This is a genomic window from Pseudomonas sp. SWRI50 (assembly GCF_014269095.1).
Taxonomy (GTDB): Bacteria; Pseudomonadota; Gammaproteobacteria; order Pseudomonadales; family Pseudomonadaceae; genus Aquipseudomonas; species Aquipseudomonas kermanshahensis.
The window spans coordinates 1-56,240 of record NZ_JABWRW010000020.1; the positions used below are offsets into that span (position 1 = coordinate 1).

At 62.7% G+C, this 56,240-nt stretch carries 53 protein-coding genes (1 of these 53 running past the window's edge); 21 read left to right on the plus strand and 32 right to left on the minus strand.

The window, feature by feature from the left end:
• Positions 1-120: 120 nt before the first annotated feature.
• The 13 genes from astE to acs form a co-directional block, all read right to left on the minus strand.
• Complete coding sequence (gene astE, locus HU750_RS19600; RefSeq protein ID WP_186681973.1) at positions 121-1,128, minus strand: succinylglutamate desuccinylase; 1,008 nt, start codon at positions 1,126-1,128, stop codon at positions 121-123.
• A 10-nt stretch (positions 1,129-1,138) separates the two neighbouring features.
• The gene (locus tag HU750_RS19605) at positions 1,139-1,429 is read right to left on the minus strand and encodes a hypothetical protein (protein ID WP_027593079.1); all 291 of its coding nucleotides are present in this window, start codon (positions 1,427-1,429) and stop codon (positions 1,139-1,141) included.
• Positions 1,430-1,443: 14 nt separating this feature from the next.
• Positions 1,444-2,793, minus strand: coding sequence for an N-succinylarginine dihydrolase (astB, locus tag HU750_RS19610; protein ID WP_085272487.1), 1,350 nt, complete (start codon positions 2,791-2,793; stop codon positions 1,444-1,446).
• 23 nt (positions 2,794-2,816) lie between these two features.
• The gene (gene astD, locus HU750_RS19615; protein ID WP_186681895.1) at positions 2,817-4,280 is read right to left on the minus strand and encodes a succinylglutamate-semialdehyde dehydrogenase; all 1,464 of its coding nucleotides are present in this window, start codon (positions 4,278-4,280) and stop codon (positions 2,817-2,819) included.
• Positions 4,281-5,309 (minus strand): arginine N-succinyltransferase subunit beta, encoded by a 1,029-nt coding sequence (gene aruG, locus HU750_RS19620; RefSeq protein WP_027593082.1) that lies wholly within the window; start codon positions 5,307-5,309, stop codon positions 4,281-4,283. It abuts the gene before it with no gap.
• Positions 5,310-5,395: 86 nt separating this feature from the next.
• Complete coding sequence (gene aruF, locus HU750_RS19625; RefSeq protein ID WP_027593083.1) at positions 5,396-6,415, minus strand: arginine/ornithine succinyltransferase subunit alpha; 1,020 nt, start codon at positions 6,413-6,415, stop codon at positions 5,396-5,398.
• Between the two features lie 142 nt (positions 6,416-6,557).
• On the minus strand, positions 6,558-7,778 hold the full coding sequence (locus tag HU750_RS19630; RefSeq protein ID WP_085272485.1) for an aspartate aminotransferase family protein: 1,221 nt from the start codon (positions 7,776-7,778) through the stop codon (positions 6,558-6,560).
• A gap of 307 nt (positions 7,779-8,085) precedes the next feature.
• Positions 8,086-9,066 carry a transcriptional regulator ArgR gene (gene argR / locus HU750_RS19635; RefSeq protein ID WP_027593085.1) on the minus strand — a complete coding sequence of 327 codons (981 nt, stop codon included), beginning with the start codon at positions 9,064-9,066 and terminating at the stop codon, positions 8,086-8,088.
• Positions 9,067-9,170: 104 nt separating this feature from the next.
• Positions 9,171-9,935, minus strand: coding sequence for an arginine/ornithine transport ATP-binding protein AotP (aotP, locus tag HU750_RS19640; RefSeq protein ID WP_027593086.1), 765 nt, complete (start codon positions 9,933-9,935; stop codon positions 9,171-9,173).
• A gap of 22 nt (positions 9,936-9,957) precedes the next feature.
• Positions 9,958-10,656, minus strand: a complete 699-nt coding sequence (locus HU750_RS19645) for an ABC transporter permease (RefSeq protein WP_027593087.1) — start codon at positions 10,654-10,656, stop codon at positions 9,958-9,960.
• Complete coding sequence (locus tag HU750_RS19650; protein ID WP_027593088.1) at positions 10,653-11,342, minus strand: ABC transporter permease; 690 nt, start codon at positions 11,340-11,342, stop codon at positions 10,653-10,655. The genes HU750_RS19645 and HU750_RS19650 overlap by 4 nt, the downstream gene beginning before the upstream one ends.
• Before the next feature lie 88 nt (positions 11,343-11,430).
• Positions 11,431-12,216: an L-arginine-binding protein AotJ gene (aotJ, locus tag HU750_RS19655; protein ID WP_027593089.1), complete on the minus strand. Its 786-nt coding sequence runs from the start codon at positions 12,214-12,216 to the stop codon at positions 11,431-11,433.
• A gap of 624 nt (positions 12,217-12,840) precedes the next feature.
• The gene (gene acs / locus HU750_RS19660; RefSeq protein ID WP_027593090.1) at positions 12,841-14,802 is read right to left on the minus strand and encodes an acetate--CoA ligase; all 1,962 of its coding nucleotides are present in this window, start codon (positions 14,800-14,802) and stop codon (positions 12,841-12,843) included.
• A 409-nt stretch (positions 14,803-15,211) separates the two neighbouring features.
• Between acs and HU750_RS19665 the strand changes: the two genes are divergently transcribed.
• Positions 15,212-15,466, plus strand: a complete 255-nt coding sequence (locus HU750_RS19665) for a DUF2790 domain-containing protein (RefSeq protein WP_027593091.1) — start codon at positions 15,212-15,214, stop codon at positions 15,464-15,466.
• Between the two features lie 72 nt (positions 15,467-15,538).
• Here the strand turns inward: HU750_RS19665 and HU750_RS19670 are convergent, their stop codons facing one another.
• Complete coding sequence (locus tag HU750_RS19670; RefSeq protein WP_027593092.1) at positions 15,539-17,098, minus strand: sigma-54-dependent phenylalanine hydroxylase transcriptional regulator PhhR; 1,560 nt, start codon at positions 17,096-17,098, stop codon at positions 15,539-15,541.
• Positions 17,099-17,354: 256 nt separating this feature from the next.
• On the opposite strand from HU750_RS19670, the gene phhA reads away from it, so the two are divergent.
• The 4 genes from phhA (at position 17,355) to HU750_RS19685 (ending at position 20,150) form a co-directional block, all read left to right on the plus strand.
• Entirely contained in the window at positions 17,355-18,143 is a 789-nt protein-coding gene (gene phhA / locus HU750_RS19675; RefSeq protein ID WP_027593093.1) for a phenylalanine 4-monooxygenase, read from the plus strand.
• A 37-nt stretch (positions 18,144-18,180) separates the two neighbouring features.
• Positions 18,181-18,537: a 4a-hydroxytetrahydrobiopterin dehydratase gene (locus tag HU750_RS19680; protein ID WP_027593094.1), complete on the plus strand. Its 357-nt coding sequence runs from the start codon at positions 18,181-18,183 to the stop codon at positions 18,535-18,537.
• Between the two features lie 189 nt (positions 18,538-18,726).
• Positions 18,727-18,855, plus strand: coding sequence for a hypothetical protein (locus HU750_RS27335; protein WP_256214942.1), 129 nt, complete (start codon positions 18,727-18,729; stop codon positions 18,853-18,855).
• A 95-nt stretch (positions 18,856-18,950) separates the two neighbouring features.
• Complete coding sequence (locus HU750_RS19685; RefSeq protein WP_099430130.1) at positions 18,951-20,150, plus strand: MFS transporter; 1,200 nt, start codon at positions 18,951-18,953, stop codon at positions 20,148-20,150.
• 120 nt (positions 20,151-20,270) lie between these two features.
• On the opposite strand, the gene ydiJ is transcribed toward HU750_RS19685, so the two are convergent.
• On the minus strand, positions 20,271-23,291 hold the full coding sequence (ydiJ, locus tag HU750_RS19690) for a D-2-hydroxyglutarate dehydrogenase YdiJ (protein ID WP_186681897.1): 3,021 nt from the start codon (positions 23,289-23,291) through the stop codon (positions 20,271-20,273).
• Positions 23,292-23,442: 151 nt separating this feature from the next.
• Here ydiJ and HU750_RS19695 point away from each other — a divergent pair, with 151 nt between their 5' ends.
• Complete coding sequence (locus HU750_RS19695) at positions 23,443-24,327, plus strand: LysR substrate-binding domain-containing protein (protein WP_027593098.1); 885 nt, start codon at positions 23,443-23,445, stop codon at positions 24,325-24,327.
• Positions 24,328-24,446: 119 nt separating this feature from the next.
• Here HU750_RS19695 and HU750_RS19700 read toward each other — a convergent pair whose 3' ends face one another.
• From HU750_RS19700 to HU750_RS19725, 6 genes are all read right to left on the minus strand, one after another.
• Positions 24,447-25,865, minus strand: coding sequence for an amino acid permease (locus HU750_RS19700; RefSeq protein ID WP_186681899.1), 1,419 nt, complete (start codon positions 25,863-25,865; stop codon positions 24,447-24,449).
• A 658-nt stretch (positions 25,866-26,523) separates the two neighbouring features.
• Positions 26,524-27,624, minus strand: coding sequence for a 23S rRNA pseudouridine(2605) synthase RluB (gene rluB, locus HU750_RS19705; protein ID WP_186681901.1), 1,101 nt, complete (start codon positions 27,622-27,624; stop codon positions 26,524-26,526).
• A 269-nt stretch (positions 27,625-27,893) separates the two neighbouring features.
• Positions 27,894-28,673: an SMC-Scp complex subunit ScpB gene (scpB, locus tag HU750_RS19710; protein WP_186681903.1), complete on the minus strand. Its 780-nt coding sequence runs from the start codon at positions 28,671-28,673 to the stop codon at positions 27,894-27,896.
• Positions 28,660-29,514, minus strand: coding sequence for a segregation and condensation protein A (locus HU750_RS19715; protein ID WP_494277191.1), 855 nt, complete (start codon positions 29,512-29,514; stop codon positions 28,660-28,662). Before HU750_RS19715 ends, scpB begins: the two co-directional genes overlap by 14 nt.
• On the minus strand, positions 29,511-30,140 hold the full coding sequence (locus HU750_RS19720) for an L-threonylcarbamoyladenylate synthase (RefSeq protein ID WP_033694002.1): 630 nt from the start codon (positions 30,138-30,140) through the stop codon (positions 29,511-29,513). The genes HU750_RS19715 and HU750_RS19720 overlap by 4 nt, the downstream gene beginning before the upstream one ends.
• Positions 30,141-30,153: 13 nt before the next feature.
• Complete coding sequence (locus HU750_RS19725) at positions 30,154-31,014, minus strand: PHP domain-containing protein (protein WP_099430134.1); 861 nt, start codon at positions 31,012-31,014, stop codon at positions 30,154-30,156.
• Between the two features lie 67 nt (positions 31,015-31,081).
• Between HU750_RS19725 and HU750_RS19730 the strand changes: the two genes are divergently transcribed.
• The 5 genes from HU750_RS19730 (at position 31,082) to HU750_RS19750 (ending at position 34,914) form a co-directional block, all read left to right on the plus strand.
• Entirely contained in the window at positions 31,082-31,675 is a 594-nt protein-coding gene (locus tag HU750_RS19730) for a septation protein A (protein ID WP_027593105.1), read from the plus strand.
• A gap of 1 nt (position 31,676) precedes the next feature.
• The gene (locus tag HU750_RS19735) at positions 31,677-31,976 is read left to right on the plus strand and encodes a YciI family protein (protein WP_027593106.1); all 300 of its coding nucleotides are present in this window, start codon (positions 31,677-31,679) and stop codon (positions 31,974-31,976) included.
• 206 nt (positions 31,977-32,182) lie between these two features.
• Positions 32,183-32,860, plus strand: coding sequence for a response regulator transcription factor (locus HU750_RS19740; RefSeq protein ID WP_027593107.1), 678 nt, complete (start codon positions 32,183-32,185; stop codon positions 32,858-32,860).
• A gap of 239 nt (positions 32,861-33,099) precedes the next feature.
• Positions 33,100-33,516: a Spy/CpxP family protein refolding chaperone gene (locus HU750_RS19745; RefSeq protein ID WP_027593108.1), complete on the plus strand. Its 417-nt coding sequence runs from the start codon at positions 33,100-33,102 to the stop codon at positions 33,514-33,516.
• A 60-nt stretch (positions 33,517-33,576) separates the two neighbouring features.
• Entirely contained in the window at positions 33,577-34,914 is a 1,338-nt protein-coding gene (locus HU750_RS19750) for an ATP-binding protein (protein ID WP_186681905.1), read from the plus strand.
• 89 nt (positions 34,915-35,003) lie between these two features.
• On the opposite strand, the gene HU750_RS19755 is transcribed toward HU750_RS19750, so the two are convergent.
• Complete coding sequence (locus HU750_RS19755; RefSeq protein WP_027593110.1) at positions 35,004-35,561, minus strand: NAD(P)H nitroreductase; 558 nt, start codon at positions 35,559-35,561, stop codon at positions 35,004-35,006.
• 102 nt (positions 35,562-35,663) lie between these two features.
• On the opposite strand from HU750_RS19755, the gene HU750_RS19760 reads away from it, so the two are divergent.
• Positions 35,664-37,118, plus strand: coding sequence for a TrkH family potassium uptake protein (locus HU750_RS19760; protein ID WP_085272478.1), 1,455 nt, complete (start codon positions 35,664-35,666; stop codon positions 37,116-37,118).
• Here the strand turns inward: HU750_RS19760 and HU750_RS19765 are convergent.
• Positions 37,075-38,136 (minus strand): AraC family transcriptional regulator, encoded by a 1,062-nt coding sequence (locus HU750_RS19765; RefSeq protein ID WP_027593112.1) that lies wholly within the window; start codon positions 38,134-38,136, stop codon positions 37,075-37,077. The genes HU750_RS19760 and HU750_RS19765 overlap by 44 nt on opposite strands.
• 153 nt (positions 38,137-38,289) lie before the next feature.
• Here HU750_RS19765 and HU750_RS19770 point away from each other — a divergent pair, with 153 nt between their 5' ends.
• Entirely contained in the window at positions 38,290-38,601 is a 312-nt protein-coding gene (locus HU750_RS19770; protein WP_027593113.1) for an Mpo1-like protein, read from the plus strand.
• Here the strand turns inward: HU750_RS19770 and HU750_RS19775 are convergent.
• Entirely contained in the window at positions 38,598-39,407 is an 810-nt protein-coding gene (locus HU750_RS19775) for a UDP-2,3-diacylglucosamine diphosphatase (RefSeq protein WP_186681908.1), read from the minus strand. The two genes, HU750_RS19770 and HU750_RS19775, sit on opposite strands and share 4 nt — an antisense overlap.
• Before the next feature lie 126 nt (positions 39,408-39,533).
• Here HU750_RS19775 and HU750_RS19780 point away from each other — a divergent pair, with 126 nt between their 5' ends.
• Both HU750_RS19780 and HU750_RS19785 read left to right on the plus strand, forming a co-directional pair.
• Complete coding sequence (locus HU750_RS19780) at positions 39,534-40,307, plus strand: helix-turn-helix domain-containing protein (RefSeq protein WP_186681910.1); 774 nt, start codon at positions 39,534-39,536, stop codon at positions 40,305-40,307.
• A gap of 164 nt (positions 40,308-40,471) precedes the next feature.
• Complete coding sequence (locus HU750_RS19785) at positions 40,472-41,362, plus strand: DMT family transporter (RefSeq protein ID WP_186681912.1); 891 nt, start codon at positions 40,472-40,474, stop codon at positions 41,360-41,362.
• On the opposite strand, the gene HU750_RS19790 is transcribed toward HU750_RS19785, so the two are convergent.
• Positions 41,363-41,644: an Rdx family protein gene (locus HU750_RS19790; protein ID WP_027593117.1), complete on the minus strand. Its 282-nt coding sequence runs from the start codon at positions 41,642-41,644 to the stop codon at positions 41,363-41,365.
• A gap of 67 nt (positions 41,645-41,711) precedes the next feature.
• Between HU750_RS19790 and HU750_RS19795 the strand changes: the two genes are divergently transcribed.
• Complete coding sequence (locus HU750_RS19795) at positions 41,712-43,898, plus strand: patatin-like phospholipase family protein (RefSeq protein ID WP_186681914.1); 2,187 nt, start codon at positions 41,712-41,714, stop codon at positions 43,896-43,898.
• Between the two features lie 162 nt (positions 43,899-44,060).
• Here the strand turns inward: HU750_RS19795 and HU750_RS19800 are convergent, their stop codons facing one another.
• Together HU750_RS19800 and recQ are read right to left on the minus strand one after the other, a co-directional pair.
• Positions 44,061-44,498 carry a MarR family transcriptional regulator gene (locus HU750_RS19800; protein WP_027593119.1) on the minus strand — a complete coding sequence of 146 codons (438 nt, stop codon included), beginning with the start codon at positions 44,496-44,498 and terminating at the stop codon, positions 44,061-44,063.
• A gap of 150 nt (positions 44,499-44,648) precedes the next feature.
• Complete coding sequence (recQ, locus tag HU750_RS19805) at positions 44,649-46,793, minus strand: DNA helicase RecQ (protein WP_085272475.1); 2,145 nt, start codon at positions 46,791-46,793, stop codon at positions 44,649-44,651.
• 246 nt (positions 46,794-47,039) lie between these two features.
• Between recQ and HU750_RS19810 the strand changes: the two genes are divergently transcribed.
• The 3 genes from HU750_RS19810 (at position 47,040) to HU750_RS19820 (ending at position 49,751) form a co-directional block, all read left to right on the plus strand.
• On the plus strand, positions 47,040-47,627 hold the full coding sequence (locus HU750_RS19810; protein ID WP_010955200.1) for a YecA/YgfB family protein: 588 nt from the start codon (positions 47,040-47,042) through the stop codon (positions 47,625-47,627).
• Positions 47,628-47,634: 7 nt separating this feature from the next.
• Entirely contained in the window at positions 47,635-47,997 is a 363-nt protein-coding gene (locus HU750_RS19815) for a YbaN family protein (protein ID WP_027593122.1), read from the plus strand.
• 380 nt (positions 47,998-48,377) lie between these two features.
• Positions 48,378-49,751, plus strand: coding sequence for a TolC family outer membrane protein (locus HU750_RS19820; RefSeq protein WP_099454995.1), 1,374 nt, complete (start codon positions 48,378-48,380; stop codon positions 49,749-49,751).
• Between the two features lie 75 nt (positions 49,752-49,826).
• Here HU750_RS19820 and HU750_RS19825 read toward each other — a convergent pair whose 3' ends face one another.
• The 3 genes from HU750_RS19825 to HU750_RS19835 all read right to left on the minus strand — a co-directional run bounded on the left by HU750_RS19825 (position 49,827) and on the right by HU750_RS19835 (position 53,097).
• Positions 49,827-50,426 (minus strand): tRNA-uridine aminocarboxypropyltransferase, encoded by a 600-nt coding sequence (locus HU750_RS19825; RefSeq protein WP_186681916.1) that lies wholly within the window; start codon positions 50,424-50,426, stop codon positions 49,827-49,829.
• A 75-nt stretch (positions 50,427-50,501) separates the two neighbouring features.
• Positions 50,502-52,067 (minus strand): methyl-accepting chemotaxis protein, encoded by a 1,566-nt coding sequence (locus HU750_RS19830; protein ID WP_186681918.1) that lies wholly within the window; start codon positions 52,065-52,067, stop codon positions 50,502-50,504.
• 136 nt (positions 52,068-52,203) lie between these two features.
• The gene (locus HU750_RS19835) at positions 52,204-53,097 is read right to left on the minus strand and encodes a LysR family transcriptional regulator (RefSeq protein WP_027593126.1); all 894 of its coding nucleotides are present in this window, start codon (positions 53,095-53,097) and stop codon (positions 52,204-52,206) included.
• 224 nt (positions 53,098-53,321) lie between these two features.
• On the opposite strand from HU750_RS19835, the gene speB reads away from it, so the two are divergent.
• On the plus strand, positions 53,322-54,272 hold the full coding sequence (gene speB, locus HU750_RS19840) for an agmatinase (RefSeq protein ID WP_027593127.1): 951 nt from the start codon (positions 53,322-53,324) through the stop codon (positions 54,270-54,272).
• A gap of 154 nt (positions 54,273-54,426) precedes the next feature.
• Complete coding sequence (locus tag HU750_RS19845) at positions 54,427-55,806, plus strand: sodium:solute symporter family protein (protein ID WP_186681920.1); 1,380 nt, start codon at positions 54,427-54,429, stop codon at positions 55,804-55,806.
• Between the two features lie 78 nt (positions 55,807-55,884).
• Here HU750_RS19845 and HU750_RS27340 read toward each other — a convergent pair whose 3' ends face one another.
• Positions 55,885-56,013 carry a PA1414 family protein gene (locus tag HU750_RS27340; protein ID WP_256214945.1) on the minus strand — a complete coding sequence of 43 codons (129 nt, stop codon included), beginning with the start codon at positions 56,011-56,013 and terminating at the stop codon, positions 55,885-55,887.
• 124 nt (positions 56,014-56,137) lie between these two features.
• On the minus strand, positions 56,138-56,240 hold the 3' portion of the coding sequence (gene ptrR / locus HU750_RS19850) for a putrescine utilization regulator PtrR (protein WP_186681922.1). Its footprint extends 791 nt past the window's final position; the window shows 103 of its 894 coding nt (coding positions 792-894); the start codon falls outside the window, past its right edge; it ends in the stop codon at positions 56,138-56,140.

Here is a 56,240-nt window from a genome sequence, read left to right on the forward strand (position 1 = left end):
ATCGTGCTTCGAACTATGCTTCTTCATGGTCTCGCCCTCGCTGCCGTTGGCTTCTTTGAACGCCACCGTGGCACTGTGATGCCTCGGCGGGGGCGAGTCCATCGATTACAAGGGCGGTATTCAGCCTAGGCACTGGCCCGAATCCGGTACCACCAGAATTCCCGCGCGCAGGCCGTTTTTTACTTTGGGGTTAGGGAAGATGATCCGCGCGCCCTCCTCCTCGACCACCCAGCGCGTTTCGGCCAGGTCTTCGGCCAGGAGGTAACCCATGCTCAACTCGGAGAAGTTTTCGATATCCGCCGGCAAATGCAGGCGGAAGCCCTCGCTGTGCTTGATGATCTCGCGAGCGACGCGGAACAGTTTCAAGCCCTCCAGCGAGTCTTCAGTCTCAGGCTCGGTGCCTTCGATGATCTGGATCAGGCGCTCTTCCAGCTTGTCGAGGTTGACCTGCTCGTTCTCCCCGAACGGCCTCGCCTTGCCAAGCTCCAGGGTGAACGCCTCGGCGGCGAGCTGCTCGTAGGTGAAGGCGCTGAAGGTAATGGACGACTTGCTCTGCAACAACACGGCCTCCATACCCGCTGCGGCCAGGCGCGCCAGCTCCCGGCGGGAATGCTTGCGCCCTTCCTTGTAGGGGTACAGGGCAAACTGCTCGATCTTCGAGCCACGGATGGCGGTATGCAGGTCGTAATGCAGGCGGGGGCGACCCGGCTTGCTGAAGAACACCCGGGCAAACTGTTCAAGCTCGGCGGCGCGCAGCGCCTCGAAACCACTGGACAGCTCGTGGCGACCATTGAACAGGCGGTTGATGTCCTGCTCGACGAAGCGCTCGCCCTTGCGGATGGCCGCCGGGTTGCCGAACAGGAACAACACCCGCGAACGCGGCTTGATCTTGCCATTGGCCACGCCATGCAACAGGCGCTCGAGCAACTCGATCGGCGCCGTTTCGTTACCATGGATACCGGCCGACAGCAGCAGGTCGAGCCCACTGTCCTCATGCTCGGGCGGGCGCACCTCAAGGGCGCCCTCCCCCAGCCAGCGCAAACGCACGCCCTTGGGTGTAACTTGGGTCTTCTCGGCCGGTTCGTGATCGGTCAAGGTCAGCTCAAGCAATTTGCCGAGGGCGAGCATAGGCACTTCCTTAATGGTGGTGACCGCAATCAGGGCCATGGACGTGATCGTCGCCATCAGCGGCTTCAGCCAGCTCCATTTCCAGCTGCAGGCTGACCAGGTTGGTGGCCATCGGGCGCAGCAGCAGGTTGGCATACTCGGTGTCGTTTTCATCGACATCCACGCCAATCAGCAACTGGCCGCGGCCGTCCTGCTGAATCCACACTTCCTTGCCTTGCCAGACCACAGCAAAACGGGTGCAGGAGGTTTCCAGCTGGGTGCCGTCTTCGTCTTCGAGGATCAGGCGCAGGGCATCGGTCATTACTTAGTCTCTCTTCAAGGTTGGCGTTGGAACGGATAGACCGAACCCAATTTCAGAATCTGGGTCAACTCATCCAGTGCCGTACGGCATTCGACCAGCAGTTGCGGATCGGCCAGCTCCGCTTCGCCAAGGCGATCGCGGTAATGCTTGTCGACCCATTGCAGCAGGGTGTCGTACAGCGGCGCGGTCATGATAACGCCTGGATTCACCGCCGCCAGTTCCGATTCCTTCAATGCCACGCGCAGACGCAGGCAAGCAGGGCCTCCGCCGTTCTGCATGCTCTGCTTGAGGTCGAACACTTTGACCTCTTTGACCGGGCCGCCCTGCTGGGTCAGTTGTTCCAGGTAGGCCCAGACGCGCTCGTTACTGCGGCACTCCTCCGGCACTACCAGCAGCATGGAGCCGTCGTCACGGCTGAGCAGCTGGCTGTTGAACAGGTACGAACGCACGGCGTCGTCTACTGCCACCGCCGCACGCGGCACTCGGATGGCCTGGAAGTTGCCGCCCTTGTGGGCCAGTTTAGCTTGCAGCTGGCCAAGCACCGCTTCGGTCTCGAGGAAGGCGTCCTCGTGGTAGAACAGCACCTCGCCGTTGCCCACCGAAATCACGTCATTGTGGAACACGCCCTGGTCGATCACTGCCGGGTTCTGTTGAGCGTAGACCACGCCGTCGTCGCGCAGGCCGTGCAGCCGCACCACGGCCTGGGAAGCCTCCAGGGTTTGCCGTGCCGGGTACTTCTGCGGCGCAGGGTAGCGGCTGTCGAAGGCGCTGCGGCCGTAGACGAAGAATTCGACGCCCGCCTCGCCGTAGCTGCGACAGAAGCGGGTGTGGTTGGCCGCGCCCTCGTCACCAAACTGCGCCACCGCCGGCAATGCCTCGTGGTGGGCGAAGTGTTTGTCATCGGCGAACATCGCCCCCAGCACACGGCTGGTGGTCGGGTGCTCGATGCTGCGGTGGTATTTGCAGTTGAGGTTGGCAGCAGTGAAATGCACGCGGCCATCGGCGGTGTCGGCACTGGGGCTGACCGTGGCAGCGTTGGCCACCCACATGCTCGAGGCCGAGCAGCTGGCCACCAACAACGGCATGGCCTGCTTGGCAGCGCGCTGGATCACCTCGGCATCGCTGCCAGTGAAGCCCAGGCGGCGCAGCGCAGCCACGTCCGGGCGCTCCTGCGGGGCCAGCACGCCCTGCTTGAAGCCCATGTCGGCCAAAGCCTTCATTTTTGCCAGGCCCTGGCGCGCCGCTTCACGCGGGTTGGACGCCTGCTGGCTGTTGCTTTGCGAAGCCACATTGCCGTAAGACAAGCCGCCATAGTTGTGGGTAGGCCCCACCAGGCCATCAAAATTCACTTCATAGGATTTCATCGGCTAGGCTCCGAGACCGTTTGTTATAGGGTGACGCCCGGCGTCAAGGTTGCCGGCAAGGCGAGGCTGGCGGTCTCCAGCGAAGCCACGGGGTAAGCGCAGTAGTCGGCCGCGTAATAGGCGCTGGCGCGGTGGTTGCCGCTGTTGCCGACACCCCCGAACGGCGCGCTGCTGGCGGCGCCGGTCAACTGTTTGTTCCAGTTGACGATGCCCGCCCGGCTGCGCAGCCAGAAGTACTGGTAACGGGCGCGGGAGTCGGACAGCAGACCGGCGGCCAGGCCGTACTGGGTGTTGTTGGCCTCATCGATGGCGGCCTCGAAATCGGCGTAGCGAATCACCTGCAGCAACGGGCCGAAGAACTCTTCGTCCGGGCGGTCGGCAACGGCGCTGACATCGAGAATGCCTGGCGTCAGCAACGCGGCATCGGCCTCGGGTTGGGTCATTTCCAGCAACTTCACGGCGCCCTTGCCCACCAGCTCGGCCTGGGCTGCGATCAGCGCCTGCGCTGCCTGCAGCGAAATCACCGAACCCATGAACGGCGCTGGCTGCTGGTCGAAAGCGCCAACGGTGATGCTTTTGCACACCTCGACCAGCCGCGTGATCAACGAATCGCCCCACGCCCCTTGCGGCACCAGCAGGCGTCGTGCACAGGTGCAGCGCTGGCCAGCAGAAATGAAGGCCGACTGGATGATGGTGTACACCGCGGCGTCCAGGTCCTTGACCTCGTCCACCAGCAACGGGTTGTTGCCGCCCATTTCCAGCGCGAGGATCTTGTCCGGGCGCCCGGCGAACTGCTGGTGCAACAGGTTGCCAGTGCGGCTGGAGCCGGTGAAGAACACCCCGTCGATACCCGGGTTGGCCGCCAGCGCCACGCCGGTTTCACGCGCGCCCTGGACAAGGTTGAGCACTCCGGCAGGCAGGCCAGCGGCGATCCAGCAGTTGACCGTCAGTTCGGCCACCTTGGGCGTCAGTTCGCTGGGTTTGAAGACAACGCAGTTGCCCGCCAGCAGTGCCGGCACGATGTGCCCATTGGGTAAGTGGCCGGGGAAGTTGTAGGGCCCGAACACCGCCACCACACCGTGGGGCTTGTGCCGCAGCACGGCCGTGGCATCGGCCAGTGGGCCGCTTTTTTCACCGGTGCGCTCACGGTAGCTCTGTACCGAAATCGCCACCTTGTTGATCATGCTGGTGACTTCGGTCGCCGATTCCCACAGCGGCTTGCCGGTTTCTTCGCCGATGCAGTGCGCCAGCGCTTCGGCATGCTGCTTCAGCTGTTCGGCAAACTTTTCCAGCACATCGATACGTGCCTCCAGGCTCAACTGTGCCCAGGCCGGAAAGGTCTGGCGCGCAGCCTTCACGGCAGCGTCAACCTGGCTGGCGTCGGCGCCCTGCCCGTCCCAGACAACCGCCTGGGTCACGGGGTTGAGCGATTGCAGGGGTGCTCCCTGGCCGGCCTGCCAATCGCCGGCGATGTAATGCGTAGTCATTTACTGGGCCTCCCGGCTCGCCGACAGCGGCACGGCACGCACGTTGTCGCCAGCCCCCATGCGCAGGCGCTTGGCGGTCAGCGGGTCGACCACTAGGGTGCCAGCCGCCAGGCGTGCAGGCGCGGCCGTGATGCGGCAGTCGTCGCGTTTGCGGTTGTGGATGATGTAAGGGGTGGCGTCATCGCCCGGGGTACCGACCGCCAGCACCAGGGTCTGGCTTTCGCGCACGGCACGAATCTTGGCGGTCTCGCACTCGATGGCGGGGCCTGCGTCGAAGATGTCGACATAGCCCTGGTAGTTGAAACCTTCCTGCTTGAGCATGGCCAGCGCAGGCTCGGTGTCGGTGTGTACACGCCCGATCACGTTGCGCGCGGCTTCGGAGAGGAAGCAGGTGTACAGCGGGAACTTGGGCATCAGCTCGGCGATGAACGACTTGTTGCCCACCCCGGTCAGGTAGTCGGCCTGGCTGAACTCCATCTTGAAGAAGTGGCGGCCCAGGCTTTCCCAGAACGGCGAGCGGCCCTGCTCGTCGGACATGCCGCGCATCTCGGCAATGATCTTCTTGCCGAACAGCTCCGGGAACTCGGCGATGAACAACATCCGCGCCCGCGACAGCAAGCGGCCATTGAGGCCAGAACGGTAGTCACTGCGCAAAAACAACGAGCAAAGCTCGGAGTTGCCGGTCAGGTCGTTGGCCAAGAACAGGGTGGGGATCTCGCGGTAGATGTTCAGCTCCTGCGAGGCGCTGACGGTGAGCCCGACCCGGTAGTTGTACCAAGGCTCACGCAGGCCGACGGCCCCGGCGATGGCACTGATGCCCACCACCAGGCCTTCGTCGTTTTCCAGCACGAACAGGTAGTCGGTATCGCCCCGCTCGGCTTCGCCACGGAAGCTCTTCTCGGCCCAGCCCACGCGATGCCCAAGGCGCTCTTCGTTGGCTGGCAGCGTGGTCAGCCCGGTGGTACCAGTGCTGCGAGCCAATTCGATCAGCGCGGGTAAATCGCTGCTGCGTACGGGACGAACGATCATGCTATCTCCTTGAGCGGCGACCTCTGCCACCGCGAAACGCTTCGTTTCGAGCTTGCTGTTTCGAGCTGCCTGCGCAGGCTCACGCCTTACACGGCAACCAGCCGCACGCTTGCACCCTCACCGACACCCAGGGCCTCGGCCGCGTCGCGCCCCAGGCTGACCGGTTTGCCGGGCACCCAGTCGAGTTCCAGCAACACCGCGCGGTAGTCCTGCAACTGGCCGTTGCACACCAGGTACGGGCGCCCACCCTTGGCCGGGGCCTCCTCCAGCTTGACCGGTACTACACGGCTCTGGGCAATCGAGCGAATGCCCGAAGCCCGTGCGTGCAAGGTCGGCCCGCCGTCGAAGATGTCGATGTAGTGCTCGGTCTCGAAGCCTTCCCGCATCAGGATGTCGAAGGTGATCTGCGCGCGCGGATGCACCTGGCCCATGGCCTCCTGAGCTTCGTCGGGCAGCAGCGGCACGTAGATCGGGTAGTGCGGCATCAGTTCGGCCAGGAAGGTACGGCTCTTCAGCCCGCACAGGCGCTCGGCATGGGCGTAGTTGAGGTCGAAGAAGTTGCGGCCTATGGCATCCCAGAAGGGCGACTCGCCCTGATCGTCGCTGTAGCCCACGATCTCGGTCACCACCGAATCGGCAAAACGCTCCGGGTGCGAGGCCATGAACAGCAGGCGGCCACGCGAGTTGAGCTCGGCCCAGCCGCTGCCGACCAATTCGGGCAGCACGTAGAAGCTGGTCAGCAAGCTGTTGCCAGTCAGGTCGTGGCACAGCGAGAGAACGTGGATCTTGTTGTGGATCTTCAGCTCGCGCGAGGCGTGCACGAAGGTCTCGTTACGGAAACTGTAGAACGGCTCGGAGTAACCGGCCGAGGCGACGATGGCCGAGCAGCCGGCAAGCTTGCCGGTGTCGCTGTCTTCGAGCACGAAGAAGTAGCTTTCTTCGCCATTGAAGCTGACCTCGGCGGCGAAGGAGGTTTCCGACGCGGCGATCTTGTCGCCAAGACGGGCAGTATCGTCCGGCAGCGAGGTGACACCAATGGGGCTGTCGGCAGCCATGCGCTGCACTTCGTTCAGGTCAGCCATTTGCGCGGGGCGCATCACCAGCATGGTGTCACTCCTTTGGTAAAGCGGGCCGTTCGTGACGGCGCGAAAAAACGGCGGGCGCGTGATTGAAACGGCAAGCACGCGCCCGCACTGGAATTCAGCTATCGCCGGCCCGCTAAGGGCCGGCGAAGGGACCGCTGGCGAATCAGCCTTGGGTCAGTTTGGCCACGGCGCGCTCGAAGCGGTTCAGGCCTTCATCGATGTCGGCGTCTTCGACCACCAGGCTAGGCGCGAAACGCACCACGTCCGGGCCGGCCTGCAGCACCATCACACCTTCTTTCTCGGCGGCGTTGAGCACGTCCTTGGCCTTGCCCTGCCAGGCGTCGGTCAGCACACAACCGATCAGCAGGCCGACACCACGCACCTGGGAGAACAGGCCGTACTGCTGGCCGATCTGCTCCAGGCGGGTTTTGAAGCGTGTGTGCTTGGCCTTGATGCCGGCCAGGGTTTCAGGGGTGTTGATCACGTCCAGCACCGCGCAGGCGACGGCGCAACCCAGTGGGTTACCGCCATAGGTGGTGCCGTGGGTGCCGACGGCCAAGTGTTTTGCCAGCTCCGTGGTAGTCAGCATGGCGCCGATTGGGAAGCCGCCACCCAGGCTTTTGGCGCTGGTCAGGATATCCGGGGTTACACCGTAGTGCTGGTAAGCGTACAGCGAACCGGTACGGCCAACGCCGGTCTGCACTTCGTCGAAGATCAGCAGGGCATTGTGCTCATCGCACAGCTTGCGTGCGCCTTCCAGGTACGCCTTGTCGGCCGGCACCACACCACTTTCGCCCTGGATCGGTTCGATTACCACCGCGCAAGTCTTGTCGGAAATCTGTGCTTTCAGTGCTTCCAGGTCGTTGTACGGCACATGGCTGATGCCGGTGATCTTAGGCCCGAAGCCATCGGAGTACTTCGGCTGGCCACCGACGCTGACGGTGAACAGGGTACGCCCGTGGAAGCTGTTCACGGTGGCGATGATTTCGTGCTTTTCAGGGCCGAAGCGGTCATGGGCCACGCGGCGGGCCAGCTTGAAGGCGGCCTCGTTGGCCTCGGCGCCGGAGTTACAGAAGAAGGCACGGTCGGCAAAGGTCGCGTCTACCAGCTTGTGCGCCAGGCGCAGGGCCGGCTCGTTGGTGAAGACGTTGGACACGTGCCAGAGGGTGTTGGCCTGCTCGGTCAGCGCCTTGACCAGTGCCGGATGGCAGTGACCCAGGGCATTGACGGCGATACCGCCAGCAAAGTCGATCAGCTCGCGACCCGACTGGTCCCAAACCCGGGAACCCTCGCCTCGGACAGGAATGAAGGCCGCCGGCGAATAGTTGGGAACCATGACCTGGTCGAAATCGGCACGTTGCACCGGGGCTTGCTCAACGGACATCTGAGTCTCCTGAAGAGGAACGCTGGCCTGGAAGTGGCGAGCGATGGGGGGATTGTAAGGACTGATCAGCGCCTGTCCTTGCGGCCAAGCGACAACTTGTTACAGCGCAAAACCCTGTTTTACCCAGGCTTTCGGCAATGCGACAAACACTGTCGCAATCGCGCAGTGTAACGGGAGTGGGTGGCTGGGTGAACGGGTGTTCACAAGGGATTCGGTGCCTTTGGGCATACCCCGATAATTTAGCGGCGCCTGGGAGATCGAGCGCCGCCCTCACCCCCAAGGCATTCGCCCGAACCCAACCAGAATCTCAGCCCTTTTCAGCCGGCGCCGAGCTCAACTCGAACGGGCTGCTGTTACGCCGCTGGTTGCGATCTTCCCGCGGCGTCGCGCCAAAAAAGTTACGGTAGGCACTGGAAAAATGCGGCCCCGAAGAGAACCCGCACGACAAGCCGATCTGGATGATCGACTTGCTGGTCTGCATCAGCATCTGCCGCGCCTTGTTCAGCCGCAGCTCAAGGTAATACTGGCTAGGTACGCGGTTCAGGTACTGCTTGAAGATTCGCTCCAACTGCCGACGCGACACGCACACATGCTGGGCGATCTCGTCGGTGGTCAGCGGCTCTTCGATGTTGGCTTCCATCAGCAGCACAGCCTGGGTCAGTTTGGGGTGGCTGGAGCCCAAGCGGTTTTGCAACGGAATGCGCTGACGCTCGCCGCCCTCGCGAATGCGCTCGACCACCAGCTCCTCGGACACCGCCCCCGCCAGCTCCGCGCCATGATCACGCGCCAGCACGGCCAGCAACAGGTCGGTCACTGCCATACCACCACAGGCAGTCAGGCGGTCGCGGTCCCAGTCGAACAGGTGGCTGGTAGCGATGACCTTGGGGAAGCGCTCGGCAAAATCATCCTGCCAGCGCCAGTGCACCGCCGCGCGGTAACCGTCGAGCAGGCCAAGCTGCGCCAGCGGATACACACCGGCAGACAAGCCACCGATCATGCAACCACTGCGCGCCAGTTGCTTGAGTGCAGTCGACAGCACCGAACCCACGGCCTGCGGCGGCTCGTCGGCCAGCAACAAGAGCTTCTGGCACCCTTCGAGGCGGCCATTCCACGGCTCGCCCGGCAGGCGCCAGGCGCCCTCCACCGCCGGCTCCGCCTGCAGAAACGCCAAGTCGTAGACCACGTCCGGATGCACCCGCTGGGCCACCTGCAACACTTCCTCGGCCAGCGCCAGGGTCAAGGGCTTGGTGCTGGGCCAGATGAGAAAACCGATTCGCTGGGTGGTCATAGGGGGCGGTCCGAAACCTTGGGGGGCGTTCACGTCAGTGGCACAGGGTCAGGCTGCGCTCGCTGCGCAGCATGCCCTATTCTGGTGCAAAGATGCAGCCTACTTTACTTGAGGCTGCCGGAGAGAAATTGCTTGAGCCGCTCCGATTGCGGGTTGGCCAGCACCTCGCGCGGGCAGCCGGTCTCTTCGACCAAGCCTTTGTGCAAGAACACCAACTGGTTCGACACCTCGCGGGCAAAGCCCATCTCGTGGGTCACCACCACCATGGTCCGGCCTTCCTGGGCCAGCGCCTGCATGACCTTGAGCACATCGCCCACCAGCTCGGGGTCAAGGGCCGAGGTCGGCTCGTCGAACAGCATCACCTCAGGCTCGACGGCCAGGGCACGGGCAATCGCCACCCGCTGCTGCTCACCACCGGACATGTGCCCCGGGAAGGCATCCTTGCGGTGGGCCACACCGACCTTGGCCAGGTAGTACTCGGCCTTTTCCAGGGCCTCTTTCTTGCTCACCCCAAGCACGTGCACGGGGGCTTCGATGACGTTCTCCAACGCGGTCATGTGCGACCACAGGTTGAAATGCTGGAACACCATCGACAGGCGCGAGCGCATGCGCTGCAACTGGCGCGCGTCGGCCGCCTTGAGCGCGCCATCTTTGCCGGCGACCAGTTTCAGCTCTTCGTTATTGAGCAGAATCTTGCCGGCGTGGGGCTGCTCCAGCAGGTTGATGCAGCGCAGGAAGGTTGACTTGCCCGAACCGCTGGAGCCGATGATGCTGATCACATCGCCTGCCTTGGCCGCCAGGGACACGCCCTTGAGCACTTCATGGCTGCCATAGCGCTTGTGCAGGTCTTGGACTTCGAGTTTGTACATGCTGTCGATTCTCACAAAGCGGTCAGTGCTTGCGCGGCGCCAGGTAGCCGAGCCAGCGGCGTTCGGCCATCTTGAACAGGCGCACCAGGATGAAGGTCAGGCACAGGTAGAACACGCCCGCCGTGATGTAGGCCTCGAAAGGCAGGTAGTACTGGGCATTGACCGTGCGCGCCGCACCCGTGATGTCGATCAGGGTGACGATCGACGCCAGGCTGGTGGTCTGCAGCATCATGATCACTTCGTTGCTGTACTGCGGCAATGCCCGGCGCAAGGCCGAGGGCAGCAGGATGCGGCGGTACATCTTGAAGCGCGACATGCCCATGGCCTTGGCCGCTTCGATCTCGCCATGGGGCGTGGCCTTGAGGCTGCCGGCGATGATTTCTGCGGTGTAGGCGCTGGTGTTGACGGCAAAGGCCAGGCAAGCGCAGAAGGTCGCACTGGACAGCAGCGGCCAGAAGATGCTCTCGCGCACCGCTTCGAACTGGGCCAGGCCGTAGTAGATCAGGAACAACTGCACCAGCATCGGCGTACCGCGGATCACGTAGGTGTACAGCCAGGCGGTGAGGTTCACCAGCGGCTGCTTGGACACCCGCATCAGCCCCAGCGGAATCGCCGCGAGCAAACCGAACAACAGCGACAGCGCCAGCAGCTTCAGGGTAGTCAGCAACCCGCCCAAGTACAGCGGCATGGCCTCCCACACCACGTTGTAGTCGAAGATCATAGTTCAACCACCTTGACGCCTACCGAGTAGCGTTTTTCAAGATACTTCAGCGCCAGCAGCGAGACACTGGTCAGGACCAGGTACAGGGCCGCCACCGCCAGGAAGAAGGTGAAGGGTTCACGGGTAGCGTCCGCCGCCTGCTTGGCCTTGAACATCATGTCCTGCAGGCCGACCACCGAGATCAGCGCCGTGGCCTTGGTCAGCACCAGCCAGTTGTTGGTGAAGCCCGGGATGGCCAGGCGGATCATCTGCGGCACCTGGATGCGGAAGAACACCTGACGGTTGCTCATGCCATAGGCCACGCCGGCTTCGGCCTGGCCCTTGGGGATGCCGAGGAAGGCGCCGCGGAAGGTTTCCGATAGGTAGGCGCCAAAAATGAAGCCCAAGGTCCCGATACCCGCCGCCAGCGGATTCAGGTCGATGTAGTCTTCGTAACCGAGCAGCGGCGCTACCCGGTTGATGATGTCCTGCCCGCCGTAGAAGATCAGCAGGATCAGTACCAAGTCCGGAATACCACGGATGACCGTGGCATACATATCGCCCAGCCAAGCCAGCCAGCGCACCGGCGACAAGCGCAGCGCCACACCGATCAGGCCGAGCACGATGGCCAGGGCCATCGACGACAGGGCGAGCTGCAGCGTCAGCCACGCCCCGTCGAGGATGACTGCCCCGTAGCCTTTCAACATGATGAGGTCCTCGACCTAGAGAATGAAAAATGGTGCAAACCTCAGAGCCTCTGCTGTTTGCACCATTGCACAGGTTTAACCCGACGTCTTACTTCGAGTCTGGACCGTAGATATCGAAATTGAAGTACTTGGCTTCGATTTGTTTGTACTTGCCGTTGGCACGGATGGCGTCGATGGCCGCGTTGATGCGGTCGACGTTAGCTTTGTCGCCCTTGCGCACGGCAATGCCGATGCCATCACCGAAGTACTTGGCGTCGGTGAATGCTGGGCCTACGAACGCGAAGCCTTTGCCAGCGTCGGTCTTCAGGAAGCCATCTTCCAGCAGGGTGGCGTCAGCCACGGTGCCATCGAGGCGACCCGCCGCGACATCCAGGTAGATTTCGTTCTGGGTACCGTAAGGGACCACGGTGGCACCTTTGGCGCCCAGTACTTCCTTGGCGAAGCGGTCATGGATCGAGCCACGCTGCACGCCGATCTTCTTGCCCTGCAGTTCGTTGAGGCTGTCGCTGACGGTGGTGCCTTCCTTCATGACCAGGCGCGCTGGGGTCAGGTAGTAGCGCTTGGTGAAGTCGACCGATTTCTTGCGGTCTTCGGTGATCGACATCGACGACAGGATAGCGTCGATCTTGCGCACCTTCAGTGCCGGGATCAGGCCGTCGAACTCTTGCTCGACCCAGGTGCACTTGGCTTTCATCTCTTCACACAGGGCATTGCCGATGTCGTAGTCGAAACCGGCGATGCTGCCGTCGGGCTGCTTGAAGGCGAAGGGTGGGTAAGCGGCTTCGATACCGATTTTCAACGGTTTTTCATCGGCCTGCGACACCAGGGAAAACACGGACAGCGCCAGGGCGCCAAGCAGTGCGAGCTTCTTCATCAGGTAACTCCATCGGTACGGGGCAATACAAGGCAGGGTAACAACTGCCCGATATGCGAATGGGTACAACGCGAGCCGCGCAGGGTTCGACCAAGGCCGCAGACCACGAGCGAGTGAGTGGCATTTTAACGACAGCCCGGTAGTCGATATTTCTTCAAAGCGACAACTACTTACAGAAGCGCTTGAAACCACTGCGGGCGATGTTGACAGCCATTGCAAAACATGCAAAGGCGCAAGGAAAATAACCTATAGACCTAGCAATTACTGGGCCTATTATTCGCAAAGCCTTGTATGACGGCAAGTGTAGCGTGCTGTGTTGCAGAAAATGACTCGGCGAACGCACCGAAACGGGTCATGACTGTTTCCACTCGCCCCGCGCCTGTGCGTAATCGGTGACAGAAGAGTTACCGATGAATGTCGGGTAACAGTAAAGCAAAAAACCCCGCCGGTTGCCCGTGCGGGGTTTTCTGACACATACACACCCCTGTAGGAGCGGCCTTGTGTCGCGATGGGGCGCGAAGCGGCCCCACCATTTCAGCTTCGCCACTGGCAATGCCGGGGCCGCTTTGCGGCCCTTTCGCGACACAAGGCCGCTCCTACAAGGGCTCGCGCTCTGCCCCAATATCAGGCCGTAGCCAGGTTCATGGCTTTGTGCGTGTCGATCAGGTGCTGCACCACACCCGGGTCGGCCAGGGTCGAGATATCACCCAGCGAGCCGTATTCCGCCGTGGCGATCTTGCGCAGGATACGCCGCATGATCTTGCCCGAGCGTGTCTTCGGCAACCCTGGCGCCCACTGGATCACATCCGGCGAGGCAATCGGACCGATCTCCTTGCGCACCCAGTTCTTCAGCTCCAGGCGCAATTGTTCGCTAGGCTCCACGCCGGCATTGAGGGTGACATAAACATAGATGCCCTGGCCCTTGATGTCGTGCGGCACGCCCACCACAGCCGCTTCCGCAACCTTGGAATGGGCAACCATGGCGCTTTCGATCTCGGCAGTCCCCATGCGGTGGCCAGACACGTTGAGCACGTCGTCCACACGCCCGGTGATCCAGTAGTAACCATCCTCGTCGCGGCGCGCGCCGTCACCGGTGAAGTACATGCCCCGGAAGGTTTTGAAGTAGGTGTCGACGAAGCGGTCGTGGTCGCCATACAGCGAGCGCGACTGGCCCGGCCAGGAATCGAGAATCACCAGGTTGCCTTCAGCAGCGCCATCGATCAGGTTGCCCAGGTTATCCACCAGCGCCGGCACCACGCCGAAGAACGGACGGGTCGCCGAACCCGGCTTGAGGCCAGTGGCGCCCGGCAGTGGGCTGATCAGGATGCCGCCGGTCTCGGTCTGCCACCAGGTGTCGACGATCGGGCAACGCTCCTTGCCGACGGTCTTGTAGTACCAGTTCCACGCTTCGGGGTTGATCGGTTCGCCGACCGAACCCAACAGGCGCAGGCTGGAACCATCAGCCCCCTCTACCGCAGCCTGCCCTTCGGCCATCATGGCGCGGATTGCGGTCGGTGCGGTGTAGAGGATATTGACCTTGTGCTTGTCGACGATCTTCGACACACGGGTGATGTCCGGGTAGTTCGGCACGCCTTCGAACAGCAAGGTGGTGGCGCCATTGGCCAGCGGGCCGTAGACGATGTAGCTGTGGCCGGTGACCCAGCCAACGTCGGCGGTGCACCAGTAGACTTCACCTGGGCGGTAGTCGAACACGCGCTCGTGGGTCAGCGCGGCGTAAACCAGGTAACCCCCGGTGGTGTGCAGCACGCCCTTGGGCTTGCCGGTGGAGCCGGAGGTGTAAAGGATGAACAGCGCTTCTTCAGCGCCCATCTCTTTCGGCGCGCAGTGGCTGGAGGCCACTTTCATCAGGTCTTCGTACCAGATGTCGCGGTGTTGGTGCCAGGCGATATCGCCACCGGTGCGCTTGCACACGATGATCTTCTGCACGCTGCTGGTCTCAGGGTTGGTCAGCGCCAGGTCGACGTTGCCTTTGAGCGGCGTACGGCGCCCGCCACGCACACCTTCGTCGGCGGTGATCACCACCTTGGACTTGCAGTCGATGATTCGGCCAGCCAACGCCTCAGGGGAGAAGCCGCCGAACACCACCGAGTGGATTGCACCGATGCGGGCACAGGCCAGCATGGCGACCACGGCCTCGGGGATCATCGGCATATAGATAGTCACCACATCGCCACGGTGCACGTCTTGGCCGCGCAGGGCGTTGGCGAACTTGCAGACCTGCTCGTGGAGCTCGCGGTAGGTGATGTTGCGGTGCTCGGAAGGGTCGTCGCCCTCCCAGATGATCGCCAGTTGGTCGCCACGCTCTTCGAGGTGACGGTCCAGGCAGTTGGAGGAAACGTTCAGAGTGCCGTCGGCAAACCACTTGATATCGACATGGTGGTCATCGAACGAGGTCTGCTTGACCTTGGTGAACGGCTTGATCCAGTCGAGACGCTGGGCCTGCTCGCGCCAGAAGCCGTCCGGGTTGATCACCGATTGCTGGTACATGGCCTTGTAGGTGGCCTCGTCGGTCAGGGTAGTGGCCGCAACCTCGGGACGAACGGGATACAGTGGAGCCGCACTCATCTGTGTTACCTCGGTGTAATAGTTGTTTTTGTATGGAACCGTTTGTAACTGTACCAGAGCGGCAAAAGCCATTCGACGTTGGTAGTAAAGCAGCGGATTTTGGTACTGACGTACGAGCAAAGCGCTCTAGCACGCGGCTCGCAGCCCTAGGCAGAAAGAATCGCCGTTTTTTTTCGCGTGATTGTTACAGATTCTGTCAAAACACTTTATCAAAAGTCCCACTGTTTCAGCGGTTGCCACCTGCCTAGAATTCATCTCGCCAACAACGGCAAGGCGATTAACTTCTGGCAACAGCCCCCACGAAGGCAAGCGTTAATCACCCGCTAAATCCCGATCGTTAAAACTAGCAGCACTCGCGGCGCCACAAGCGCCGCGCACCCCCTCACGACCTTAGACAGGTAAATAGAAAATGAAAGCTTTACTGGTATTGGTACTTGGCAGTCTTTGCGGCGCGGCAATGGCCGGCGAAGCAAACGATGCCGAGCAGATTCCGGTTGAACAGTACAGTTACTCGCAGCACTTGGACATTGCCCGCGTCATCTCCATGAGCGAAGTGCCCAACGTCTGTGAAGTCGTGCCCGCCCGCATGACCTACGAGGACTCCCAGGGCCAGAAGCACATTCTTGAATACCGCGTGATGGGGAACGGTTGCTCTAACGGCTAACCCTTGAGATCGGGGCCCCGCTGGGGCCCTTCGCGGGTTTCCCCGCGAACAAATAAACCCAGTCGGCTGGCATTATTCAGTTGACTTGCCCAACGCATAATCCCGCAACTTATTGGCAATCGTGGTGTGCGAAACACCCAGTCTTTTGCCCAGCGCGCGACTACTTGTAAATTCCCCCATCAAACTTTCCAGCACGGCTTTTTCAAAACGGCCGACAATCTGTGAAAGGTCCCCTTCCAATGAAAACTCTCCCAACGGTTGCCGCACACCGTAGTCCGGCAAACGTATATGTTCACTTTTAACTACACCGCCTTCACATAACGAAACCGCCTGGAACAATACGTTTTCCAGTTGCCGTACGTTGCCTGGCCAGTGGTACTGGCTTAGTTTATCCATCGCGGCCGGTAATAACCGTGGCAAGGCGCAGCCGATCTGCCGGCTGGCCTGGTCGAGAAAGTGCTGCACCAAGCCTTCCAGCCCGTCCATGCACTCACGCAATGGCGGAATGTGCAGCGACAGCACGTTGAGGCGGTGGTACAGGTCCTGGCGGAACTCACCGCGCGCGCACAGCTCGGACAAATCCACCTGGGTGGCGCAGATCACCCGCACATCCAGGTACACCTCTTCATCACTGCCTACGCGGCGAAAGCAACCGTCCTGCAGAAAGCGCAGCAGTTTCACCTGCAAACGCGGGCTCATCTCCCCTACCCCATCAAGGAACAGCGTACCGCCGGCCGTCAGCTCCAGCAGGCCCAGCTTGCCCTCGGCCCGCGCACCCTCGAAAGCACCCGGCCCGTAGCCGAACAGCTCGGTCTCGGCCATGGACTCTGGCAACCCCGCACAGTTGAGCGCCATTAACGGCGACTGCCCACGCGGGCTGGCCAGGTGGCAGGCACGTGCCAGCAACTCCTTGCCGGTGCCGGTCTCCCCTTCGATCAGCAAAGGGGCATCCAAGGGCGCCATGCGCCGTGCCTCGCGCACCACCGCCGCCATCACCCGCGAGCTCTGGAAGATACTGTCAAAGCCGCGCAGTTCCTGCTTGCGCACGTTGTAGATGCGCTCACCGATACGGTCGGCGCGGTGCAAGGTCAGCACCGCGCCGGCCAGCGCCTCGCTGTCGTCATGCTCGGACTGCAAGGGGGCGATGTCGGCGAGAAACACATCCCCTTTCACCTTGACCCGCAGGCCATTGATACGCGACTTGTTGGCGCGCACCAACTCGGGCAGGTCGAAGTCTTCCACATAACGCGCCAGCGGCATGCCCGGTACCTCGTCGACGCGCACCCCGAGCAACTGCGCCGCAGTGCGGTTGGCGGCGACGATGCTGCCGCCCATGTCGATCGACAGCACCGGAAAGTCCAACGCACCCAGCAACGCGTTCAGCTCCATGTGCCGGCGCTCGCTGGGCATCAAGCCGACGCGTTTGACGCCGAACACCCCGGCAATGGCTTCGAACTTGGGCCGCAGTGCCTGAAACTGCAGGTTGATCAGGTTCGGGCAGTGCAGGTAGATGGCGTTGCCATGGTCGCCGCCCACCTCACCACGCAGCACGTTGATGCCGTACTCCACCAACAGGTTGAGGATGTCGCGAAGGATGCCGATGCGGTTCTGGCAATGCACTTTGATACGCATGAACGCTCTCGAAGCGCCGAAGTTTTTCAACCCGACGCAGAAAATTCGTAAAGATAAGCTGACAAAAACCCGTAAACCATCAGCCCTTTGCCCCGGATTTTCCGACACCTACGCCTTTTTGTAAAATTATCGTTACGAACCAGGACCGATCCTGGACCGGGGTGGCCACCCTACCCCCGTGCAAATCGGGCAATGAGGGGATATTCCTTAGGTATGTCGTGGACATAACAAGAAAAGCCCTCACCAGGAGAGCCACATGAAACAGACGCAATACGTGGCACGCGAGCCCGATGCGCATGGTTTTATCGACTACCCGCAGCAAGAGCATGCGGTGTGGAACACGCTGATCACACGCCAGCTGAAAGTCATCGAAGGCCGTGCCTGCCAGGAATACCTGGACGGCATCGATCAGTTGAAGCTGCCCCACGACCGTATCCCGCAATTGGGCGAGGTCAACAAGGTCTTGGGCGCCACCACCGGCTGGCAGGTTGCCAGGGTGCCAGCTTTGATCCCCTTCCAAACGTTCTTCGAACTGCTGGCCAGCAAGCGCTTCCCGGTCGCCACGTTCATCCGCACGCCGGAAGAACTGGACTACCTGCAGGAGCCCGACATCTTCCACGAGATCTTCGGCCACTGCCCGCTGCTGACCAACCCGTATTTCGCCGAATTCACCCACACCTACGGCAAGCTCGGCTTGGCTGCGACCAAGGAACAGCGCGTTTACCTGGCGCGCCTGTACTGGATGACCATCGAGTTCGGCCTGATGGAGACCCCGCAAGGTCGCAAGATCTATGGTGGCGGCATCCTCTCTTCGCCGAAAGAAACGGTCTACAGTCTGTCGAACGAACCGGAACATCAGGCGTTCGACCCGATCGAGGCGATGCGCACGCCGTACCGTATCGACATTCTGCAGCCGCTGTACTTCGTGCTGCCGAACCTCAAGCGCCTATTCGACCTGGCCCATGAAGACATCATGGGCATGGTGCAGCAAGCCATGCAGTTGGGCCTGCACACCCCCAAGTTTCCACCCAAGGTTGCTGCCTGAAGCCACCCTGATAACAACTCGAACTGGAAAAGACACCATGAATGCCTTGAACCAAGCCCACTGCGAAGCCTGCCGCGCCGACGCCCCGAAAGTCAGTGACGAAGAGTTGGCCGAGCTGATTCGCGAAATCCCGGACTGGAACATCGAAGTGCGCGACGGCCACATGGAGCTGGAGCGCGTGTTCAAGTTCAAGAACTTCAAGCACGCCCTGGACTTCACCAACGCCGTGGGTGAAATCGCTGAAGCCGAAGGCCACCACCCCGGCCTGCTGACCGAGTGGGGCAAGGTCACCGTGACCTGGTGGAGCCACTCGATCAAAGGCCTGCACCGCAACGACTTCATCATGTGCGCGCGCACCGACAAGGTCGCCGAGACGGCCGAAGGCCGTAAGTAACTAGCGAAAACGGGGCCGCAATGGCCCCGTTTTTTGTAAGGCAAATGTCCGTTATTCGCCCGTAAAACCGACAAACGAACGGGAAAAATTTCAAACTGTCATCCAGACTGCTGTATCCTGCCCCAGCTTTTTAAAGCCCCACACGCGCCTGGCGCAGCCTTTTCACTCACACTTGCGAGGAACGACGAGATGCATGAAATCCCGAATCTTCCCTTCCCAAGCCTGAACCCAGAAGAGCAAACCGTTACCGTCCATGCCGAGCCGACGCCTGCCGTCGACCAGGATGGTGACGATCAATCCAGCGCTGACCAGGAATAACTGCGCATCCCCCGACTGTGTGAAAACGGCTGACCTGCGGGCCACCCCCGTCATCACGTTTTCACACCGTCCAGAACTCTGCCACGAAGGCCCCCATGCCCCACTCACCGCGCCCCCTTGCGGTTACCCTGCAAGTCGTCTCCATCGTCCTTTTCACCTTTATCGGCTACCTGAACATCGGCATCCCCCTGGCCGTATTGCCCAGCTATGTGCACAACGACCTGGGCTTCAGCGCCGTGGTCGCTGGCCTGGTGATCAGTGTGCAATACCTGGCCACGTTGCTCAGCCGCCCGACGGCCAGCCGCATCATCGACAACCTCGGCAGCAAGAAGGCGGTGATGTATGGCCTGGCCGGTTGTGGGCTCAGCGGCGTATTCATGCTGGCTTGCGCCTTTCTCACCCACCTGCCCTGGCTGAGCCTGACCTGCTTGCTGATCGGCCGCCTGGTGCTGGGCAGCGCCGAAAGCCTGGTGGGCTCTGGCGCGATCGGCTGGGGCATCGGCCGAGTGGGCGCTGAGAATACCGCCAAGGTCATCTCCTGGAACGGCATTGCCAGCTATGGCGCTCTGGCCATTGGCGCGCCGCTGGGGGTGCTGATGGTCAAGACACTGGGGCTATGGAGCATGGGCGTGAGCATCATGCTGCTGTGCGCAGCCGGCCTTCTGCTGGCCTGGCCCAAGCGCGCGGCGCCCATCGTCAGCGGCGTGCGCCTGCCCTTCCTGAGCGTATTGGGCAAGGTGTTCCCGCATGGCTCAGGCCTGGCCTTGGGCTCGATCGGCTTTGGCACCATCGCCACGTTCATCACCTTGTACTACGCCAGCCGCGACTGGCCGAATGCCGCACTGACCTTGAGCCTGTTCGGCGCCAGCTTCATCAGTGCCCGCTTGCTGTTCGGCAACCTGATCAATCGCATCGGTGGTTTTCGCGTGGCGATTGCCTGCCTTTCGGTAGAGACCGTGGGGTTGTTGATGCTGTGGCTGGCACCCAGTGCCGAGCTGGCATTGGCAGGTGCGGCACTGAGCGGGTTTGGTTTTTCGCTGGTGTTCCCGGCGCTGGGTGTGGAGGCGGTGAACCAAGTGTCGGCGGCCAACCGCGGCGCGGCGGTTGGGGCGTATTCGCTGTTCATCGATTTGTCGCTGGGGATTACCGGCCCACTGGTGGGCGCAGTGGCGGCGGGGTTCGGGTTTGCTTCGATGTTCTTGTTTGCGGCGGGGGCTGCGGCGTGCGGGCTGGTGTTGAGCCTTTACCTGTACAGGCAGGCGCGCCGGGCTCGGGATACCCTGCAGCAGTCCTGATTGTGCACTGCCTGTACCGGCCTCTTCGCGGGCAAGCCCGCTCCCACAGGAATCACCACAACCGTCGAGTCAACGGTATCCCGTGGGAGCGGGCTTGCCCGCGAAGAGGCCGGTGCAGGTTTAACGCTGCGCGTACTGCAACACCACTTCCAGCGGATGGCGCATCTGCCGTTCGGTCATGCGCTTGACCTGGCTACGGCACGAATACCCCGTCGCCAGCGGCTCGTCTTGCTTGTCCAGCTTGGTCGCCCAGGACTGCTCGAAGATGGTCCGCGAGGTCTCCTGGTTTCGCGCTTCATGCCCATAAGTACCGGACATGCCACAGCAACCCGTAGCCTCGGTCACCAGCTTCAAGCCCAAGCGGGCAAACACTTGCTCCCATTGCCGGGTGCTGGCCGGCACGTTGGTCTTCTCGGTGCAGTGCGCCATCAGGCGGAAGCTGCCAGTATTGGCAGCCGCTTGCTCGGGCAATGCATCCATCAACCATTCCTGCGGCAACAGCACCTTCGGGCAGTCTTCCAGGCCTGGCACCTTCTGGTACTCCTGGCGATAGACCAAGGTCATCGCAGGGTCCAACCCCACCAGCGGTACACCACAATCGGCCAGGGCCTTGAGCTGGGTGCCATTACGGATCGCCGCCTTGGCGAACGCTCCAAGGAAGCCCTGTACGTGCAGCGGTTTGCCGTTGGCACTGTACGGCGCCAGGAACACCCGGTGGCCAAGGCGGTGCGCCAGGTCGATGAACGCGGCCAGCAGCGGCGTCTCGAAGTAACGGGTGAAGGCATCTTGCACCAGCACGATGCTGCGCTCACGCTGGGCCGGGGTCAGCTCGCGCAGCGCTGGCACGCTGGCCACGCCAACGCGGCAGCGGGTCAGGGTCGCCTGGAAGTTGAAACGACTGATCAGCGGGCTGTCGACCATGCCGACCTTGTCGGCCAGCAGCTTGCTCACCCACTTCGAGCCCATCACCGCGTTATACAGCCCCGGCGCATGCGCCAGGTATGGGATGGTGAACTCCAGCGAACCGATCAGGTAATCCCGCAATGGGCGCTGGTAGCGGCCGTGGTACAGCTCGAGGAAACGCGAGCGGAAGTCCGGCACGTTGACCTTGATCGGGCACTGCCCCGCGCAGGACTTGCACGCCAGGCAACCGGCCATGGCGTCGTAGACCTCGTGAGAGAAGTCCGCCTGCCCCTGGTCACGCCCGCGGTTGTTGCGCAGCCGTGCCGGCAGGCCCTTGAGCCAGGACACCTTGTTACGCGCCGCCGCCAGCACGTCGATATCCGCCGCGCCTTGCAAACGCAGCCACTCACGCATCAACGAGGCACGGCCCTTGGGCGAATGCTGACGCTCTCGGGTGGCCTTCCACGACGGGCACATAGCATCGTTGGGGTCGTAGTTGTAGCAGGCACCGTTGCCGTTACAGTGCACAGCGCTGCTGAAGTCCTGCCAGACACGCTCGTCGATGGTGCGGTCGAGGTCACCGCGCAAGGTCACGCCATCGACCCGGGTCAGGCCTTCGGCGCTGTCGGGTGGGGTGCAGATTTTGCCTGGGTTGAGCTGGTTGCGCGGGTCGAAAGCGCCTTTCAGGCGCTGCAGCGCCGGGTACAGCTCGCCAAAATATTCGGGCACGTATTCTGAACGCAGGCCCTTGCCGTGCTCACCCCACAGCAGGCCGCCGTAGCTTTTGGTCAGCGCCGCCACGGCATCGGAGATCGGCTTGACCAGCGCGGCCTGGGCCGGGTCTTTCATGTCCAGCGCCGGGCGCACGTGCAGTACACCGGCATCGACGTGGCCAAACATGCCATAGGCCAGGCCGTAGCCATCCAGCAATGCGCGGAAGTCGGCGATGTAGTCGGCCAACTGCTCCGGTGGTACTGCGGTGTCTTCCACGAACGGCTGCGGGCGCACCTCGCCCTCGACGTTGCCCAGCAGGCCCACCGAGCGTTTGCGCATGGTGTAGACGCGAGTGACCGCCTCGGCGCCCTCGGCCAGGGTGTGCCCCAGGCGCTCTACGCTGGTGTCGTTCTGCAGGTGCTGGATGAACGCCTGCACCCGTGCATTGACCTCGTCCGGCTGATCACCGCAGAACTCCACCAGGTTGATGCCCAGGGTCGGGCGCTCGGGGTCAGCCGGGAAATACTCGGCCACGCTGTGCCAGACGATGTCCTTCATGGCCAGCATCAACACCTTGGAGTCGACCGTTTCGATCGACAGCGGCTTGTGCGCCATCAGCGCATTGGCGTCACGCAGGGCGTCCATGAAGCTGGTGTAGCGGACGTTGACCAGCACCGCGTATTTCGGAATCGGCAGCACATTGAGCTTGGCTTCGACCACGTAGCCCAGCGAGCCTTCGGCGCCGCACAGCACGCTGTTGAGGTTGAAGCGCCCCTGTTCATCGCGCAGGTGTGCCAGGTCGTAACCCGTCAGGCAGCGGTTGAGCTTGGGGAAGGTGCTTTCGATCAGCTCGGCCTGGGTTTCCTGGATCTCGCGGGCCACACGGTAGACCTCGCCAACCCGGCCTGGCGCTGCGCAGGCCTGCGCCAGCGCAGCGTCATCGATGGGCAGGCTGTGCAGGCGCTCACCGCCGAGCAGCACGCTGTGCAGTTCGAGCACGTGATCGCGGGTCTTGCCGTAGGTGCAGCTGCCCTGGCCGCTGGCATCGGTGTTGATCATGCCGCCGACGGTGGCGCGGTTGGAGGTGGACAGCTCAGGGGCGAAGAACAGCCCGTGGGGCTTGAGCGCGGCATTGAGCTGGTCCTTGACCACACCGGCCTGGACCCGCACCCAACGCTCCTCGGCGTTGATTTCGAGGATGGTGTTCATGTGCCGCGACAGGTCGACGACGATGCCATCGGTCAGCGACTGGCCGTTGGTGCCGGTGCCGCCGCCACGCGGGGTCAGCTTGACCTGGGCAAAGCGCGCGTCCGCCATCAGCGCGGCGACCCGCGCCACGTCATCGGCGTCACGTGGGAACACCGCTGCCTGGGGCAGGCGCTGGTAAATCGAGTTGTCGGTGGCCAGCACGGTACGGGTGGCGTAATCGGCACTGATCTGGCCACGGAAGCCGCTGTTACGCAGGGCCTCGAGGAATTCGGGGTAGTTGGCGGTCGGTGCACTGGTCGGCAGCTGGGCGATCATCGACGGATGGCCTCTTGATATGGGCTAATTCACGGAAAACCTGTCAAGCCGGCATGGGTTGATTCACACCAGATGACGAATAGGCCAATGTTCCTGTAGTTTCGCGCCAAGGGCAAACGGATAATCCTGCCGCTATCGATGACTTTTATGAATGAATTACCGCCACCTGACACCGTCCATGTCGCTGCTGCTGGCGTTCGAGGCTGCCGCCCGGCATGAAAGCTATACTCGCGCCGCCGCCGAACTGTCGTTGACCCAAAGCGCTGTCAGCCGCCAGGTGCAGGCACTGGAGCAGCAATTGGGGCTGACGCTGTTCCGCCGCGAGGGGCGCCAGGTACAGCTGACCGACGTCGGCCGGCTGTACCAGCGCGAGCTGAGCGAAGCCTTGGGGCGCATCCGCAGCGCCACCTTGCAGGCGCTGGCCTACCAGTCGGGTGTCGGCACGTTGCGCCTGGCCACCCTGCCCACCTTCGGCTCGAAATGGCTGCTGCCGCGGCTGCATGCGTTCTACAGCGCCCACCCGGGCATGCTGGTGCATATCCATTCACGGATCGAAGCGATCAATTTCGACACCAGCGAGATCGATGCGGCAATCGGTGTGGCGAGCCACGACCTGCCGGGGCTGATCTGCCACCGCCTGCACGCCGAAGAACTGCTGGTGATTCTGCCGCCAGAGGCCGGCGCCGACGCGCATGGCTGGAGCCCTGCCCGGGTCAGCGAAGAAGTGCTGCTGAACGTCGCCAACAACCCGCATGCCTGGGGCGAGTGGTTCTCGCACCACAGCCTGCCGCACCGGGCGATGCGCCTGGGCCCGAGCTTCGAGCTGACGTCGCACTTGATCCAGGCGGTGCGCGCCGGCATCGGCATCGGCCTGGTGCCGCGGATACTGGTGGAAGAGGAACTGGCCAAGGGCGAGCTGTTCAGCCCCGGCGAGGCGTTTGCCAGCCAACGCAGCTATTACCTGATCTATCCGCCACGCAACGAAGCGCTGCCGTCGTTGCGGGCGTTTCGCAGTTGGTTGTTGGAGCAGATCTGAGTTTTGTGCTGGTTGCACTGGCCTCTTCACAGCACAAGGCTGCTCCTACAAGGGGCGCGTAACGCAAAAAACCCGATGCCAGTCACCTGGCATCGGGTTTTTCTTGCCGCCTATGGCGATTACTTGGCCACGGTACTGGCAGCCCCGTTAGCCTGCGCGTCACGCTTAGGCTTGATGAGGTAGAAGAGGAACATCACCACCACCCACACCGGGATCGCATACACCGAGATCTGGATACCCGGGATCTGCAGCATGATGCCCAGGATCAGCACCACGAAAGCCAGACAGATGTAGTTGCCGTAGGGGTACCACAGCGCCTTGAACAGCGGCTTCTGGCCGGTGCGGTTCAGGTGCTGGCGGAACTTCAGGTGCGAGTAGCTGATCATCGCCCAGTTGATCACCAGGGTCGCCACGACCAGCGACATCAGCAACTCCAGCGCATTCTGCGGGATAAAGTAGTTGAGCAGCACGGCAATCAGGGTCACCGCCGCCGAGACCAGGATCGAACGCACCGGCACACCGCGCTTGTCAACCTTGGCCAGGGCCGCCGGGGCATCACCCTGCTCGGCCATGCCCAGCAGCATGCGGGCGTTGCAGTAAGTGCCGCTGTTGTACACCGACAATGCTGCGGTCAGGACCACGAAGTTCAGCAGGTGGGCGGCCACATCGCTGCCCAGCAGGGAGAACACCTGCACGAACGGGCTGCTGCCGTAGCTGCCGCCGGACGCGTCGATGCTGGCGACCAGGTTGTCCCATGGGGTCAGCGACAACAGCACGACCAACGCGCCGATGTAGAAGATCAGGATGCGGTAGATGACCTGGTTGATAGCCTTGGGGATCACGGTTTTCGGTTTGTCGGCCTCGGCTGCGGTAAAACCGAGCATCTCCAGGCCACCGAAGGAGAACATGATGAACGCCAGGGCCATGACCAGGCCGCTGACACCATGCGGGAAGAACCCACCGTGTGCCCACAGGTTGGTCACCGACGCATCCGGGCCACCGCTGCCGCTGGTCAGCAGGTAGGCACCCAGGCCGATCATGCCGACGATGGCCACGACCTTGATGATCGCGAACCAGAACTCGGCCTCACCGAATACTTTCACGTTCATCAGGTTGATGAAGTTGATCAGCAGGAAGAAGCCCGCCGCCGTGACCCAGGTCGGGATCTCCGGCCACCAGTAGTGGATGTACTTGCCGACCGCCGTCAGTTCCGACATGCCCACCAGGATGTAAAGCACCCAGCAGTTCCAGCCCGACATGAAGCCCGCGAAACCGCCCCAGTATTTGTGGGCAAAGTGGCTGAACGAACCGGCCACCGGCTCTTCGACGATCATCTCGCCCAACTGGCGCATGATCATGAAGGCGATGAAGCCGCAGATGGCGTAACCAAGGATCATCGACGGGCCGGCGGATTTCATCACGCCTGCCGAGCCGAGGAACAGACCCGTACCAATCGCACCGCCGAGAGCGATCAACTGGATGTGGCGGTTCTTCAGGCCCCGCTTTAGCTCGCCTGAATGCATGTTTTGTCCACTCATGAACGAAGTCACCTGCATTGTTTTTATCTGTGACGAAATCGGACCCACCGCGCTCGTGGCGCAGCGGAATGGGCAAGGTGGTTACCTTGGGTTTCTTGAACGCGGGCGCCGCCGAGGCGGTTCAGCCGGGTGTGATCAAGAGTGCGCGGTACGCAAGAGGGTCACAGGTAAAACGCGGCGCACTGTATACCCCTGCAAGCGCGCAGGCGTCAACGCGTTGCGTCATTTCCTTGGGAAAAAACGCAGCGATCCTGTGGTGTGAGCCTTGAAAGGCGGAGTGATCGGCGTACATGGCGCCTCCATTTGTTGTTTTGTCAGCACGCCTCTGTGGGCGAGCTCTTGCACACGGCAATGCCTGCTATATCAGCGTGTGGCGGGGGTTTGGGCAATAGGTGGCCACGGTAGAGGGGGAGCGCTGGCGACATGGGCGCGGCAAGTTCTGTTTACAGGTGTAGGAAAATGCGCATTCGATGGCCGGAAAGGGATGATTTTGTATAAAAAACGTTACACGGTGGTTTGCCAGCTTTCCACTCGTCAGAAAAAGGGTGATTGATCAATGAGTTGGGGCCGCTTCACGCCCCAGGTCCGCGCTTCATTCGGTTGGGTGGAGGCGAAAAAAAACCAGCCCGAAGGCTGGTTTTTTATCTCACGCTGCGGATCAACCGCGCGGCTTGCCGCGGCCACGGCCTGCCGGCTTGTCGCCCTCTGGCTTGCCGGTACGCTTGCGCATCTCGCTCGGGCGCTCGGCCACCGTGCTGCCACGGTTGCCTTTGCGTGGCGCTTCATCACGCGACGGGCGCGCTGGGCGCTCGGCGGCGGTGTCACGCGGCTGACGCGCTGGGCGCTCGCCAGCCGTCGCATCGCTGGCTGGGCGCAGGTTACGCACGCGCTCGCCACGCCCCATCGGACGGCTCGACTTGCGCTGCATGCGCTCCATCTTGTCCTTGGCCTTGAGGTTCAAGGCCGGCAGCGCCACCGGCTGCAGGCCCACTTCGGCGGCCAGGATGTCGATTTCGCCCTGGGTCATTTCGCGCCAGCGGCCCATCGGCAGGTCGGAGTTGAGGAACACCGGGCCGAAACGCACGCGCTTCAGGCGGCTGACCACCATGCCCTGGGACTCCCACAGGCGACGCACTTCGCGGTTACGGCCTTCCATCACCACGCAGTGGTACCAATGGTTGAAGCCTTCGCCGCCCGGGGCCTTCTGGATGTCGGTGAACTTGGCCGGGCCGTCTTCGAGCATCACGCCCGCCTTCAGGCGCTCGATCATCTCGTCGTCGACCTCACCCCGTACACGCACCGCGTATTCACGGTCCATCTCGTAGGACGGGTGCATCAGGCGGTTGGCCAATTCACCGTCGGTGGTGAACAGCAACAGGCCGGTGGTGTTGATGTCCAGGCGGCCGATGTTGATCCAGCGCCCTTCTTTCGGGCGTGGCAGGCGGTCGAACACCGTCGGGCGGCCTTCCGGGTCGTCACGGGTGCAGATCTCGCCGTCGGGCTTGTTGTACATGATCACGCGGCGGGTGGACTCGGCGGCTTCCTCGCGCTTGATCAGCTTGCCGTCGACAGCGATGGCATCGTGCAGGTCGACGCGCTGGCCGAGGGTGGCGGCAACGCCATTGACCTTGATCCGGCCCTGGCTGATCCAGGCCTCGACGTCACGGCGCGAACCAACGCCAATGCGCGCCAGCACTTTCTGCAGCTTTTCGCCGGATGGAGGGGTAATTTCGGTATTTTGCAGGTCTTGCTCACTCATCTGGGCACCTCCCGGTGTAGGAATGAAAAAGGGGTCTTGGCGACGAACGCGCCAAAGGGCCGCGCATCATACGCGGTTCGTGTCGGGAACGCACTGGAGCGTAGTGGGTTTTATGGGGGCTGGATGGGTTTTCTACCCAATGGTTTGGCGTTGGCAGTGCCGGCCTCTTCGCGGGGCAAGCCCGCTCCCATACAGAATGCCTGAAGCTTGCTACTTACCTGTGGGAGCGGGCTTGCCCCGCGAAGAGGCCGGCACTGGTGGTAGAGGGCTCAGGGCTGTACCGGGTCTTCACCCTCAACCGAAGGCTCTGGCTCAACCACGTCCTGCTCACGTAAATCATCGAAGTCGGTCTTCAACCCTTCTTCCATCGCATCCAACTCCACCAGCAAGCTGCGGAAGCTGGTCTCATCCTTCGGCGCCTCGGCTTCAGCCTCATCCCCAAGGCTTGCATCGGCCAACGCCTGAAGGTGCGCAGGCACCGGCGCGTCGTCGGGGTCGAGCAAGGGTTCGGGCTCCATCTCGCGCAACTCGGCCAACGCCGGCAGCTCCTCAAGGCTCTTGAGGTTGAAGTGGTCGAGAAAGGCCTTGGTGGTGGCGAACATCGCCGGCCGGCCCGGCACTTCGCGGTAGCCGACGATGCGGATCCACTCGCGCTCCATCAGGGTCTTGATGATGTTGCTGTTCACCGCCACACCGCGCACGTCTTCGATCTCGCCACGGGTGATGGGCTGGCGGTAGGCGATCAGCGCCATGGTCTCGAGCAACGCACGGGAATAACGCTGCGGCCGCTCCTCCCACAGGCGCCCGACCCAAGGGGCAAAGTCTTCGCGGATCTGCAGGCGATAACCGGTGGCCACTTCCTTGAGTTCGAAAGCGCGGCCGTTGCACGACTTGCCGAGTACTTCCAGGGCCTTCTTGAACACCTTGGGCTCCGGGCGTTCCGCCTCTTCGAACAACTCGTACAGGCGCTCAAGGGACTGCGGTTTGCCCGAGGCAAGCAGAAAGGCTTCGATCAGCGACGCCAGGTCGCGGGGTTCATTCAGGTTCATCAGGTTCTTCAACAAACTCGGCGCGAAGCCGCACGTGGATCGCGGCGAAAGCCTCATTCTGCACCAGTTCGATCAGCGATTCCTTCACCAGCTCAAGAATCGCCATGAACGTCACCACCACCCCCAGCTTGCCCTCTTCAGCCGCAAACAGCTCGACAAAGGGCACAAAGGCGCCGCCCTTGAGGCGGTCGAGCACCTGGCTCATGCGCTCGCGGGTCGACAGCGTCTCGCGGGTGATCTGGTGGCTTTCGAACAGGTCATTGCGGCGCATGACGTCGGCCATCGAGACCAGCAGCTCTTCCAGGCTGACCTGGGGCAGCAGCTTGCGCACCTTGGCCTGGGGGGCCTCCAGGCGTGGCACGACAATGTCGCGGCCCACCCGTGGCAACGCATCGATACCTTCAGCCGCCGCCTTGAAGCGCTCGTATTCCTGCAAGCGGCGGATCAGCTCGGCGCGCGGGTCGCCCTCTTCTTCCTCGACTTCGGTGGAACGCGGCAACAGCATGCGCGATTTGATCTCGGCCAGCATGGCAGCCATGACCAGGTACTCGGCAGCCAGCTCCAGGCGCACGCTTTTCATCAGCTCGACATACCCCATGTACTGGCGAGTGATCTCTGCCACGGGGATGTCGAGGATGTCGATGTTCTGTTTGCGGATTAGGTAAAGCAGTAAGTCCAGCGGCCCTTCGAACGCTTCAAGAATGACTTCCAGGGCGTCCGGCGGGATGTACAAGTCCACCGGCATCTCGGTCAGGGCTTCGCCGTAGACCAGGGCCAGTTGCAACTGTTGAGGCGACTCGACCTCCTCGGCCGGCGCCTCGGGCGCTTCCACCTGGCTCACGCGTTGACCAGGAACGGGGTCGGGTCGCCACAGCCTTCGCGGATCAAGGCAGGCTCATCGCCCGTCAGGTCGATCACCGTGGATGCCTTGAGGTCGCCGAAGCCGCCATCGATGATCAGGTCGACATGGTGTTCCAGGCGTTGGCGGATCTCGTAGGGGTCCGTCATGGGTTCTTCATCGCCCGGCAAGATCAGGCTCACACTCATCAACGGCTCTCCCAGCTCCTCGAGCAGCGCCAGGACGATAGGGTTGGAGGGCACGCGCAGGCCGATGGTGCGGCGCTTCTCGTGCATCAAGAGCCGCGGCACTTCCCGGGTGGCATTGAGGATAAAGGTATAGGGCCCCGGAATGTGCGCTTTGAGCAGACGGAACGTGGAGGTATCGATCTTGGCAAACAGGCCCATTTGCGACAGGTCGCAGCACAACAGGGTGAAATTGTGTTGCTTGTCCAACTGGCGCAGACGGCGGACCCGTTCGATGGCGTTCTTGTCACCGATCTGGCAGCCCAGTGCATAGGCCGAGTCGGTGGGATAGACCACCACACCGCCCTTGCGAATGATTTCGACGGCCTGTTTGATCAGGCGCGCTTGCGGGTTTTCCGCATGTATCTGGAAAAATTGGCTCACATAGTCTTCCTGTTCATACCGCCATAGGCTGTTCATGGCTGAATCGGCGCCACAGAGGTGGCAGGTCCTCGGGCAAAGGCCGGTAGGCACCGATCTCTCCCCAGGTGCCGGGGCCGTGGAAGTCACTGCCAGCGCTTGCCAGCAGGCCGAACTCACGGGTGAGGATGGACATCGTGCCCACCTGCTCGGCGGGCATCATCCCGTTGACCACCTCAAGTGCTTGCCCGCCTGCCTGAATATAGTCGGCAATCAGCCGTCTGCGCTTGCTGCGGGTCAGATCGTAATGCATCGGATGGGCCAGGCTCACCCAAGCATTGGACTGGCGAAGGGTCGCAACGGTTTCGTCCAGGGTCGGCCAATGCTGCTTGACGTCGCCGAGTTTGCCGGCGCCCAGCCACTTGCGGAAGGCCTCGCCGCGGTCCTTGACGTGCCCTGCGCGCACCAGAAACTCGGCAAAGTGCGGGCGCGCTGGGGCGTTGCCGCTGTCGCCGAGTTCTTGTTGCACGGCCCTGGCACCGTCAAGCGCACCCGGCATGCCCTTGGCCGCCAGCCGTTTGTCGATTTCCTCCGCGCGCAGCCAGCGGCCACGGTGCAACGCCTCGATGGCGTCGAGCAAGGGCGGTGCGTCGAGCGGGAAGTCATAGCCCAGCACATGGATGGTTGCCCCGCCCCAGGTGCACGACAGCTCTACCCCGCTGACCCAGTGCATGCCGTGCGCGTGGCAGGCCTGGCGTGCTTCGACGAGCCCTTCGAGGGTGTCATGGTCGGTCAGTGCCAGCGTTTGCACCCCGTGCTCATGGGCCCGGGCGACCAGGACCGTGGGCGACAGGGCGCCGTCGGAGGCCGTGCTGTGACAGTGCAGATCAACATTCATGGAGGAGCGCTACCGCTGGAATCGATGTTTGTTATTATGCCGTCACATCCCGATTCTGGCTGCCATTGTGAAACAATTCATCGATTTCATCCCGCTGCTGCTGTTCTTCATCGTCTACAAGCTCGACCCGCGGCCCATGGAGGTCGCCGGCCACAGCTTCGAATTCGGCGGTATCTACAGTGCCACGGCCATGCTCATCGCCAGTTCCCTGGTGGTGTACGGTGCCCTGTTCCTGCGCCAGCGCAAGCTGGAAAAAGGCCAATGGCTGACCCTGGTCGCCTGCCTGGTGTTCGGCGGGCTGACCCTGACCTTCCACAGCGAAACCTTCCTCAAATGGAAAGCGCCGGTGGTCAACTGGTTGTTCGCCCTGGCGTTCGCCGGCAGCCACTTCATCGGTGACCGGGTGCTGATCAAGCGCATCATGGGCCACGCCCTGACCCTGCCCGATGCCATCTGGACCCGCCTGAACCTGGCCTGGATCTGCTTCTTCCTGGTCTGCGGCGCGGCCAACCTGTTCGTCGCCTTCACCTTCCAGGCCTTCTGGGTCGATTTCAAGGTGTTCGGCAGCCTGGGCATGACTGTGATCTTCCTGGTTGCCCAAGGTGTCTACCTGTCGCGTCACCTGCACGACGACCCTTCTACCTCCAAACCCAAGGATTGACATGCTCTACGCCATCATCGCCAGCGACGTCGCGAACTCCCTGGAAAAGCGCCTGGCTGCCCGCCCTGCGCACATCGAGCGCCTGCAGCAACTCAAGGCCGAAGGCCGCGTGGTGCTGGCCGGGCCACACCCTGCCATCGACAGCAATGACCCAGGTGAAGCCGGTTTCAGCGGTAGCCTGATCGTGGCTGAGTTTGATTCCCTGGCCGCTGCACAGGCCTGGGCCGATGCCGATCCGTACATTGCCGCGGGCGTGTACGACAGCGTCATCGTCAAGCCATTCAAGCAAGTTCTGCCTTGATTCAAGGCCGTGTCGCCTGCTTTCGCGGGCAAGCCCGCTCCCACAGGGACAGCGCAAGCTTCGCGCTTTGCGCAAACCTGCAGGCGCGAGCTTGGCCGCGAAAGCAGGCCACGCGGTGCTACTGGTTACACACTTGCCATCAGTCTGCGGTATCTTTGCCACTGGCGGACCAATATGACGCCGTCGATGGTTGAGTTGAGTGAGTCATGAGTGAGCTGTTACTGATTGATGATGACCAGGAGCTGTGCGAGCTGCTCGGCAGCTGGCTGACCCAGGAAGGTTTTTCTGTACGTGCCTGCCACGATGGCCTGAGCGCACGTCAGGCCCTGGCCGCGCATGCGCCAGCGGCGGTGGTGCTGGATGTGATGCTGCCTGACGGCAGCGGCCTGGAGCTGCTCAAACAACTGCGCAATGACCATGCCGAGCTGCCGGTGCTGATGCTGTCAGCGCGCGGCGAGCCGCTGGACCGCATCCTTGGCCTCGAACTGGGCGCCGACGATTACCTGGCCAAACCCTGCGACCCCCGCGAGCTCACTGCCCGCCTGCGCGCCGTGTTGCGCCGCAGCCACCCGGCCGCCACCACCACCCAGGTAGAGATTGGCGACCTGATCTACAGCCCGGCACGTGGCGTGGCCAGCATCGATGGCCGCGAGATGACCCTGACCCTGTCCGAAAGCCGCATCCTCGAAGCCCTGCTGCGCCAGCCCGGTGAACCGCTGGACAAGCAGGAACTGGCGCAGATTGGTCTTGGCCGCAAGCTGACCCTGTATGACCGCAGCCTGGACATGCACGTCAGCAACCTGCGCAAGAAAATCGGGCCCCATGCCGATGGCCGCCCGCGCATCGTTGCGTTGCGTAGCCGGGGCTATTACTACAGCTTGTGAGATCGCTGGGGCCGCTGCGCAGCCCATCGCCGGCAAGCCAGCTCCCACATGAGCAGTGCAGTGTTCAAGGGCAGCGCTATCGCTGTAGGAGCTGGCTTGCCGGCGATGGGCTGCGCAGCGGCCCCAAAATCTCAGCCGCCATCTTTACCCAGCCTTTACCCTCCCCTGACCGCCCTTGACGGTGGGCTGCGTAGACTGTGCTCATCCGGTAACCACCGGCCTATGAAAGGAGAGACACCATGCGCAAGACCCTTATCGCCCTGATGTTCGCCGCCGCCCTGCCGACCGTGGCCATGGCCATGCCTGAAGGCGGCCCGCGTCACGACGGCCCGCATCATCGCGGTGATGCGCCTTTCGCCCAACTGGACCTGAGCCGCGACCAGCGTCAGCAGATCGGCAAGCTGATGGGCGAGCAGATGAAGCAACGCCGCGACATCACTGAGCGCTACCTGTCCAAGCTGCCGGCCGCCGACCAGAAGGCCATGCAGGATGAACTCAAGGCCAGCCACGACAAGACCGACAGCCAGGTCCGCGCCCTGCTCAAGCCTGAGCAACAAAAGCAGTTCGACGAACTGCAGAAAGAGCGGGCTGCGAAGAAAGCCGAATGGCAAGCGTTCCAGGCCTGGAAGGCTGAAAAAGCCGCCAAGGCCCAGTAAGCTAACCGCCCGACGCCCGGCCCGCACCCCTGCGGGCCGGGCTTTTCCCGTTTGCAGGAGGTGCACTTGCGTTCACTGTTCTGGCGCATCCTGGCCAGTTTCTGGCTGGCCATTACCCTGGTTGCCGGGCTGTCGATCCTGTTGGGCCACATGCTCAACCAGGACGCCTGGATCCTCAGCCGCCACCCAGGCCTCAACACCCTCGCCAGCCACTGGGCCAAGCACTACGAACAGGAAGGCACGGCCTCGGCGCAGCAGTTCCTCGAACGCCGCAAGCAGCGCTTCAAGATCGATGTGCAAGTGCTCGACGACAGCGGCGAGGCGGTGGTGCCCGGCACCTTCCCGCGCCGCGCAGCGGCCTTCGAGGCGCGCCAGCACAATGACGAGCGGCGCTTGCCGTGGCGGCGCCTGACCGAGGAATACACCAGCCCCTACAGCGGTGAGACGTACCTGCTGATTTACCGGATCCCGCACCCCGAGCTGGACGCGTGGCACCGCGAGAGCCTGCTCTGGCCACTCAGTGCACTGGGCATCGCCTTGGTGGTACTGACCTTGTTCAGCCTGTTGGTGACCCTGTCCATCACCCGCCCCTTGAGCCGCCTGCGCAGCGCAGTGCACGACCTCGGCCAGACCAGCTACCAACAGAACAGCCTGGCGCGCCTGGCCGCCCGGCGCGACGAGTTCGGGGTCTTGGCCAACGACTTCAACAAGATGGGTGCCCGCCTGCAGAGCACCATCGGCAGCCAGCGCCAGTTGCTACGCGACGTCTCCCATGAACTGCGCTCACCGCTGGCTAGGCTGCGTATCGCGCTGGCCTTGGCCGAACGCGCTGAGCCCGAGCAGCGTCAGGCGCTGTGGCCGCGCCTGACCCGCGAATGCGACCGGCTGGAAGACCTGATCAGCGAAATCCTTGCCCTGGCCCGTGTCGATGCCGAGCAGGCGCATGCCGAGCCGGTCGACCTCAACGCCTTGCTGGGCGGCGTGCGCAAGGATGCGTTGCTCAGCGCGCCGGAGCAGGAGGTCCGCCTGCAGGCGCAACCTGGGCTGACCTTGCAGGGTTGGCCAACCTTGATCGAGCGCGCCGTCGACAACCTGCTGCGCAATGCCTTGCGCTTCAACCCGGTCGGGCAGCCGATCGAAGTCAGCGCCGAGCGTGAGCAGGGCCGCATCGTGGTGAGCGTGCGTGACCATGGGCCTGGGGTGGCGGCAGAACACCTGGCGCAGCTGGGTGAGCCGTTTTTCCGCGCCCCGGGGCAGCAAACCGCTGGGCATGGACTGGGGCTGGCGATTGCGCGCAAGGCAGCCGAGCGCCATGGCGGCAGCCTGGTGCTGGCGAACCATCCGCAAGGGGGATTTGTGGCACGGCTGGAGTTGCCTGTGGCACAGGTTGTTGGTTGAGCCTGGGGCGGGGCCGCTTTGCGCCCCATTCGCAGCACAAGGCTGCTCCTACACGGGTTACGCGATAGCGGCCCCAACAATCTCAGCGTTTACTCGCCCCAGGCACTGACAAAATCAGCAGTGTCCAGCACCGGCGCGGTACGCGGCTCGTTCACCGGCGTGCCGACATACAGGTAACCGATCAACTCCTCATGCTCGGCCAACCCCAGCCCTTTGTGCACATGCGCATCGAACGCCATGTCACCGGTACGCCACACCGCACCGACACCCTGGGCATGCGCCGCGATCAGAATCCCGTGGGCCGCACACCCGGCCGCCAGGCGCTGCTCGGACTTGGGCACCTTGAAATGATCCTGCAGCTTGGCGATCACCACGATCAGCAACGGCGCACGCAGCGGCATGGCGCGTGCCTTGTCCAGCGCTGCCTGGCTGGCATCGCCCTTGTGCTGCACCGCTTCGGCGAACAGCTCGCCCAGCTTCTCACGGCCCTGGCCTTCGATGGTCAGGAACCGCCACGGGCGCAGCTGGCCGTGGTCCGGTGCACGCAATGCAGCCTGGAACAACGCCTCACGCTGGGCATCATTTGGCGCGGGGTCGGTCAGACGTGGCACGGAAACACGGTTGAGCAATGCGTCGAGAGCCTCCATCGGCTACCCTCCTGGCAGGTGAATGTGCGGCCATTCTAGCGTTTACATCACCAGACCCATAGGTAGAATGGCGCCCTTCCGTTCAGAGTCAGAGCAGATCACATGGCGTTGCCGACCTTAAGGATCATTGGTTTCATCATCGGCATCTTCCTGATCACCCTGGCCGTCAGCATGGTCGTGCCCATGGCGACCCTGGTGATCTTCGAGCGCACTGGCGACATGCCGTCGTTCCTCTGGTCCAGCCTGATCACCTTCATCGCCGGCCTGCTCATGGTCGTGCAGGGCCGGCCCGAGCACGTGCACCTGCGCCCGCGCGACATGTACCTGCTGACCGTCAGCAGCTGGCTGGTGGTGTGCGTGTTCGCGGCCTTGCCGTTCCTGTTGACGCAACACATCAGTTACACCGACGCCTTCTTCGAGAGCATGTCCGGCATCACCGCGACCGGCGCCACGGTGCTCAGCGGCCTGGACAGCATGTCGCCGGGGATCTTGATGTGGCGCTCGATGCTGCACTGGCTCGGCGGCATCGGCTTTATCGCCATGGCCGTGGCGATCCTGCCGCTGCTGCGCATTGGTGGCATGCGCCTGTTCCAGACCGAGTCCTCGGACCGCTCCGAAAAGGTCATGCCGCGTTCACACATGGTCGCCAAGTCGATCGTCGGCGTGTACGTCGGTTTCTCCGTGCTCGGCGCGCTGGCCTTCTGGTGGGCCGGCATGCGGCCATTCGATGCCATCAACCACGCCATGTCGGCGATTTCCACCGGGGGCTTCTCGACCTCCGACCAGTCATTGGCGAAATGGGATATCCCTGCTGTGCATTGGGTCGCGGTGGTGGTGATGATCCTCGGCAGCCTGCCCTTCACCTTGTATGTGGCCACCCTGCGCGGCAACCGCCGGGCGTTGATCCGCGACCAGCAGGTTCAGGGGTTGCTCGGCATGCTGGTGGTCACCTGGGTCGTGCTGGGTACCTGGTATTGGGCCACCACCAACCTGCACTGGCTGGATGCCTTGCGCCACGTGGCGCTGAACGTGACCTCGGTGGTCACCACCACCGGCTTCGCCCTGGGCGACTACAGCCTGTGGGGCAATTTCTCGCTGATGCTGTTCTTCTACCTGGGCTTCGTCGGCGGCTGCTCCGGCTCGACCGCAGGCGGCATCAAGATCTTCCGCTTCCAGGTCGCCTACATCCTGCTCAAGGCCAGCCTTAACCAGTTGATCCACCCGCGCGCAGTGATCAAGCAGAAGTACAACGGGCACCGCCTCGACGAAGAAATCGTGCGCTCGATCCTGACGTTCTCGTTCTTTTTCGCGATCACCATCTGCGTGATGGCGTTGCTGCTGTCGCTGCTGGGCGTGGACTGGATGACCGCGCTGACCGGTGCCGCCGGCACCGTGTCGGGCGTAGGCCCGGGGCTGGGCGAAGTGATCGGCCCAGCCGGCAACTATGCGACGCTGCCGGACGCCGCCAAGTGGATCCTCGCCGGCGGCATGCTGCTCGGCCGGCTGGAGATCATCACGGTGCTAGTGTTGTGCATGCCGGCGTTCTGGCGTCACTGACCCCTTCAGGCTCCGCGCCCAGGCGGGCGCGGTATTCGCTGGGGGTGGCATCGAACCAGCGGCGGAACGCCCGGTAGAAATTGCTCGGGTCGGCGAAACCCAGCAGGTAGGCGGTTTCCAGCAGGGTCATGCCGGGCTGGGCCAGGTACTGCTCGGCCAGCTCACGGCGGGTATCGTCGAGCAAGGTCTGGAAGCTGGTGCCCTCCTCTTGCAGGCGCCGCTGCAAGGTCCGCTGAGACAGGTGCAGGGCCTGGGCCAGGGTTTCACGCTTGGGCTCGCCCTGGGGCAGGATGCGGCACAGCACCTGGCGCACCCGGTGGGTGACCCGGCTTTCCGAAAAGCGCGCCAGGTACTCACCGGCAAAACGGTCGTGCAATATGGCCATGGCCTCGTTGGCCGTCGGCAGTGGCGCTTCCATGTCGGCACGCTCGAACACCAGCGCATCGTGCGGTGCATCGAACACCAACGGTGAATGGAAGGCGACCTTGTAGGGTTCGATGTTCTTCGGCTGCGGCCCCTGCACCAATACCCGGCGAGGCTGTATGACCCGCCCGCTGAGCCAGGTACACAACGACAGCGCGCACGCCAACGACGCTTCGGCGCTGTGCCGGGTCGGTGGCAGATGGTCGCCATGCACGGTCAGAATCAGCGAATAGCCCTCAGGGCCGAGGCGGAAGCTCAAGTCGGAGCTTTCGGCAATGATGCGCTGGTAACGCACCAGCCGCTCGAAGCCTTCGGCCAGGGTGCGGCTGGACATCAATGCATAGCCCACCACATGGAACGAAGCCGGGCGAACTACCCGTGCCATGTTCAGGCCGATGGCTTCGTTGCCCGACAGTTCCACCGCTAGCTGCCACAGCCGGGTCATGGAATCCTGAGGGAAACGCGCGTCGGGGTCGTCGAGGGCGGCGAAGTCGAGCCCGAGTTGCTTGAACATGGCTGGGCAATCGAGCCCTTCCAGCTCGAGTGCCTTGACGATCCCTGATGCCCAGCTGGCTGACGTGGTTCTTTCACTCATGACAGGCTTCTTATGCTGACCGCTCCTGCGGTGAACCCCAAGGATACTCAATTGGCGCCTATTGTCACTGGTAGGCCCCGCCAATGACTCTAGACTCGATTCAGGCTCCACGCCGTGCATCTTATCCAGAAGTATTAATCCCGGAGCAGTGCCATGAACAGCACAGCGCAGTTTCGCAGTTTTGCCGAGTTCTACCCCTACTACCTGGGTGAGCACAGCAACCCCACCTGCCGCCGCCTGCATTTTGTCGGGACAAGCTTGGTGATTGCCTTGCTGGCGTACACCATCGGCAGCGGCAAATGGTTGCTGCTGCTGGCCGTGCCGCTGTTTGGCTATGGCTTTGCGTGGGTCGGGCATTTCTTCTTCGAGAAGAACCGGCCGGCGACGTTTACCTATCCGCTTTACAGCCTGATCGGTGATTTCGCCATGTTCCGTGACATCTTGCTGGGCAAGATCAGCCTTTAACTGGCCTGGGCCGCTTTGCGGCCTTCAGCGTGTCGCGCCTGCGCATCCGCCAGGCGATACAGCTCGATGCTGCCATCCCAGTGCTCGATCAAGGCCGTGCACGACTCCACCCAATCCCCGCAATTGAGGTACTCCACCTCCCCCACCTTGCGGATCTCGGCATGATGGATGTGCCCGCATACCACCCCCTGAAACCCGCGGCGGGTGCACTCGTGGGCAATGGCATCCTCGAAGTCGCTGATGAAGCTCACAGCGCCCTTCACCTTGTGCTTGAGGTAAGCCGACAACGACCAGTAGCCATAGCCGTAACGGGCACGCCAGTGGTTGAGCCAACGGTTGAGCACCAGGGTGAACTCATACGCACGGTCACCTAGAAACGCCAGCCAGCGGTGGTAGCGGGTAATTACGTCGAACTGGTCGCCGTGGATCACCAGCAGCCGGCGCCCATCGGCCGTCAGGTGCTCGGCCTCATCCACCAACTGGATGTTGCCCAGCATCAGCTTCGAATAACGGCGCAGGAATTCGTCATGGTTGCCGGTGACATAAATGACCTCGGTGCCTCGCTTGCTCATGGTCAACAGGCGCCGGATGACGTTGGTGTGGGCTTGCGGCCAATAGATGCCGCCACGCAGCTTCCAGCCATCGATGATATCGCCGACCAGGTAAATGCGATCCGCCTGGTAGCCCTTGAGAAACCGCGACAAGTGCTCGGCCTGGCAATCGCGTGTGCCCAGGTGTACATCGGAAATCCATAACGTGCGCACGCGCTGCTTGCGCAAGGGACGGGAGAGTTCGGCATGGGTCATGGGCGGGCTCCGGCGCAGTTTGCTGGAGACTGGCAGGCACGGATGACAGTGCGGTGGCAAAAGGGTTACGAATGATGGTTTGCAGTGAATGAGGCACAATGCGCTTATGCCCTGCGAGGACTCCCCATGACCACCGGCCCGATCCTTTCGCTGCGTCGTTACCGAGACAGCTTGATCACCCACAGCCACGAATATCCGCAACTGGTGTTCGGCCTGAGCGGCCGCTTGGAATTTGAGGTCCAGGGCCAGGGAGCACGGGTTGATCGTCAGGGCCTGATGGTGGTGCCAGCCGGCGCACATCACACCTGCTCCAGCGGCGCTGGCAGCGACTGCCTGGTGCTGGACGTGCCTGGGGAGCAGTGGTTGCGCGAGCAACTGGGCGAGCATGCCGATGCCAGCCGCCGGCTGCTCGATCGTCCCGCGGCCTTGAGCTTGGACGCTCGCCAGCAGCAGCTGGTGGACTGGCTGGCGGCCAGCCCCATGGGCGACCCGCTGATCGCCCGCCAAAGCGCGGCGCTGCTGTTGGCCAGCCTTACCCCGCCGGCAGCCGCCAGCATCAGGGCCAGCCAGCGCCTGCCTTATGCGGCGTTCGATGCGCATATCGAGCAACATGCTGCCTACCCGTTGCAGGTCGCCGACCTGGCACGCCTGGCCGGGCTGTCCACTGCTCGCCTGCATGCACGCTTTATTGCCGAATGCGCGATGACGCCGATGGACTACATGCGCCAGCGGCGCTTGCTCAAGGCACGGCATCTGGTGGAGCAGACGGTGCTGCCAATGGGGGAGATTGCGGCGCGTGTGGGGTACAGCTCGCAGAGTGCGTTTTCGGCGGCGATGTTGCGGGCGTTTGGCTGTACGCCTTTGGCGTTGCGGCGAGAGTCTGGCGATAACGGACGCTAGGTGGGCGACAGAACGGGTCTGCCTGAAGACTTACACTGTGCCTGCACTGGCCCTTTCGCGGGGCAAGCCCGCCCCCACATGCTTCGGGGGTTGCGCCGTACCTGTGGGAGCGGGCTTGCCCCGCGAAAGCGCCAGTACTGACATACTCTTGCTCAAGGACCACCATGAACCACCGCACAGCCCTAGGCGCCCTGCACATTGGCGCGCTGTTCTTCGGCCTTACCGGCGTCTTCGGCAAGCTGGCCGCCAGCGCCAGCCCGGCCATCATCGTTTTCGGCCGCGCCGTTTTTGCCGTCCTGGCCCTGGCCCTGTTCGCCAGTTTTGCCCGCCAAGGCTGGCACCGGCTCAGTGGCCAGGATGTGCGCCGCCTACTGCTCGGCGGCGTGCTGCTGGCGGGGCACTGGGTCAGCTTCTTCATCGCCGTCAAGGTGGGCGGCGTGGCCATCGCCACCCTGGGCTTCGCCAGCTTCCCAGCCTTTACCGTGATCCTCGAAGGCCTGCTGTTCCGCGAACGCATCCGCCGCAACGAAGCCGTGCTGGTGCTGCTGGTGAGCATCGGCCTGGTGCTGGTCACACCGGCCTTCGACCTGGCCAGCGAGGCCACTGGCGGCCTGCTCTGGGCGCTGCTGTCGGGGCTGTTGTTCTCGTTGCTGTCGCTGACCAACCGCGCCGGCTCCGGCCGCTTGCCCGCCGTGCAGGCAGCACTGTGGCAAAACCTGGTGGTCAGCCTTTGCCTGTTGCCGTACGCAGCACCTGGGCTGGGCGCGGTGACGCCGATGGACTGGTTGTGGATCGCCCTGCTCGGCGTCTTCTGCACGGGCGTGGCCCACAGCCTGTTTGTCGCCAGCCTGGCCGTGATCAAGGCGCGCACGGCTGCCGTGGTGTTCGGCATGGAGCCGGTCTACGGCATCGCCGTGGCCTGGGCCGTGTTCGCCGAAACGCCCACGGTACGCATGCTGCTGGGTGGCGCGCTGATCATTTTCGCCATCGTGCTGTCCAGCCGCCTGGCAGCCGAACAACCCGTAAAGCCACGGCCGCTGGCCGAAGGCGCCTGATCAGCGATCGTTGTGGCCCAGGTCGCGCTGCGGGTCGATTTGGTCACGCACCCGCTGCTTGAGCACCTTGGCCTCCGGGAACCCACCGTCGGCCTTGCGCTCCCAAATCTGCACGCCATCACAGGTGATGCGGAAGATGCCACCGGTACCCGGCTCCAGTGCTACCCGACCAAGGTCGTCGGCAAAGGTGCTGAGCAGTTCTTGGGCCAGCCAGGCAGCGCGCAGCAGCCACTGGCACTGCGTGCAATACGTGATGACGATTTCAGGCTTGCTGATGGCCATTGCGAAGCATCTCCAGGTAAGGGGCCGCTTATACTAGCGGTCTTTCGCCCACGGTTTGAGACTCACGATGCGCCGTTCGCTGTTCTGCTTTTTGCTGATGCTGGTTGCTGCCACGGTCAATGCCGCCGAGCAGGTACGGCCCAAGGTTGGCCTGGTGCTCTCTGGCGGCGCGGCACGCGGCCTGGCCCATATCGGCGTGCTCAAGGCCCTGGAGGAACAAGGCGTGCACATCGACGCCATCGCGGGCACCAGCATGGGGGCGGTGATCGGCGGGCTGTACGCCTCGGGTTACAGCGTCGAAGAACTGGAAAAGCTAGCCACTACCCTGGACTGGCAACAGGCCTTGTCGGATGCGCCCCCGCGCAAGGATGTGCCGTTCCGGCGCAAGCAGGACGACCGTGATTTTCTGGTCAAGCAGAAGCTGAGCTTTCGCGACGACGGCAGCCTGGGCCTGCCGCTGGGCGTGATCCAGGGCCAGAACCTGGCGTTGCTGCTGGAAAGCAAGCTGGCTCATACCGCCGACACCCGCGACTTCGACAAACTGCCCATCCCCTTCCGTGCGGTTGCCACCGACATCGCCAGCGGCGAAAAGGTGGTGTTCCGCCGCGGCCACCTGCCCCAGGTGATCCGCGCCAGCATGTCGATCCCCGCGGTGTTCGCCCCGGTCGAGCTGGATGGCCGCTTGCTGGTGGATGGCGGCATGGTCGACAACATCCCGCTGGATGTGGCCCGCGACATGGGTGTGGACCTGGCTATCGTGGTCGACATCGGTACGCCGCTGCGTGACCGCAAGCAACTGGCCACGGTGGTTGATGTGCTGAACCAGTCGATCACCCTGATGACCCGGCGCAACTCTGAAGAACAACTGGCCAGCCTGCACCGCGACGACATCCTGATCCAGCCGACGCTGGCCGCATTTGGCGTGACCGACTTCGGCCGCGCCCGCGAGATGATCGAAGCCGGCTACCGCGCCACCCGCCTGCTCGACCCGCGCCTGGCCGCGTTGCGCCAGCCCGAGGGCGACAGCAGCCTGGCCGTTGCCCGCTCGCCGCGTCAACGCACGCCGGTGATCACTGCGATCCGGGTGGAAAACGACTCCAAGGTCAGCGATGACGTGATCCGCTCCTATATCCGCCAGCCGATCGATGCGCCGCTGGAGCTCGACCGCCTGCAGACCGACATGGGCACGCTGTATGGCCTGGACTACTTCGACCGGGTGCAGTACCGCGTGGTGCACAAGGGCGCTGACAACACCTTGGTGATCAATGCCCGCGGCAGGCGCGGCGGCACCGACTACTTGCGTCTGGGCCTGAACCTGTCGGATGACCTGCGCGGCGACAGCGCCTTCAACCTCGGCGCCAGCTACCGGGTCAACGGCATCAACAGCCTGGGCGCCGAATGGCTGACCCGCGCCCAGATCGGCGACCAGCAAGAGCTTTACAGCGAGTTCTATCAGCCGCTGGATGTGGGCTCGCGCTACTTCGTCGCGCCCTACCTGGACATAGGCTCGCGCAACATCGAAGCGACCCTGGACAATGACCCGATCGCCGAGTACCGCCTGGAACGTTATGGTTTTGGCCTCAACCTCGGCCGGCAGATCGGCACCTATGGCGAAGTGCGCCTTGGCGCGGGCAAGGCCTGGGGGGAAGCCGAAGTGCGTATCGGTGACCAGAACCTGCCCAAGGTCAGCTTCAATGAAGGGTTCTACGAGCTCAAGTACTCGTTCGATACCCTCGACAACGTGTACTTCCCGCACAGCGGCGAAGACATCGGCCTGACACTGCGCAAGTACGACAAATCGCTCGACTCCGACCAGGACTACCGCCAGTGGCTGTTCAACCTGGACAAGGCCATCAGCAGTGGCCCGAATACCTGGGTGCTGGGCGGGCGCTACGGGCGCACATTGGATGATGCCGAGGTGGTGACCTCAAGCTTCGTGATGGGCGGCGCGCGGGAGCTGTCAGGGTTCCGCCAAGACTCGGTGTCGGGGCAGAACATCAGCTTGCTGCGCATGGTCTATTACCGCCGCCTGACGCCACGGGCCTACGTGCCGCTGGACTTCCCGTTGTACATCGGCGGCTCGCTGGAACGTGGGCGGGCGTGGAACAACGACAATGAGTTCGACAGTGGCTACATCAATGCGGCGAGTATCTTCCTGGGGCTGGAGACACCGTTGGGGCCGTTGAACCTGAGCTATGGGGCCAACAGTGCGCATGAGCAGGCGGTTTACCTGAACCTGGGGCATACCTTCTGAATCGATGGGGCCGTATCCGGCCCATTCGCGGGACAAGTCGGATCGCCGCACCGCCGCTCCCACAGGTGCGGCGCTAGCCTTGGAGGCTACATAGTTCGGGTGGGAGCGGCGGTGCGGCGATCCGACTTGTCCCGCGAATGGGCTGCAAAGCAGCCCCCGAAATCAGGACTTTTCGAGGTTACCCAGAATCTTCGCATGCACCCGCATGCACACTTCCAGGTCCGCCTCATCCACCCCGGTGAACAGCTCTACCCGCAGCGCGTTGGCAATGGTCTCGATCTGTTCGATCAGCGGCTTGGCCGGTGGGCACAGCAAAATCTTCTTCGCCCGCCGGTCTTCAAGCACTGCCTGCCTGCGCACCAAGCCCTGCGCCTCCAGGCTGTCGAGCAAGCGCGCCAGGGTCGGGCCTTCGACACCCACACTCTGGGCCAGCTCACGCTGGGTCGGTGCTTCTTCGAAACGGGCCAGGTGCAGCAACACCAGCCAGCGCGCCTGGGACAGGTTTAACCCGGCCAAGCGGCGGTCCAACTCGGCACGCCAGCCCCGGGACATCTGGGCCAGCTGCATGCCGAAGCGGTGTTGGTTGTCGGTCAGGGGCATAAGCAACTCATTGAATAGATCTAATTATTAGGCAGCTAACCATGCCCCGGACCACGTGGCAAGGCTCGGGCGCTTGCCAGTGTTCGATAATCGTCAAAAAGCATGACAAAGGTCAGCAGTTGGCGGTTCTGGCCTCGAACCTGCCGGCTGTTAAACGTCGAACTCCGCGGCCAATGCTGCGCGTATGCAATACAGCACCCCCTCCGGTACCCGTGGCCCAAACAAGGGCGCGATAGTCGACACCGGCGGCAGCTCGCCTTCGCCGTCGAGGAAGGCGTCCTGCACCTCCATCATCAGGTCTTCCGGCAGGTCGAGGGCCTGATCAAGGCTCAGTTCCTGGCGACCGATGGCCTCGGCCAGCAGGCTGTACACGTTCTTTTCGCTGCAATTGAGCTGGCCGGCGATCTGCGCGGGGGTCATGCCCGCGCGCGCCAGGCTGACCAGCTCGTGGCGCAGGTCGAGCACCACCTTGGGCGCCTCATCGGTGCCACCGCTGTTGTTGAGCACCTCCAGAAAGGCCTGACCGTAGCGCTCCAGCTTGCGCGCACCCACGCCGCTGACCTGGGCCATGTCGCTGAGGCTGGCGGGTTGGCTGCGCAGCATTTCGAGCAGCGTCGAATCGGGGAAGATGACGTAAGGCGGCACGCTGTGCTCCTCGGCCAGCTTGCGCCGCAGGGTACGCAGCGCCTCCCACAGCTCGCGTTCTTCGGCACGCACCAACTGGCTGGCCGGGCTGCCGCCGCTGCCAGCGCTCTTGGCCACCGTCTGCGGCTTGAGGTCGCGGCGCAGTTGCAAGGTCACCTCGCCGCGCAACAGCGGCCGGCAGCTGTCGGAAAGGCGCAGGCCCCCGTAGCCTTCAAGGTCGATATCTACCAGGCCGCGTGCGACCAACTGGCGGAACAACGAACGCCACTCGACCTCGGCCAGCGACTTGCCGACACCGAACACCGAAAGCTTCTCGTGGCCGAAATTGCGCACTTTCTCGGTGTCCTTGCCCAGCAGGACGTCCACCAGGTGCCCGACACCATAGCGCTGGCCGGTACGGAATACGGCCGACAGCGCCTGGCGAGCAGGTTCGGTGGCGTCCCAGGTCTGCACTTGGTCGATGCAGTTGTCGCAATGCCCGCAGGGCTGCTCAAGGGTTTCGTCGAAGTACGCCAGCAACGACTGGCGGCGGCAGCGGGTTTCTTCACACAGGGCCAGCATGGCGTCGAGCTTGTGCTGCTCGACGCGCTTGTGGCGCTCGTCGCCCTCGGAGTTCTGCAGCATCTGCTTGAGCATCACCATGTCCTGCAGGCCGTAGGCCATCCAGGCATCGGACGGCAAGCCATCACGGCCGGCACGGCCGGTCTCCTGGTAATAGGCCTCGAGCGACTTGGGCAGGTCGAGGTGGGCGACAAAGCGCACGTTGGGCTTGTCGATGCCCATGCCGAAGGCAATGGTGGCGACCATGATCAAGCCTTCCTCGTTGAGGAAGCGGTGCTGGTTGGCGGATCGCGTTTCGGCAGCCAGGCCGGCGTGATACGGCAGCGCCGGGAAGCCCTGGTCGCAGAGGAAGGCAGCGGTCTCGTCGACCTTCTTGCGCGACAGGCAGTAGACGATGCCTGCGTTGCCGCGACGCTCGCCGAGGAAGGCCATCAGCTGCTTGCGCGGCGCCTCCTTGGGCACGATGCGGTAGAAGATGTTGGGCCGGTCGAAACTGGAAAGAAAACGCTCGGCGCCCTGCAGGTGCAGGCGCTGGACGATCTCTTCGCGGGTGCGCATGTCGGCGGTGGCGGTCAGGGCGATGCGCGGCACATGCGGGAACAGCTCGGCCAGTTGGCCCAACTGCAGGTATTCCGGACGGAAATCGTGGCCCCATTGCGACACGCAGTGGGCCTCGTCGATGGCGAACAGCGAGATGTCCAGGTCGCGCAGGAAGTCGAGCATGCGCGGCTGAACCAGACGTTCAGGCGCCAGGTACAGCATCTTCAGCTCACCGCGGCGCATGCGCCCGGCCAGCTCACGTTGCTGCTCGGCGCTCAGCGTCGAGTTGAGTGCGGCCGCGGCCACGCCAAGCTCGTCGAGCGTAGCGACCTGGTCGTCCATCAACGCAATCAGCGGCGAAACCACCACGGTCAGGCCTGGGCGCAGCAGCCCCGGCACCTGGAAGCACAGCGACTTGCCGCCGCCGGTGGGCATCAGTACCAGCGCATCGCCGCCGTTGGCCACGCATTCGATGATTGCTGCCTGGCGCCCACGGAAACTGTCGTAGCCGAAGATATCCTTGAGAACGCGCTGAGCCTGTTCGAGCATGTGCAACTCCACAAATCGCCGTACCATCCTGGAGACAGGCTGGACGAAAAACCCGCCCCGCACACGCCGAATGCGTAAGCGGTTTTTACCAGACGGCCGACAAAGACCGCCCCTGGATGAAAAATCGCGGATTATACCCCAGTGCTAACCCACGCAGGGTGCCGCTGTGACAGACGTTCCCTTTGCCCCGCCAACGCTGCAAGGTGCTAGAATTCGGTATCGTTTATTCCCCAAGGTAGCCCTGTAATGTCCTTCGCCGAGCAACTCACCCGCCTGCAAGCCTTCCTCGACGCCGACGAGCTGCACGAAGAAGCGCTGGACTACGTCGCCGCTCACGGCTACCTCACGGCCCTGTCGATCAATGCCGAGGACGTACCGGAGCGCGAGTGGATCGACGCCCTGTTCGCCGAAGAACCCCACTACGCCAGCGAGGCCCAGCGCACCGAGATCGAAGCGACCCTGGTGGCACTGAAGGCGCACATCGCGCGTCAACTGGCCAGCGACGAAGAATTCGACCTGCCGTGCGACCTGGACCTGACCGACGAGCCGGACGATTCCGACCTGCGCGGCTGGTGCATCGGCTTCATGGAGGGCGTGTTCCTGCGTGAAGAGGCCTGGTTCGAGAACGCTGAAGAAGAAGTCAGCGAGATGCTGCTGCCGATCATGGTCGGTTCGGGCCTGTTCGACGAGCAACCAGAGTTCGCCGACATCGCCAGCAATGCCAACCTGCAGGACGACATGATCGTGCAGATCCCGGAAGCACTCAGCGCGCTGTTCCTGCTGCTGCACGCCCCTGACGAGAAGCCGGCGCTGCTCAAGCCTCGCCACCACTGAGTCGACTGTGCGCTACCTGCTGCTGGCCGTCGGCTGGCTCAGCGTTGCGCTGGGGGTGCTGGGGATATTCCTGCCGGTGTTGCCCACCACCCCTTTTCTGCTATTGGCGGCGGCGTGTTTCGCGCGCAGCTCGCCCCGCTTTCACTACTGGCTGGTCCATCACCCGAAGCTCGGGCCGTGGATCCGTGATTACCTCAGTGGCGAAGGCATACCACTAAAAGGCAAGGTTTACGCCATCGGCCTGATGTGGGCCAGCATTGGCCTGTCGTGCTACTTGGTACCGCTGTTCTGGGCTAGAGCGTTCATGCTCACCAGCGCGGTGCTGGTCAGTCTCTATATCCTCAAGCAAAAGACCCTGCGCAAGCAGTGATCAATGCTGCGTGCGCCAGTAATAGCACCCTCTTGGTGAACACATAGCGGGCTTAAATCCTCGATCGTCATTTTTTTGTCGCCAAATATCTATTTCGCCTATCCAACCTTTTTTTTAGCTACAAAAGTTCTGGAACTCGCTGTAAACCTTGTATAACGAGACTTTCAGCCGCTTTGATTTCGGTGGCCCTTCAGCGTCGCCCACGCCCTCTTAGACCTGATAAGTCAAATATCAATATCTGTTATGAGAAAATCTTCTTATCACTTTGATTGAATGTTCTTAGCTCTGTTGTTAAAAACCTGAAACGATTTGCATGATAACTATATCGTCATTTTTTTGGCGACCAGCAGGACTTATTTTAGGATCAGGGAGAGGTACCCATGCGCGTTTTGACCCCCATCACCAGTGCATTACTGTTGGCAATGGCGTGTGCCAACGTACAGGCGATGTCGATTACCGAGGCTGTTCAGAGCGCCGTGGACTACCATCCGCAGATCAGCTCCAACCGCAACAGCAAGCTGTCTGCCGATGAAGACGTGAAATTCGCGCGTGGCGGCTACTACCCTTCCGTTGACCTGGTCGCAGGCTATGGCCGCCAGCGTTCGGACAACCTCAATACCCGCGGCACCAACCCAGACGGTACGCGCAACCATGACAAGGCCACCCTCAGCTACACCCAGTCTGAGCTGCGCCTGCGGCAGATGCTGTTCGATGGCTTCAACACCTCGAACGAAGTAGGCCGCACCGAAGCGGTCGCCACCTCCCGCGCCTACTACACCCAGGCGGTCGCCCAGGATGTTGCCCTGCGCGCAGTGGAGGTTTACCTCGAAGTGCTCAAGCGCCGTGAGCTGGTGACGCTGGCCAAGAACAACCTGCAAGCCCACCTGCGGGTGAACGACCAGATCGGCCTGCGCACTGAGCGCGGTGTCGGCAGCACCGCCGACCTCGATCAGTCCCGCGCCCGCCGTGCCTTGGCGGAAAACAACCTGGACACCGCCGAAGTCGACCTGGCCGATGCCGAGGCCAACTTCTTCAGCGTCATCGGCAAACACCCCGATGAACTGGAAGGGCCGCAATCGATCAAGGTTGAAATTCCTGGCACCCTCGACGATGCTCGGGAAGCCATGCGCCAGAACAACCCTTACATCAAGTCCGCCCAGGCCGACGTCAATGCGGCCGAGCGGCAGTACGAAGTGGCCAAGTCGACCTTCTACCCACGCCTGGACGCTGTGCTGGCCACGGGTGCCAACAACAACCTTGGCGGTGAGAAGGGCCACAGCAACAACGATTGGCAGGCCGGTGTCGAGCTGAACTACAACGTGTTCCGCGGCGGCAGCGACAAGGCACGCCTGCAGTCCGATGCCCACAAGATCAACCAGGCCCTGGACATCCGCAACAACGCGCTGCGCGAACTGACCGAGAACCTGAGCCTGGCCTGGAACGCCATGAACAACGCACGCAAGCAGACCCCGACTGCGCGTGAATACGCCGAAACCACCAAGCGCGTGCGCGCGGCTTACCAGGATCAGTTCGGCCTTGGCCAACGCACCCTGCTCGACGTGCTCGACAGTGAGAACGAGCTGTACAACGCCGACCGTCGTTACACCGAAGTACGTTACACCGAGGAATTCTCGATGTACCGCGTGTTGGCAACAATGGGTGAGCTGTTGAGCAAGCAGCGTATTTCGCTGCCGCCAGAAGCCATCGCCAGCAATGAGGTGAAGACCGACGCACAGCTGCCTGAGATGCGTTGATCAACAGTCGGGGCAACCTGACTGTTGGCTGATACGCCTTACGTGTAGGAGCAGCCTTGCGCTGCTCCTACACGTTTATGGGGTGCCGTGATTGCGCTGGAACGTCTCGGCGCCCATGGCTTTGATCTGCCCCTCGATCAGGGCTTCGAACGGTTTGAGCAATGCATCGAAGCTGACAGGTTGCTCCAGCACGTTCAGCGCCTCCACCACCGCCTCAAGGGTCGACAATGCCCCCGGCTCCGGCGCCTTGCGCAACCGGTAGCGCGAAGGCGCGACCGCCCCCAGCGTCACACGCGGCAGGGCCTCCAGCAACGGATTCAGGTACAGCAGCTTGCGTGCCTTGCGCCAGGTACCGTCGGGCACGATCAACAGCAAGGGCCTGTCATCCACCTCACCATAAGCCGTCAGCACCTGGGCATGCTCACCCGGGAACAGCAGCGCCGGCCGGTAGCCTGGCGTCTGCAGCAATTCAACGAGGTCGTCGAACACCTCGCCAACGCGCAATTGGGCATTGACCAGGCCAAGGGCGGCCAGGCGGGCGGTATTCAGGGCGTGCGAGCTTTCACTGGGGTGCTGCAGCAGAACCACGCGGGTGCGGCTGTCGAGCGAGGGTATCAGTGGGCAAAGGCAGTGGTCGAGCGGGCGCTGGCAGCGCTCGCAGCGGGGTCTGGGCATCGGCTTCTCCTTACCGGGCGCAGTGTGCCATAGCCCTGCAGAAAAGCCCCACTTCCTTGTGGGATATGCTGAATGTCAGCGGTTGAAACGCTCCGCCAAGCTATGCAGATACTCCGCCATACGCTCCAGGTCCTGGCTAATTTCCGCCCCTTGCCTGGCCTGCCCGGCGCTCTGATCACACAGCTGTGCAATCCTCACAATCTGCTGGTTGATATCCTCGGCAACATGGCTTTGCTGCTCAGAGGCCGTCGCCATCTGCTGGCTCATGCCGGTAATCCGGCTGACCGCCTGGGCGATACCGGTCAACGCCGCTTGCACCGCTTCGACACTGTGTACGCTGTCGCGCGAAATCTGCTCACCGCGGTTGGCCGTGCTCACCGCCCGCTCTGCCCCTGCCCGTAACGAGGCGATGATCTGGTGGATCTCCTCGGTCGAGGCACGGGTGCGCTGGGCCAAAGAGCGGACCTCATCGGCCACCACGGCAAAGCCGCGCCCCTGCTCCCCGGCGCGGGCTGCCTCGATGGCGGCATTGAGCGCCAGCAGGTTGGTTTGCTCGGCAATCGAGGTGATTGTATCAACCACGCTACCGATCGACTGGGTCTGCTCGGCCAACGCGTTGACCGCCTGGCCGATGTCGTTGACCGCATCGCTCATGCTGCCCATGGCCTTGAGACTCTGCTGGGCCAACTCACTGCCTTGCTGCGCCAACTGGTCGGCATCGCCTGCCGCATGGGCGGTGCTTTGCACGTTGTGGGTGACCTCCTGGATAGTCGCCGCCATCTGCGCGATGGCCGTGGCGGACTGGTCGGTTTCGTTACGCTGGCGGTCAAGCATCTGGGCCTGGGCGTCGGACAGGTCGGCCGACTGCGCCGCCCGCGACTTCACCCCGACGCCGGCGTCCACCAGGCGGGTCAAGGCGGTTTGCAAGCGGGCCTCTTCGCTGATGATGGCCATGTCCAATTGGCCTTGCAGGCCCAGGTTGTCGCTGTAGGTCAACGCCACCAACGGGCTGGTGAAGGCTTTCGGGTGCTCGCCAAGGGTGCGCCGAATGGCCTGGCTGTGGTGATGCTCGATCAGGTACCAGGCCAGCAACAGGCTGGCCATCAGCACCCCCAGCGCCGCGTAGGGCGGCAGCCACAGGTAGCTTGCCGCCGACAGCAGGCCCGCGCTGATCAGTGGCCAGCCGTGCCCCAATTCATGCCCTAGCCGCGCCGCCCACGACACCGGCGAACGGCCGGCACGCAAGCGCGCGTAAAGCGCTTCGGCACGGCGAATCTGCTCACGCGTCGGCACTGAACGCACCGACTCATAGCCACTGACCCTGCCCTGCTCATACACCGGGGTGACGTAAGCGCTGACCCAATAGTAATCACCGTTTTTGGCGCGGTTCTTGACCACGCCCATCCAGGGTTTGCCTTGCTTGATGGTGTCCCACATGTGCCCGAACACCGCCGGGGGCATGTCGGGGTGACGCACCAGGTTGTGGGTCTGGCCGACCAGTTCGTCGTAGGTAAAACCGCTGATCGCCACGAAGGCGTCATTGCAGTAGGTGATGCGGCTGTTGAGGTCCGTCGTGGAGATCAGGCGTTGATCGCTGGAGAAGGTTCTTTCGTGCTCAGTGACGGGCAAATTCATGCGCATCTTGGGCGATCCTTGCAGGATGAAATAGGGAGGAATCATCAGCGCAAGTTGATGTTTAGCAGAGCGCTATCAGGTTAGCGGTCAAGTTCTGTAGGAATTGAGCCCGTCCCGACGGAATGCATGAACAGGCTGTGTATCAGCCCACGTTGAGCTGGCTTTTAAGCAGGTCACGGAACGTCTGAATCAACGGCTCGCGGCTGCGGCCACGACGAATGATCAACGAAAAGGGTGCCTGATAGCCGAAGGTAGACGGCGACAACACCCGTAGATCGCCCTTCTCCACCCAAGCCTGGGCGTAATGCTCTGGCAGGTAGCCAATGTAGGCACCGGAGAGAATCAGGATCAGCTGCGCCTCCATGCTTTCCACCGTCGCCGCACTGTGCTTGAAGCCATGCCGGGCCAGCTCTGCCTGGCTCCAGTAGCCGCGCCCGACCATGCGCTGCTGGGTCACCACCTGCTCAGGGATGCGCCGCTCGTTGAACAACGGATGGCGGCTGCTGCAGTACAGCCAGTGCTGCTCACGGTACAGCGGCTGGTAAACCAGGCCGCTCATGCGCGAAGAAAACGCCCCGATGGCCAGGTCGAGGCGGTTGTCCTGTACACCCAATTGCAGTTCGTACGGGCTGGACACCGACAGGTGCAAGTGCACCGCCGGGTGCTCCTGGCTGTAGGCGCCGATGGCTTCGGCCAGAGGCAGCGCGCGGTCACCCACGGTGGAGTCGATCACGCCCAGGTTGAGCGTGCCGCGCAATTCACCCTTGAGGGCCGCGGCATATTGCTCAAAGCCATCCAGCTCGGCCAGCAAGCGCAGGCTTTCCTGATGGAACAGCTCGCCCTTGCTGGTGAGGCTGAAACCGCCGCGACCACGGTGACACAGCACAATCCCCAACCCGCCCTCCAGCTGGCTCATGTACGTGCTGATGGCTGACGTCGACAGGTTCAAATCACGCTGGGCGTTGGCGAAGCCCTGGTGACGCACCACGCTGACGAAGATGCGCAGGAGTTTCAGATCGGGCAGGGTCGAGGTCATGGTGCAACGGTTCCGCAACAGTAAATGCGTGAAGTCTAACCGGTTGCGCGGGCATTAGTTCAGAAATTCCTGAAGTAAGTATTTGCCGGTAGCGATTCTTCCTACGCACTACCTTGCGCAAACTCGGCCGAAATGTCCTGCCCGCCGGCACAACCAGACTACACAGGCGCGCCGCGGCACAGGTTCGAACAAACACAACAATCGACCGACTGATGAGGCCCACCGTGGACAAGACTCTCCACCAACCACTGGGCGGCAACGAAATGCCGCGTTTCGGCGGCATCGCCACCATGCTCCGTCTCCCCCACCTGCAAAGCGCCGCCGGCCTGGATGCCGCATTCATCGGCGTGCCCCTGGACATCGGCACTTCGCTGCGCTCCGGCACCCGCTTCGGCCCGCGTCAGATCCGCGCCGAGTCGGTGATGATCCGCCCGTACAACATGGCCACCGGGGCTGCGCCATTCGACTCGCTGTCGGTGGCCGACATCGGTGACGTGGCCATCAACACCTTCAACCTGCTCGACGCCGTGCGCATCATCGAAGAAGCCTACGACGAAATCGTCGAGCACAACGTTATCCCGATGACCCTGGGCGGCGACCACACCATCACCCTGCCGATCCTGCGCGCCCTGCATAAAAAGCACGGCAAGATCGGCCTGGTGCACATCGATGCCCACGCCGACGTCAACGACCACATGTTCGGCGAGAAGATCGCCCACGGCACTACCTTCCGCCGCGCCGTGGAAGAGGGCCTGCTCGACTGTGACCGCGTGGTGCAGATCGGCCTGCGCGCCCAGGGCTACACCGCCGACGACTTCAACTGGAGCCGTCGCCAGGGCTTCCGCGTGGTGCAGGCCGAGGAATGCTGGCACAAATCGCTGGAACCGCTGATGGCCGAAGTCCGTGAAAAAGTCGGCGGCGGCCCGGTTTACCTGTCGTTCGACATCGACGGTATCGACCCCGCTTGGGCCCCTGGCACCGGCACGCCTGAAATTGGAGGCTTGACCACGATCCAAGCGATGGAGATCATTCGCGGCTGCCACGGCCTGGACCTGATCGGCTGTGACCTCGTCGAAGTCTCCCCGCCTTACGACACCACCGGCAACACCTCGCTGCTCGGCGCCAACCTGCTGTTCGAGATGCTCTGCGTGCTGCCGGGCGTCGTGCGTCGCTGATCCTGGCGATACCACGGCACCGCTTGACTGCAATACCCCGGCAGGAGCCATGAGGGAGGGCCACTGAGGCCCGCCAACACAAGACTAGACCGCCGGGTGGCACTAAGCCCGTGCGGTCGATCTCGCCATAATAAAGATAATCGGGAGACCCCCAATGGCCTTGGACATCATCGTTGTAATGATCTATACCGCCGGCATGCTCGGGCTTGGCTGGTATGGCATGCGTCGGGCAAAAACCCAGGAAGACTACCTGGTGGCCGGACGCAACCTCGGCCCGACCCTGTACATGGGCACCATGACCACTACCGTACTCGGCGGCGCCTCCACCGTCGGCACTGTACGCCTGGGCTATGTCCACGGCATTTCTGGCTTCTGGCTGTGCGCAGCCCTGGGCCTGGGCATCATCGCCCTCAACCTGTTCCTCGCCAAACCGCTGCTGCGCCTGCGCATCTACACCGTGACCCAGGTTCTGGAGCGGCGCTACAACCCGATGGCACGCCAGGCCAGTGCGGCGATCATGCTGGCGTACGCGCTGATGATCGGCGTGACCTCGACCCTGGCCATGGCGACCGTGCTGCAAGTGCTGCTCGAGCTGCCGTTCTGGATGTCGCTGATGCTCGGCGGTGGCGTGGTGGTGCTGTACTCGACCATCGGTGGCATGTGGTCGCTGACCCTGACCGACATCGTCCAGTTCGTCATCAAGACCGTCGGCCTGATGTTCATCCTGTTGCCGGTATGCCTGTACAAGGCCGGTGGCTGGGACACCTTGGTGGCCAAACTGCCTGCGGCCAGCTTCCAGCTGACCACCATCGGTTGGGACACCATCATCACCTACTTCCTGATCTACTTCTTCGGCATCCTCATCGGCCAAGACATCTGGCAGCGCGTATTCACTGCCCGTGACGAGAAGGTCTGCCAACGTGCCGGTACCACCGCAGGCGTCTACTGCGTGGTGTACGGCCTGGCCTGCGCCCTGATCGGCATGGCCGCGCACGTACTGATGCCCGACCTGGCCAACCCAAACAATGCCTTTGCGGAGATGATCAAGAGCACCCTGCCCGATGGCATTCGTGGCCTGCTGATGGCGGCGGCCCTGGCGGCCATGATGTCGACCGCCAGCGCTGGCCTGCTGGCCGCGTCCACCACCCTGACTGAAGACCTGCTGCCCAAACTGCGCGGCGGCAAGCAGTCGAGCCTGGCCATCAGCCGCCTGTTCACCCTGCTGACCGGCCTGGTGGTACTGGGTATCGCCTTGGTGGTGAACGATGTAATCAACGCCCTGACCCTGGCCTACAACCTGCTGGTCGGCGGCATGCTGATCCCGCTGATTGGTGCGATCTTCTGGAAACGCGCAACCACCGCAGGCGCCATCGCCAGCATGTCGCTGGGCTTCGCTACTGCGCTGCTGTTCATGTTCAAGGATGGGCTGGAAGCCAACACGCCGATCTACTACAGCCTGGCAGTTGGCCTGGTGAGCTTTGTCGCAGTCAGCCTGATGTCGCGTAAATCGATGGCAGCAGTCAAGCTGGCCTGATACGCACTAGGCCATACAGACGATTAACCGCAACAAAAAAGCCGCAGCATCAGCAATGATGCGGCGGCCTTTGTCATTTCAGCGACGGCGCGGTTGGCGCTTGCGCTGCTCTTCATCAGTCGGGATCGGCACCGGCTGCAGGGGGGGTGGAATCAACCCCAGTGCGACAGCCAAGTCGTGGAGCCAGTTGAACAGTGGTTTCTTCATAGTGCCCCCTTGACGGGTCAGCCTCACGGTCAATCAATCCAGTGATGTTTCATACAGATCATAGCCCGATGTCCTGTATTGCGCATGCATCTGGTCTTAGAGATAAGGGCCATTTTGACGCGGATCAAGCCTGAACGGCGCATTCCGACGATTGGTTAATCGTTTCGCTTTGTTGCAGATCGATCCAGGCCTGCAAATTTGCCCCGCGCATGCCCTGGCGCCACATC

What these genes read in the sequence shown, in the direction of transcription:
- astE (WP_186681973.1), bottom strand. Translation starts at nt 1,128, where the DNA reads ATGCTCGCCCTCGGCAAATTGCTTGAGCTGACCTTGACCGATCACGAA.
- HU750_RS19605 (WP_027593079.1), bottom strand. Translation starts at nt 1,429, where the DNA reads ATGACCGATGCCCTGCGCCTGATCCTCGAAGACGAAGACGGCACCCAG.
- astB (WP_085272487.1), bottom strand. Translation starts at nt 2,793, where the DNA reads ATGAAATCCTATGAAGTGAATTTTGATGGCCTGGTGGGGCCTACCCAC.
- astD (WP_186681895.1), bottom strand. Translation starts at nt 4,280, where the DNA reads ATGACTACGCATTACATCGCCGGCGATTGGCAGGCCGGCCAGGGAGCA.
- aruG (WP_027593082.1), bottom strand. Translation starts at nt 5,309, where the DNA reads ATGATCGTTCGTCCCGTACGCAGCAGCGATTTACCCGCGCTGATCGAA.
- aruF (WP_027593083.1), bottom strand. Translation starts at nt 6,415, where the DNA reads ATGCTGGTGATGCGCCCCGCGCAAATGGCTGACCTGAACGAAGTGCAG.
- HU750_RS19630 (WP_085272485.1), bottom strand. Translation starts at nt 7,778, where the DNA reads ATGTCCGTTGAGCAAGCCCCGGTGCAACGTGCCGATTTCGACCAGGTC.
- argR (WP_027593085.1), bottom strand. Translation starts at nt 9,066, where the DNA reads ATGACCACCCAGCGAATCGGTTTTCTCATCTGGCCCAGCACCAAGCCC.
- aotP (WP_027593086.1), bottom strand. Translation starts at nt 9,935, where the DNA reads ATGTACAAACTCGAAGTCCAAGACCTGCACAAGCGCTATGGCAGCCAT.
- HU750_RS19645 (WP_027593087.1), bottom strand. Translation starts at nt 10,656, where the DNA reads ATGATCTTCGACTACAACGTGGTGTGGGAGGCCATGCCGCTGTACTTG.
- HU750_RS19650 (WP_027593088.1), bottom strand. Translation starts at nt 11,342, where the DNA reads ATGTTGAAAGGCTACGGGGCAGTCATCCTCGACGGGGCGTGGCTGACG.
- aotJ (WP_027593089.1), bottom strand. Translation starts at nt 12,216, where the DNA reads ATGAAGAAGCTCGCACTGCTTGGCGCCCTGGCGCTGTCCGTGTTTTCC.
- acs (WP_027593090.1), bottom strand. Translation starts at nt 14,802, where the DNA reads ATGAGTGCGGCTCCACTGTATCCCGTTCGTCCCGAGGTTGCGGCCACT.
- HU750_RS19665 (WP_027593091.1), top strand. Translation starts at nt 15,212, where the DNA reads ATGAAAGCTTTACTGGTATTGGTACTTGGCAGTCTTTGCGGCGCGGCA.
- HU750_RS19670 (WP_027593092.1), bottom strand. Translation starts at nt 17,098, where the DNA reads ATGCGTATCAAAGTGCATTGCCAGAACCGCATCGGCATCCTTCGCGAC.
- phhA (WP_027593093.1), top strand. Translation starts at nt 17,355, where the DNA reads ATGAAACAGACGCAATACGTGGCACGCGAGCCCGATGCGCATGGTTTT.
- HU750_RS19680 (WP_027593094.1), top strand. Translation starts at nt 18,181, where the DNA reads ATGAATGCCTTGAACCAAGCCCACTGCGAAGCCTGCCGCGCCGACGCC.
- HU750_RS27335 (WP_256214942.1), top strand. Translation starts at nt 18,727, where the DNA reads ATGCATGAAATCCCGAATCTTCCCTTCCCAAGCCTGAACCCAGAAGAG.
- HU750_RS19685 (WP_099430130.1), top strand. Translation starts at nt 18,951, where the DNA reads ATGCCCCACTCACCGCGCCCCCTTGCGGTTACCCTGCAAGTCGTCTCC.
- ydiJ (WP_186681897.1), bottom strand. Translation starts at nt 23,291, where the DNA reads ATGATCGCCCAGCTGCCGACCAGTGCACCGACCGCCAACTACCCCGAA.
- HU750_RS19695 (WP_027593098.1), top strand. Translation starts at nt 23,443, where the DNA reads ATGAATTACCGCCACCTGACACCGTCCATGTCGCTGCTGCTGGCGTTC.
- HU750_RS19700 (WP_186681899.1), bottom strand. Translation starts at nt 25,865, where the DNA reads ATGAGTGGACAAAACATGCATTCAGGCGAGCTAAAGCGGGGCCTGAAG.
- rluB (WP_186681901.1), bottom strand. Translation starts at nt 27,624, where the DNA reads ATGAGTGAGCAAGACCTGCAAAATACCGAAATTACCCCTCCATCCGGC.
- scpB (WP_186681903.1), bottom strand. Translation starts at nt 28,673, where the DNA reads ATGAACCTGAATGAACCCCGCGACCTGGCGTCGCTGATCGAAGCCTTT.
- HU750_RS19725 (WP_099430134.1), bottom strand. Translation starts at nt 31,014, where the DNA reads ATGAATGTTGATCTGCACTGTCACAGCACGGCCTCCGACGGCGCCCTG.
- HU750_RS19735 (WP_027593106.1), top strand. Translation starts at nt 31,677, where the DNA reads ATGCTCTACGCCATCATCGCCAGCGACGTCGCGAACTCCCTGGAAAAG.
- HU750_RS19740 (WP_027593107.1), top strand. Translation starts at nt 32,183, where the DNA reads ATGAGTGAGCTGTTACTGATTGATGATGACCAGGAGCTGTGCGAGCTG.
- HU750_RS19745 (WP_027593108.1), top strand. Translation starts at nt 33,100, where the DNA reads ATGCGCAAGACCCTTATCGCCCTGATGTTCGCCGCCGCCCTGCCGACC.
- HU750_RS19755 (WP_027593110.1), bottom strand. Translation starts at nt 35,561, where the DNA reads ATGGAGGCTCTCGACGCATTGCTCAACCGTGTTTCCGTGCCACGTCTG.
- HU750_RS19760 (WP_085272478.1), top strand. Translation starts at nt 35,664, where the DNA reads ATGGCGTTGCCGACCTTAAGGATCATTGGTTTCATCATCGGCATCTTC.
- HU750_RS19765 (WP_027593112.1), bottom strand. Translation starts at nt 38,136, where the DNA reads ATGAGTGAAAGAACCACGTCAGCCAGCTGGGCATCAGGGATCGTCAAG.
- HU750_RS19770 (WP_027593113.1), top strand. Translation starts at nt 38,290, where the DNA reads ATGAACAGCACAGCGCAGTTTCGCAGTTTTGCCGAGTTCTACCCCTAC.
- HU750_RS19775 (WP_186681908.1), bottom strand. Translation starts at nt 39,407, where the DNA reads ATGACCCATGCCGAACTCTCCCGTCCCTTGCGCAAGCAGCGCGTGCGC.
- HU750_RS19780 (WP_186681910.1), top strand. Translation starts at nt 39,534, where the DNA reads ATGACCACCGGCCCGATCCTTTCGCTGCGTCGTTACCGAGACAGCTTG.
- HU750_RS19785 (WP_186681912.1), top strand. Translation starts at nt 40,472, where the DNA reads ATGAACCACCGCACAGCCCTAGGCGCCCTGCACATTGGCGCGCTGTTC.
- HU750_RS19790 (WP_027593117.1), bottom strand. Translation starts at nt 41,644, where the DNA reads ATGGCCATCAGCAAGCCTGAAATCGTCATCACGTATTGCACGCAGTGC.
- HU750_RS19795 (WP_186681914.1), top strand. Translation starts at nt 41,712, where the DNA reads ATGCGCCGTTCGCTGTTCTGCTTTTTGCTGATGCTGGTTGCTGCCACG.
- HU750_RS19800 (WP_027593119.1), bottom strand. Translation starts at nt 44,498, where the DNA reads ATGCCCCTGACCGACAACCAACACCGCTTCGGCATGCAGCTGGCCCAG.
- recQ (WP_085272475.1), bottom strand. Translation starts at nt 46,793, where the DNA reads ATGCTCGAACAGGCTCAGCGCGTTCTCAAGGATATCTTCGGCTACGAC.
- HU750_RS19810 (WP_010955200.1), top strand. Translation starts at nt 47,040, where the DNA reads ATGTCCTTCGCCGAGCAACTCACCCGCCTGCAAGCCTTCCTCGACGCC.
- HU750_RS19820 (WP_099454995.1), top strand. Translation starts at nt 48,378, where the DNA reads ATGCGCGTTTTGACCCCCATCACCAGTGCATTACTGTTGGCAATGGCG.
- HU750_RS19825 (WP_186681916.1), bottom strand. Translation starts at nt 50,426, where the DNA reads ATGCCCAGACCCCGCTGCGAGCGCTGCCAGCGCCCGCTCGACCACTGC.
- HU750_RS19830 (WP_186681918.1), bottom strand. Translation starts at nt 52,067, where the DNA reads ATGCGCATGAATTTGCCCGTCACTGAGCACGAAAGAACCTTCTCCAGC.
- HU750_RS19835 (WP_027593126.1), bottom strand. Translation starts at nt 53,097, where the DNA reads ATGACCTCGACCCTGCCCGATCTGAAACTCCTGCGCATCTTCGTCAGC.
- HU750_RS19845 (WP_186681920.1), top strand. Translation starts at nt 54,427, where the DNA reads ATGGCCTTGGACATCATCGTTGTAATGATCTATACCGCCGGCATGCTC.
- HU750_RS27340 (WP_256214945.1), bottom strand. Translation starts at nt 56,013, where the DNA reads ATGAAGAAACCACTGTTCAACTGGCTCCACGACTTGGCTGTCGCACTG.